The organism is Streptomyces sp. NPDC048196 (genome assembly GCF_040652715.1).
Lineage (GTDB): Bacteria > Actinomycetota > Actinomycetes > Streptomycetales > Streptomycetaceae > Streptomyces > Streptomyces siderophoricus.
Map to the genome: position 1 here is coordinate 1 of NZ_JBEZMM010000001.1, position 57,164 is coordinate 57,164.

At 70.3% G+C, this 57,164-nt stretch carries 48 protein-coding genes and 1 pseudogene (1 of these 49 running past the window's edge); 34 read left to right on the forward strand and 15 right to left on the reverse strand.

Features of this window, described 5'->3' with window-relative positions; all coding sequences use genetic code 11:
- A pseudogene (locus AB0E02_RS00005) lies at positions 1-100 on the forward strand (IS481 family transposase); the annotation flags it as partial.
- Between the two features lie 149 nt (positions 101-249).
- Here the strand turns inward: AB0E02_RS00005 and AB0E02_RS00010 are convergent.
- Entirely contained in the window at positions 250-702 is a 453-nt protein-coding gene (locus AB0E02_RS00010) for an Lrp/AsnC family transcriptional regulator (protein WP_030410354.1), read from the reverse strand.
- Between the two features lie 115 nt (positions 703-817).
- On the opposite strand from AB0E02_RS00010, the gene AB0E02_RS00015 reads away from it, so the two are divergent.
- From AB0E02_RS00015 to AB0E02_RS00030, 4 genes are all read left to right on the forward strand, one after another.
- Positions 818-1,450, forward strand: a complete 633-nt coding sequence (locus AB0E02_RS00015; protein WP_362134210.1) for a LysE family translocator — start codon at positions 818-820, stop codon at positions 1,448-1,450.
- 91 nt (positions 1,451-1,541) lie between these two features.
- Positions 1,542-1,823 carry a hypothetical protein gene (locus tag AB0E02_RS00020; RefSeq protein ID WP_362134212.1) on the forward strand — a complete coding sequence of 94 codons (282 nt, stop codon included), beginning with the start codon at positions 1,542-1,544 and terminating at the stop codon, positions 1,821-1,823.
- A 310-nt stretch (positions 1,824-2,133) separates the two neighbouring features.
- Positions 2,134-2,865 carry an amino acid racemase gene (locus tag AB0E02_RS00025; RefSeq protein ID WP_362134214.1) on the forward strand — a complete coding sequence of 244 codons (732 nt, stop codon included), beginning with the start codon at positions 2,134-2,136 and terminating at the stop codon, positions 2,863-2,865.
- A gap of 134 nt (positions 2,866-2,999) precedes the next feature.
- Entirely contained in the window at positions 3,000-4,712 is a 1,713-nt protein-coding gene (locus AB0E02_RS00030) for a helix-turn-helix domain-containing protein (protein WP_362135506.1), read from the forward strand.
- 22 nt (positions 4,713-4,734) lie between these two features.
- Here the strand turns inward: AB0E02_RS00030 and AB0E02_RS00035 are convergent, their stop codons facing one another.
- Positions 4,735-5,322 (reverse strand): isochorismatase family protein, encoded by a 588-nt coding sequence (locus AB0E02_RS00035; protein ID WP_362134216.1) that lies wholly within the window; start codon positions 5,320-5,322, stop codon positions 4,735-4,737.
- A 172-nt stretch (positions 5,323-5,494) separates the two neighbouring features.
- On the opposite strand from AB0E02_RS00035, the gene AB0E02_RS00040 reads away from it, so the two are divergent.
- Genes AB0E02_RS00040 through AB0E02_RS00050 form a run of 3 tightly spaced genes read left to right on the forward strand, consistent with a single transcriptional unit; the run spans position 5,495 to position 8,690 of the window.
- Positions 5,495-6,823 (forward strand): serine hydrolase domain-containing protein, encoded by a 1,329-nt coding sequence (locus tag AB0E02_RS00040; RefSeq protein WP_362134218.1) that lies wholly within the window; start codon positions 5,495-5,497, stop codon positions 6,821-6,823.
- A gap of 26 nt (positions 6,824-6,849) precedes the next feature.
- Positions 6,850-7,791 (forward strand): serine hydrolase, encoded by a 942-nt coding sequence (locus tag AB0E02_RS00045; protein ID WP_362134220.1) that lies wholly within the window; start codon positions 6,850-6,852, stop codon positions 7,789-7,791.
- Positions 7,782-8,690: a serine hydrolase gene (locus tag AB0E02_RS00050; RefSeq protein WP_362134222.1), complete on the forward strand. Its 909-nt coding sequence runs from the start codon at positions 7,782-7,784 to the stop codon at positions 8,688-8,690. Before AB0E02_RS00045 ends, AB0E02_RS00050 begins: the two co-directional genes overlap by 10 nt.
- A gap of 86 nt (positions 8,691-8,776) precedes the next feature.
- On the opposite strand, the gene AB0E02_RS00055 is transcribed toward AB0E02_RS00050, so the two are convergent.
- Positions 8,777-9,571: an inositol monophosphatase family protein gene (locus tag AB0E02_RS00055; protein ID WP_362134224.1), complete on the reverse strand. Its 795-nt coding sequence runs from the start codon at positions 9,569-9,571 to the stop codon at positions 8,777-8,779.
- 194 nt (positions 9,572-9,765) lie between these two features.
- On the opposite strand from AB0E02_RS00055, the gene AB0E02_RS00060 reads away from it, so the two are divergent.
- The 12 genes from AB0E02_RS00060 (at position 9,766) to AB0E02_RS00115 (ending at position 21,849) form a co-directional block, all read left to right on the forward strand.
- Entirely contained in the window at positions 9,766-10,203 is a 438-nt protein-coding gene (locus tag AB0E02_RS00060; protein WP_362134226.1) for a hypothetical protein, read from the forward strand.
- Positions 10,200-11,342, forward strand: coding sequence for an ABC transporter substrate-binding protein (locus tag AB0E02_RS00065; protein ID WP_362134228.1), 1,143 nt, complete (start codon positions 10,200-10,202; stop codon positions 11,340-11,342). Before AB0E02_RS00060 ends, AB0E02_RS00065 begins: the two co-directional genes overlap by 4 nt.
- Complete coding sequence (locus AB0E02_RS00070) at positions 11,339-12,355, forward strand: ABC transporter permease (RefSeq protein WP_362134230.1); 1,017 nt, start codon at positions 11,339-11,341, stop codon at positions 12,353-12,355. Before AB0E02_RS00065 ends, AB0E02_RS00070 begins: the two co-directional genes overlap by 4 nt.
- The gene (locus AB0E02_RS00075) at positions 12,355-14,172 is read left to right on the forward strand and encodes a dipeptide/oligopeptide/nickel ABC transporter permease/ATP-binding protein (RefSeq protein WP_362134232.1); all 1,818 of its coding nucleotides are present in this window, start codon (positions 12,355-12,357) and stop codon (positions 14,170-14,172) included. The genes AB0E02_RS00070 and AB0E02_RS00075 overlap by 1 nt, the downstream gene beginning before the upstream one ends.
- A complete protein-coding gene (locus AB0E02_RS00080) occupies positions 14,169-14,861 on the forward strand; it encodes an ATP-binding cassette domain-containing protein (RefSeq protein WP_362134234.1) in 693 nt (230 codons plus the stop codon). The genes AB0E02_RS00075 and AB0E02_RS00080 overlap by 4 nt, the downstream gene beginning before the upstream one ends.
- A 52-nt stretch (positions 14,862-14,913) precedes the next feature.
- Entirely contained in the window at positions 14,914-15,936 is a 1,023-nt protein-coding gene (locus AB0E02_RS00085; RefSeq protein WP_362134236.1) for a membrane dipeptidase, read from the forward strand.
- A 292-nt stretch (positions 15,937-16,228) separates the two neighbouring features.
- Entirely contained in the window at positions 16,229-17,311 is a 1,083-nt protein-coding gene (locus AB0E02_RS00090) for a M20 family metallopeptidase (protein ID WP_362135508.1), read from the forward strand.
- Positions 17,308-18,081: a GNAT family N-acetyltransferase gene (locus AB0E02_RS00095; RefSeq protein WP_362134238.1), complete on the forward strand. Its 774-nt coding sequence runs from the start codon at positions 17,308-17,310 to the stop codon at positions 18,079-18,081. Before AB0E02_RS00090 ends, AB0E02_RS00095 begins: the two co-directional genes overlap by 4 nt.
- Positions 18,082-18,144: 63 nt before the next feature.
- A complete protein-coding gene (gene menC / locus AB0E02_RS00100) occupies positions 18,145-19,254 on the forward strand; it encodes an o-succinylbenzoate synthase (RefSeq protein WP_362134240.1) in 1,110 nt (369 codons plus the stop codon).
- A 267-nt stretch (positions 19,255-19,521) separates the two neighbouring features.
- Positions 19,522-20,436 carry a 2-dehydropantoate 2-reductase gene (locus AB0E02_RS00105; RefSeq protein WP_362134242.1) on the forward strand — a complete coding sequence of 305 codons (915 nt, stop codon included), beginning with the start codon at positions 19,522-19,524 and terminating at the stop codon, positions 20,434-20,436.
- Positions 20,436-21,044, forward strand: a complete 609-nt coding sequence (locus tag AB0E02_RS00110; RefSeq protein ID WP_362134244.1) for a DUF6817 domain-containing protein — start codon at positions 20,436-20,438, stop codon at positions 21,042-21,044. Before AB0E02_RS00105 ends, AB0E02_RS00110 begins: the two co-directional genes overlap by 1 nt.
- A gap of 43 nt (positions 21,045-21,087) precedes the next feature.
- On the forward strand, positions 21,088-21,849 hold the full coding sequence (locus tag AB0E02_RS00115) for a VOC family protein (RefSeq protein ID WP_362134246.1): 762 nt from the start codon (positions 21,088-21,090) through the stop codon (positions 21,847-21,849).
- 71 nt (positions 21,850-21,920) lie between these two features.
- Here AB0E02_RS00115 and AB0E02_RS00120 read toward each other — a convergent pair whose 3' ends face one another.
- The 4 genes from AB0E02_RS00120 to helR all read right to left on the reverse strand — a co-directional run bounded on the left by AB0E02_RS00120 (position 21,921) and on the right by helR (position 26,550).
- A complete protein-coding gene (locus tag AB0E02_RS00120) occupies positions 21,921-22,232 on the reverse strand; it encodes a hypothetical protein (protein ID WP_362134249.1) in 312 nt (103 codons plus the stop codon).
- Between the two features lie 105 nt (positions 22,233-22,337).
- Positions 22,338-22,862, reverse strand: coding sequence for a GNAT family protein (locus tag AB0E02_RS00125; RefSeq protein WP_362134251.1), 525 nt, complete (start codon positions 22,860-22,862; stop codon positions 22,338-22,340).
- A gap of 473 nt (positions 22,863-23,335) precedes the next feature.
- Complete coding sequence (locus AB0E02_RS00130) at positions 23,336-24,103, reverse strand: hypothetical protein (protein WP_362134253.1); 768 nt, start codon at positions 24,101-24,103, stop codon at positions 23,336-23,338.
- A 272-nt stretch (positions 24,104-24,375) separates the two neighbouring features.
- Positions 24,376-26,550, reverse strand: a complete 2,175-nt coding sequence (helR, locus tag AB0E02_RS00135) for an RNA polymerase recycling motor ATPase HelR (RefSeq protein WP_362134255.1) — start codon at positions 26,548-26,550, stop codon at positions 24,376-24,378.
- 604 nt (positions 26,551-27,154) lie between these two features.
- Here helR and AB0E02_RS00140 point away from each other — a divergent pair.
- A complete protein-coding gene (locus AB0E02_RS00140) occupies positions 27,155-28,759 on the forward strand; it encodes a CocE/NonD family hydrolase (protein WP_362135510.1) in 1,605 nt (534 codons plus the stop codon).
- A 168-nt stretch (positions 28,760-28,927) separates the two neighbouring features.
- Here AB0E02_RS00140 and AB0E02_RS00145 read toward each other — a convergent pair whose 3' ends face one another.
- The 3 genes from AB0E02_RS00145 to AB0E02_RS00155 all read right to left on the reverse strand — a co-directional run bounded on the left by AB0E02_RS00145 (position 28,928) and on the right by AB0E02_RS00155 (position 32,259).
- A complete protein-coding gene (locus tag AB0E02_RS00145; protein ID WP_362134257.1) occupies positions 28,928-29,548 on the reverse strand; it encodes a DUF4328 domain-containing protein in 621 nt (206 codons plus the stop codon).
- Positions 29,549-29,765: 217 nt separating this feature from the next.
- Positions 29,766-30,503, reverse strand: coding sequence for an SDR family oxidoreductase (locus AB0E02_RS00150; RefSeq protein ID WP_362134259.1), 738 nt, complete (start codon positions 30,501-30,503; stop codon positions 29,766-29,768).
- A gap of 241 nt (positions 30,504-30,744) precedes the next feature.
- Positions 30,745-32,259 carry a transferase gene (locus tag AB0E02_RS00155; protein WP_362134262.1) on the reverse strand — a complete coding sequence of 505 codons (1,515 nt, stop codon included), beginning with the start codon at positions 32,257-32,259 and terminating at the stop codon, positions 30,745-30,747.
- A 500-nt stretch (positions 32,260-32,759) separates the two neighbouring features.
- Here AB0E02_RS00155 and AB0E02_RS00160 point away from each other — a divergent pair, with 500 nt between their 5' ends.
- The 7 genes from AB0E02_RS00160 (at position 32,760) to AB0E02_RS00190 (ending at position 39,896) form a co-directional block, all read left to right on the forward strand.
- Positions 32,760-33,410 carry a hypothetical protein gene (locus AB0E02_RS00160; protein WP_362134264.1) on the forward strand — a complete coding sequence of 217 codons (651 nt, stop codon included), beginning with the start codon at positions 32,760-32,762 and terminating at the stop codon, positions 33,408-33,410.
- Positions 33,411-33,555: 145 nt separating this feature from the next.
- Entirely contained in the window at positions 33,556-34,299 is a 744-nt protein-coding gene (locus AB0E02_RS00165) for an IPT/TIG domain-containing protein (protein ID WP_362134266.1), read from the forward strand.
- A gap of 173 nt (positions 34,300-34,472) precedes the next feature.
- Entirely contained in the window at positions 34,473-35,786 is a 1,314-nt protein-coding gene (locus AB0E02_RS00170) for an IPT/TIG domain-containing protein (RefSeq protein ID WP_362134268.1), read from the forward strand.
- 23 nt (positions 35,787-35,809) lie between these two features.
- The gene (locus AB0E02_RS00175) at positions 35,810-36,877 is read left to right on the forward strand and encodes a class I SAM-dependent methyltransferase (RefSeq protein ID WP_362134270.1); all 1,068 of its coding nucleotides are present in this window, start codon (positions 35,810-35,812) and stop codon (positions 36,875-36,877) included.
- A gap of 37 nt (positions 36,878-36,914) precedes the next feature.
- Complete coding sequence (locus tag AB0E02_RS00180) at positions 36,915-38,138, forward strand: glycosyltransferase (protein ID WP_362134272.1); 1,224 nt, start codon at positions 36,915-36,917, stop codon at positions 38,136-38,138.
- A 292-nt stretch (positions 38,139-38,430) separates the two neighbouring features.
- A complete protein-coding gene (locus AB0E02_RS00185) occupies positions 38,431-38,838 on the forward strand; it encodes a hypothetical protein (RefSeq protein WP_201801347.1) in 408 nt (135 codons plus the stop codon).
- A gap of 428 nt (positions 38,839-39,266) precedes the next feature.
- The gene (locus AB0E02_RS00190) at positions 39,267-39,896 is read left to right on the forward strand and encodes an IPT/TIG domain-containing protein (RefSeq protein ID WP_362134275.1); all 630 of its coding nucleotides are present in this window, start codon (positions 39,267-39,269) and stop codon (positions 39,894-39,896) included.
- A 108-nt stretch (positions 39,897-40,004) separates the two neighbouring features.
- Here the strand turns inward: AB0E02_RS00190 and AB0E02_RS00195 are convergent, their stop codons facing one another.
- Entirely contained in the window at positions 40,005-40,967 is a 963-nt protein-coding gene (locus tag AB0E02_RS00195) for a tyrosine-type recombinase/integrase (protein WP_362134277.1), read from the reverse strand.
- 867 nt (positions 40,968-41,834) lie between these two features.
- Here AB0E02_RS00195 and AB0E02_RS00200 point away from each other — a divergent pair.
- The 4 genes from AB0E02_RS00200 to AB0E02_RS00215 all read left to right on the forward strand — a co-directional run bounded on the left by AB0E02_RS00200 (position 41,835) and on the right by AB0E02_RS00215 (position 50,655).
- The gene (locus tag AB0E02_RS00200; RefSeq protein ID WP_234441936.1) at positions 41,835-42,023 is read left to right on the forward strand and encodes a DUF5988 family protein; all 189 of its coding nucleotides are present in this window, start codon (positions 41,835-41,837) and stop codon (positions 42,021-42,023) included.
- A 77-nt stretch (positions 42,024-42,100) separates the two neighbouring features.
- Entirely contained in the window at positions 42,101-43,432 is a 1,332-nt protein-coding gene (locus tag AB0E02_RS00205) for a beta-ketoacyl synthase N-terminal-like domain-containing protein (RefSeq protein WP_362134279.1), read from the forward strand.
- A gap of 30 nt (positions 43,433-43,462) precedes the next feature.
- Positions 43,463-49,804, forward strand: coding sequence for a type I polyketide synthase (locus tag AB0E02_RS00210; protein ID WP_362134281.1), 6,342 nt, complete (start codon positions 43,463-43,465; stop codon positions 49,802-49,804).
- A 323-nt stretch (positions 49,805-50,127) separates the two neighbouring features.
- Positions 50,128-50,655 carry an ATP-binding protein gene (locus tag AB0E02_RS00215; RefSeq protein ID WP_362134283.1) on the forward strand — a complete coding sequence of 176 codons (528 nt, stop codon included), beginning with the start codon at positions 50,128-50,130 and terminating at the stop codon, positions 50,653-50,655.
- A 145-nt stretch (positions 50,656-50,800) separates the two neighbouring features.
- Here AB0E02_RS00215 and AB0E02_RS00220 read toward each other — a convergent pair whose 3' ends face one another.
- From AB0E02_RS00220 to AB0E02_RS00235, 4 genes are all read right to left on the reverse strand, one after another.
- Positions 50,801-52,213: a transcriptional regulator gene (locus tag AB0E02_RS00220; protein WP_362134285.1), complete on the reverse strand. Its 1,413-nt coding sequence runs from the start codon at positions 52,211-52,213 to the stop codon at positions 50,801-50,803.
- A gap of 613 nt (positions 52,214-52,826) precedes the next feature.
- Positions 52,827-53,279, reverse strand: coding sequence for a GNAT family N-acetyltransferase (locus tag AB0E02_RS00225; protein WP_362134287.1), 453 nt, complete (start codon positions 53,277-53,279; stop codon positions 52,827-52,829).
- A 341-nt stretch (positions 53,280-53,620) separates the two neighbouring features.
- The gene (locus AB0E02_RS00230; protein ID WP_362134289.1) at positions 53,621-54,709 is read right to left on the reverse strand and encodes an NAD(P)-dependent alcohol dehydrogenase; all 1,089 of its coding nucleotides are present in this window, start codon (positions 54,707-54,709) and stop codon (positions 53,621-53,623) included.
- A gap of 115 nt (positions 54,710-54,824) precedes the next feature.
- The gene (locus AB0E02_RS00235) at positions 54,825-55,301 is read right to left on the reverse strand and encodes a DUF4334 domain-containing protein (protein WP_362134291.1); all 477 of its coding nucleotides are present in this window, start codon (positions 55,299-55,301) and stop codon (positions 54,825-54,827) included.
- 264 nt (positions 55,302-55,565) lie between these two features.
- Here AB0E02_RS00235 and AB0E02_RS00240 point away from each other — a divergent pair, with 264 nt between their 5' ends.
- Together AB0E02_RS00240 and AB0E02_RS00245 are read left to right on the forward strand one after the other, a co-directional pair.
- Positions 55,566-56,126, forward strand: coding sequence for a hypothetical protein (locus tag AB0E02_RS00240; RefSeq protein WP_362134292.1), 561 nt, complete (start codon positions 55,566-55,568; stop codon positions 56,124-56,126).
- A gap of 128 nt (positions 56,127-56,254) precedes the next feature.
- Positions 56,255-57,164 carry the 5' portion of a glutamate--cysteine ligase gene (locus AB0E02_RS00245; RefSeq protein WP_362134294.1) on the forward strand. 239 nt of this gene lie beyond the right edge of the window, so 910 of the gene's 1,149 nt are visible here — the first part of the coding sequence; it begins with the start codon at positions 56,255-56,257; its stop codon lies off the right edge, out of view.

Here is a 57,164-nt window from a genome sequence, read left to right on the forward strand (position 1 = left end):
AGACTTCCTCCACACCTACAACCACCACCGCAGCCACACCGCACTCGGCGGCAAGCCACCCATCAGCCGCGTGAACAACGCTCCAGGTCAATACATCTAGGGACCCCGGTCGGAAACAGGTCGTGACTGGACTCCTTCGCCCGATACGGACCAGTCACGACCATTCCAGTCACGACTTTTCCAGTAACGAGCTCACCGTCCCGACCTCTCCAGTCACCAGTTCGGGGCTGCACCTCGCGCAGTGGTCGGTTACTCGGGCAGCGGTCGGTCGTCGATGACGTGCTTCATCACCAGGGTGGAGGTCAGCCGCTGGACGCCCGGCAGCTTGGCCAGCTGCTCGTCATAGAGCTGCTGGTAGGCGGCCAGATCGGTGGTGGCGACGCGCAGCAGGTAGTCGGGTTCGCCGAAGAGGCGCTGGGCCTGGAGAACGTGCGGGATGGCGGTCACGGCCTCTTCGAAGGCGGTGACGGTGTCACGGTCCTCCCAGCGCAGAGTGGCGAAGACGAGGGCTTCGAAGTTCAGACCGATGGCGGCCGGGTCGACGACGGCGCGGTAGCCGCGGATGGCCCCCTCCCGTTCCAGGTCGCGCAGGCGGCGGTGGCAGGGCGAGACGCTCAGCTGCACGCGGGCGGCCAGCTCGGTGACGGTCAGGCGGCCGTCCTGCTGTAGCTCGGTAAGAATTTTCCGGTCGAGGGCATCCATGGAGAAGATTCTCCCTCACCGCCCGCGATCTTGGAGTAAGAACGCAAACACTTTCGGGCATGTCCGGCCTAGCCTTCCCTCTCAGAACAAGGTACGTGAGAGGGAAGAACGATCGATGAACACGACGACGCTGGCGGCTTTTCTGGCGGTGGATCTGCTGTTGGTGTTCACTCCGGGCGCGGACTGGGCCTTCGCGATCTCGGCGGGGCTGCGGGACCGGTCGGTCGTTCCCGCGGTCGCCGGGCTGATAGCCGGATACGCGGGATACACGCTGCTCGCCGTGGCGGGCCTGGTGATGATCGTGGCGAGCTCGGCGACCGTGCTCACCGCACTGACCGTCGCGGGTGCCGCCTATCTGATCTGGCTGGGCTGGGGCGTACTGTCGCGGCCGGGGGCCCTGGGCACGTCCACGGAGACCATGGCCTCCTCGTCGATGGCCGCCTCGCGCGGGCGGATCATGCTCAGGGGTGTCGGGATCAGCGGCCTGAACCCCAAGGCGCTGTTGCTGTACTTCTCGCTGTTCCCGCAGTTCATCAACCCCGCGGGCGGCTGGCCCGTGGCCGCGCAGACCGGGCTGCTCGGCGCACTGCACATGACGACCTGCGCCCTGGTCTACCTCTCCGTCGGCGTCCTGGCCCGCACCGTCCTGAAGACCCGTCCTTCGGCGGCCCGGACGGTCACCCGGGTCTCCGGCGCCATGATGATCGTCATCGGCGGGTTCCTGCTGGCGGAACGCCTCGTCGGCTGACGAACCTGCCCGCGCTCGTACGCACACCATGAGGTCCAGGGAAACCTTGTGACGTCCGCCGCAGCACCATGACGTCCGTCGCAGCACCGCGATGTCCGTCGAAGGGACCCAGTTCCGCGGCCACGACGGGCTGCTGGACCGGGTCGCAGAGGCGTACGGGCTGTTCGTCGCCTCCGGCGAGTACCAGATCGCGTGCGACGACGACATCTCCGTGCACGACGATGTCGTCCTGTTCACCGTCCAGTTGAGGTACGCCGAGGGTCCGCACGTCGGTGAGGTGGCCTGGGCCGCCCGGGTCTTCCTCGTGCTGGACGACGAGGGCCGGATCCTGCAGGACTACCACCTGACCGTCCAGCCGCTGCCCGAGGCGTAGGGCCGACTTCGGACAGTCCGGGACTTCGGACAGCCACTGCTGGTACGGACAGGCTTCTGGACCCGCGGCCCAATGCCGGCCGCGGGTTTCGGGTTCCGCGACGACGTCTCGGGCCCGGGGGTGGCTCAGGATCGAGGGATCTCACGGATGATTCCGAAAGGCCGCTTCCCTTGAGTGCTCATGATTCGTTGGTCTCGTGCCCGTCGTGCCCGTCGTGCCCGTCGTGCCCGTCGTGCCCGTCGTTCCCGTCGCTCGGGTGGTTGGCTGCCACCGGCAACCGCGGGGCCGTTCGACGCGAGGTGGTGCGGGGATGAGGCGGGAGCGTCCCGCTCTCGGCATCCTCGGCGGGATGGGGCCGTTGGCGACGGCGGACTTCTACCGTCGGCTCGTCGAGCGCACTCCGGCCGGCTCGGACCAGGGGCATCTGCCGGTGTTGATGTGGGCCGATCCGGCCGTTCCCGACCGGACCGCGGCGTTGTTGGGTGAGGGCCCCTCGCCGGTGCCCGCGCTGGTCGAGGGCGCCCGGTGGCTGCGGCGGGCCGGGGCCAGCTGCGTCGCCGTTCCGTGCAATACCGCGCACGCCTATGTCGAGCAGCTGGCGAAGGCCGCGGGAGTCGAGGTGCTGGACATGATCGAGGCGGCGCTGGAGGCCGCGGCGGGCAAGGTGCCCGGGGTGCAGAGGGTGGGGATCCTCGCGACGCGGGGGACGCGGCTGGCCGGTCTCTATGAGCGTGCCGGTGCCCGGCTGGGTGTCGAGGTGATCCAGGTGCCCGACCGCGTTCAGCTGGAGTACGTCGATGCGGCGATCCGTGCGGTCAAGGGCGGGGCGGATCTGGCGGGGCCCGAGCGGTGGATCGCCGAGGCCGCCGGGAATCTCAGGGGGCAGGGCGCACAGGTGGTCGTCGCCGCATGTACCGAGATTCCGCTGGTCAGTGGCGCGGCCGCGGGTGTGCTGCCGCTGGTCGACTCGACCGAGGCGCTGGTCGACGCAGTTCTTTCCCGGTTGTGGCGAGCCGATCCATTCGATCAAGCAAGTTCCTGATCAACGAGTCCCGGGGGACGGGGGTCGTGATCGACCGAGTTCGTTCCCCGATACGGACTTCCTCGCCTATCCTCGTCCGCACGCACCAAGCCGGGGGCCTGGAACGGTCCTAACCTGCGGAGATGATCAGGCACATGTCGACGCACCCCGCCCGAAGCCTGAGCCGGGTGCTTGAGGACTTCGGCTCCACCCTCCTGGATCTGGAGCACGGCGACGCCGAGGCGGCCGGGGAGATCGGCGGCGTCGGCATCCACGATCCGCACGACGAGCAGCACTATCCGCAGCGCGCCATCGTGCTCGGCGTCGGGGTCCATGGCGCCGAGCAGACGTCCCGTCTCCTGCGGGACCTCGCCGCCCATCGGGCCGCGGCCCTGGTGGTGCGGGGCCCGGTCGAGGACGCGGACGAGCTCGAAGAGGTCGTGTCCGAGACCGGTGTGGCGCTGCTGGCCCTGACCCGCGGAGCGTCCTGGGCCCAGCTGGCGGCGATGCTGCGCACGCTGCTGTCCGAGGGCGACGTCGGCGAAGCGGGAGCACACACGCTCGGCGGCGTGCCGTCCGGTGACCTCTTCGCGCTGGCCAACGCGATCGCCACCCTGCTGGACGCCCCGATCACCATCGAGGACCGCCGCTCGCGGATCCTGGCCTTCTCCGGCCGGCAGGACGAGGCGGACACCGCCCGCGTGGAGAGCATCCTGGCCCGGCAGGTGCCCGAGCGCTATCTGCGCGTCCACGAGGAGGACGGGGTCTTCAAGGAGCTGTACCGCAGTGAGGGCCCGGTGCACATTCCTCCGCCGACCATCGGTGACGAGGTCGCGCTGCCCCGCGTGGCGATCGCGGTGCGTGCGGGGGACGAGATCCTGGGGTCGGTGTGGGCGGCGCTGCGGCAACCGCTCACGCCCGAGCGCGACCAGGCGTTCCGGGAGGCGGCCAAGCTCGCCGCGCTCCACATGCTCCGGTTCCGCGCGGGTACCGACGCCGAGAACCGACTGCGCGCCGACCTCGTCACGACCGCTCTGGAGGGCGGGGGAGGGGCGGTCCACGCGCTCGGCCGGCTGGGCCTGGTGACCGAACCCACCCTGGTCATGGCCATGGGACTGGCCCGCGGCGCCGGCGAGGACCATGCCCACCTCACCGCCGAGCGCCAGCGCCTCACGAGCGCCCTGGCCGTGCACCTCACCGCGGTCCAGCCCCGTTCCGCGGTGGCGCTGCTGGGAGACGTGGCGTACGCCCTCTTCCCGGCGACCGGGGATGCGGCCCACGCCCGGGAACGTGCCGTGCAGGTGGCGGCGAACTTTCTCCAGCGCACCGGTGACCGGGCCGGGGCTGTCATCGGGATCGGCTCGGTCGCCCAGGAGCCCGCCGCCCTCCCGCGCTCACGGGCCAACGCCGACCGGGCGCTCCGCGTACTGCTCAGCGGCGAGAGCGCCCAGCGCGTCGCCTCTATCGCCGATGTGTACGTCGACGCCCTCCTCCTTGAGATGCGGGACCTCGCGATCGCCAACCGCGACGAGCTCTCCGGCCCGCTCGCCCGGCTGGCGGCCTACGACACCAAGCACAACGCCCACCTCGTGGAGACGCTGCGGGCCTGGCTGGACGCCTTCGGAGATGTCATCGCCGCCTCAGCGAGCGTGTTCGTCCATCCCAATACGTTCCGCTACCGCATCCGCCGGGTGGCCGAGGTGGGGCAGCTGGACCTGCAGGACCCGTCCGCCCGCTTTGCCGCGATGCTCCAACTCCGCCTGATGGGCCCCGCCGAGAGCGATGGGGCACGCGCCGGAGACACGGCCCCCACTCCCCCTGCCTGCCCCACTCCCACTGCCTCCACCCCCTCCGCGCCGGCGGAATGACAGCCGCTCCATGGGCCGGGCGTCAGAGACGTACGCCCGGCGGGACCGCCAGATCCGTGTGGGTGTCGTGGAAGGTGTGCGCGTGCTCGATGGTGCGCACCCAGTCGTAGAACAGCTCCTTGGCCGACAGCGTCTCGATGCCTCGGCCGGCGAGGCGCCGTAGGCCCCGCTCATGTGCCTGTCCCGGTGAGTAGGCGGCGTCGTCCACGACCACGACGCGCTTGCCCGCATGGTGCAGCTGGATCGCCGAGTGCGTCACGCAGATGTCCGTCTCTATGCCGACCAGCACCATGGTGGTGCGGCCGGTCGCGTCGATGGCGGCGGCGATGTCGGGGTTGTCCCAGACGGCGAAGGCCTTCTTGGGCAGGGTGACTGCCTGGGCCGGTAGCGCCTCGCGGATCTCGGGCACGGTGTGACCGCTGGCCCCGGGGTCCTCCTCGGTCACCACGACCGGGATCCCCAGGCGGTCTGCCACCGACGCGATCCAGGCGATCCGCCGCACCATCTCGTGGAACCGCTGCCGGTCCACATCGACCCGCCGCGGCGGGTAGAAGTTGCTCTGCACATCGATGATCACCAGTGCGCAGTCATCACGGTCGATCAGCGGCATCGTCGTCTCTCCTCGTACTCCGGGGTCCCGCCACCCTAGGAACGGCAGCCGTCCGCGGAGTCGTCCGCCGGACCAAGCCCGGGCCAGGGCATTCGTACGCGCCGACCAACGCCCAGGCGCCCGCCGTGCATACGCTGCCGGCCAGTTCATCGAGCCCACCCGGAGGACGCGTGTGAAGGCCGACATCGAGTACTGGGCGAGCCGGCTGGCGGCGCTGGCTGCCGCGTCGGAAGTGCCGGGCGCGAGCCTGGCCTTCCGGTACGGGGGCGAGGTGTACGAGTGCGCCACGGGCGTCCTGAACACCATGACCGGCGCCGCCGTGCGCACCGACTCGCTGTTCCAGATCGGGTCGATCACCAAGGTGTGGACCGCGACCCAGATCATGCTGCTGGTCGAGCAGGGCCGCCTTGCTCTGGACACCCCCGTCGTCGACGTACTGCCCGAGTTCCGGGTGGCCGACGCCGAGGCCACGGCGGGCACCACCCTGCGCCATCTGCTCACCCACACCTCGGGCATCGACGGTGACCTCTTCCTGGACACCGGCCGCGGCGACGACTGTCTTGAGCGGTACGTCGCGGCGTGCGCGGATCTTGCGCAGACCTTCCCCGTAGGAGACTCGCACTCCTACTGCAACTCCGGCTTCGTCATCGCCGGCCGGGTGATCGAACGGCTCACCGGCATGGTCTGGGACCAGGCGCTTCGCGAGCAGATCTGCGAGCCGTTGGGGCTGACGCATACCTGGACGCTGCCGGAGGACGTGCTGCGGTTCGGTGCCGCCATGGGCCACGGGGAGCAGGGCGCGGTAGCGCCTGCCTGGGGACTGCCGCGGTCCGTGGGCCCCGCGGGCCTCATCTGCGCACGCGCCGCCGACGTGGTCGCTTTCGGTCGCGCCCTCCTCACGCCCGGGGCGCTGCTCGCCGACCCCGCGGCGATGCGACAGCCGCAGGCCGACCTGCCCAACCCCTACGGCGGCGGCCGGCAGTGGGGGATCGGCTGGAGCCTGGATGACTGGGACGGTCACGAGGTGGCCTCCCACACGGGGGACACCATCGGCCAGCACGCGGCGCTGTGGGCCCTGCCCGGCCCGGGAACCGTCATCGCCGTGCTGATCAACGGCGGCCGCAGCGTCGCATTCCAGCACCACCTCGTCAGCGAACTCCTGTGGGAACTCCACCACTTGAGTGTCCCCGACCCACTGGCGCCGCCCACCCAACCGGTCCAGGCGGACGTGGACGCGTTCACCGGCGTCTACGAGCGCGCGGGAAGCCGGGTCCACGTGACCGCCTCCCGCGACGGGCGGCTACGCCTGCGCACCGAACCCACCGGCATCCTCGTGGGTCTCGCCCAGCCACGGACCCTGGAGCTCACCCCCGTTGACGCGACCACGTTCGTCGGCCGGTCCGACGGTGACTCGACGTGGGACGCCGTGGTGTTCGAGAACCGCCGCGACGGCCGTTCCTACCTGCACCACAGCGGCCGCGCCACCCCCAAGGTCCGCTGAACCCACCACGATCGGAACCCCACCCCATGGCCCCACCCTCCGCCGCCCACCCGCCGACCGCCCCTCTGCAGGAGATCTTCGACGACGCCGGTGTCGAAGGTTTCCTCCACGCCTGTGACATCGATACCGACCACCAGATCGCCTTTCGGGCCGACGCCCCCGTCATCGTCGCCTCCCTCCGCAAAATCCCCATCGCCCTCGCCTACGCCCGCCAGGCAGCGGCCGGGCAGTTGGACCGGGCGGCGCGGCACACCATCACCTCCGCGAACCGCGAGGGCGGCGGCATCGGCACCGACAGCTGCCGGCACGACGTCACGATGAGCACCCGCGACCTCGCGTTCTTCATGCTGTCCCTGAGTGACAACGCGGCCACCGACAAACTCATGGAGATCCTGGGCGTGGACCGCGTACGCGCCCTGGTCGCCGAACTCGGCTGTCCGGGCCTGCCGGTCGGGCGCTACCGCGACCTGTGGGATCCGGTCTGGGAAGAGCTCGGCATCGACCCGGACGGCGACCTCGACGCCCAGCTCGACCGGGTGAGTGAGGAACGCCTCCGGGGCCTGACCATGCTCGACCCCACCCGTTCCGCCTCCAGCACCCCGCGCGAGATCACCTCGCTGCTCACCGCGATCTGGCGGGACCGGGCCGGACCCGCCGAAGCCTGCGCCGAGGTCCGTGATCTCATGAGCCGGCAGTTGTCCCAGCACCGCCTGGTCGCGGGCTTCGACGACAGCGTCAAGGTCGCGGCGAAGAACGGCTCCCTGTGGGGAGTCCTCAACGAAGCCGGCGTCGTCGAGTACCCCGATGGCGGACGGTATGCCGTCGCGGTCTTCCTGCGCACACCCGCCCTCGGCGGCCGGAATCCGGCCGCCGACGCCGCGATCGGTCGCGCCGCCCGCACCGCCGTCGACCACCTCCGCCGCATCCGGCCCGGCACCACCCACTCCGAGGAGACGACATGTCCGTAGCCGCCCACCCGACCGGTGAGGAGCAGGTCCGCACCCAGCTCTCGGCCCTCTTCGCGCAGGCGCAGGCCGAAGGCTTCGTGCACGCCCGGGACATCGACACCGGCGCGGAGTTCGGCCACCGCGCCGACTCGCGGGTCGTCCTGGCCTCCGTTTTCAAGATTCCCATCGCGTTGGAGTACGCCCGCCAGGCGGCCGCCGGCCGACTGGACCCGGCCGGACGGCACATGGTGACGGCCGCCTACCGGGCCGGCGGCAGCGGCACCGACGGGTGCGCGTACGACGTGGAGCTGAGCGCCCGCGATCTGGCCTTCCTGATGATGACGCTCAGCGACAACGCCGCGACCGACCTGCTCCTGGACGTCGTCGGCCCGGACCGGGTCCGCACGACCCTGGACGGGCTGGGGTTCGAGGGTTTCGGGGTGTCCTCCTGCCGGGCCCTGGACGACGACATCCGCCGCGAACTCGGCCTCGCCCCCGACCGTCCCCTCGACGACCAGCTGGCAGACATCCCTCCGCAGCGGCTGCTGGCCCTCGGCGCCTGTGACCCCGCTCGCAGCCCGTCCAGTACGCCCCGCGAGGTGACCGCCCTGCTGGCCGCCATCTGGCGCGACGAGGCCGGCCCGGCGCGAGCCTGTGCCGAAGTACGGGACCTCATGGAACAGCAGGTGTGGCAACACCGCCTGGTTTCCGGCTTCCCCGAGGCCGGTGTGCGGATCGCCGGCAAGACGGGCACGGACTTCGCGGTCCGCAACGAGGCAGGCGTGGTCCAGTACCCCGACGGCAAGCGATACGCCGTGGCCGTGTTCCTGCGCACCATGTCCCCGGCGGACCGACAGCCCCTCGCGGACCGGGCGATCGGCCGCGCCGCCAGGGCCGCCCTCGACCATCTGCGGAACTGACGCTCAATCAATTAGCGGTCATAGTAAGGCAGTTACGGCCTGTTCGGCGATGAACTCTCAAACGCGGCGCCGACTTCGGGCCCGGATCATCGGCCACCGACCATCGACATCAGCAGGTGGTGGGTTTCGCCGTCGGCGGCCACGACCAGGCCGCAGCCCGTCTGTCCGACCGGGGCGCCGTCGATACCGGTGACCACGCAGCCGGCGGCCCGGCACAGGGCGATGCCGGCGGCGAAATGCACGCTCTCCGACAGATCGCCGCCGTCGGTGACGTAAGCGGCGCGCTTGCCGGCGGCGACCCAGGCCAACGCCAGTGTCGATGAGGCGACGCGGGGCCGGAACCGTTCGACGAATCCGGGGTGGGCCAGCAGGTCCACGGCCCGGAAGCCTGGCGCACCGGGAAACGGCGGGTCCAGGTTGACGTCCACGAGGTGACTGGCGGACGTGGGGGCCAGCCGGGCATCGGCACCGTCATGCCGCACCCAGGCGGTCGCACCGTCGGTGCAGAAGATCTCGCCGCTGAACGGATCGGCCACCGCGGCCGCCCCGTCGCGCAGCGCCACATTGACGGCCACCAGCATGGTGCCGACGGCGTAGTTCAGCGTGCCGCACAAGGGGTCCACCAGCCACTGGCGTTCGGACTTCGCGGCACCCTGCTGCCCGCCCTCTTCGCCGAGGACGGCGTCGTCGGGCCGGGCGGCACGAATGACGTGGAGAATCGCCTTCTCGGCCGCCACATCGGCCGCGGTGGCGAAGTCCCCGGCGCCCTTGTCGATGCGGACGAGCCGCCGGCCGTACATGCTGTGCACGACGTCCGCGCCGGCTCGGGCCGCTGCGCTCGCGACCCCTGCATCGTCAAGGCCCGCATACGAGTTGGACATGTCCAGCAGGATATCGGCGGCCTCCCGCGCCCTCTCTCAGGGATCGTGCCGACGGCCGGTCGCCACCCCCAGGCAGCTGCTCCTCCTTGGGACGGCGCTCCCAAACCGGTCCGAGGACTTCGTCGTCCGCTCTGAATCATTTCCGGCCAGCAGTCGCGAGTGTGGGGCAACCCTTTCCGCCTCAAGGAGCCCCTATGAAGAGAGCGCGAGCGATTGCCGCCTGTCTCGCGGCGTCGCTGCTGGCGGCCGGCTGCGGCAGCGGCCAGGCCGGGTCGACCGGTGGTGACGCCTTCAGCTTCGCGATCAAAAGCGATCCCGGTCTGCTCGACCCCGCCCAGGTGCAGAACACGAACACCTACACCGCGCTGTCCCTGGCCTACGACACCCTGGTCCACGTCGCACCCAACGGCCGCGTCGTCTCCGGCCTCGCCAAGAAGTGGAACGTCAAGCCCTCCTCGGTCACCTTCACCCTGCGCAGGGGAGTCACCTGCGGGGACGGCAGCCCGGTGACGGCGAGCACGATCGCCGCCAACGTCGCCCACCTCACCGATCCGGCGACCAGGTCCCCCGCCTACGGTGTCGTGGTCCCCGCGGGCCTGACCGCGAAGCGGACGACACCGCCGGCACCGTGACCCTCTCGACTCCCCAGCCGTACGCCTTCATCCTGCAGAGCACCCGCTACCTGTTCATGGTCTGCGGCGCCGGGCTGAAGAACCGCTCGCTGCTGAAGCACGGCACCTCCGGATCGGGCCCCTTCCGGCTGACGTCGGCCCGGCCTAACCAGAGCTACACCTTCACCCGGCGCAAGGACTACGCATGGGGCCCCGGCGGGGCCACCAGCTCGGCCCGTGCCATGCCGGGCTCGGTCGTCCTCAAGGTCGTCGGCAGCGAGGCGACCGCGGCCAATCTGCTGCTCTCCCACCAGCTGAACGCCGCACAGTTCGCGGGCCCGGACCGCGCCCGGGTGACCAACGTCCCCGGCATCACCACCACGGTCCAGGCCAACGGCACGCAGGAGTTCTTCTTCCACCAGGGCAAGGGGCACCCCGGCAGCGATCCCGCCGCGCGCAAGGCCCTGCTCCAGGCGGTCGACCTGGCCGGTCTCGGGGCCATCGGCACCGGCGGAACCGGCCGCCGGCCCACCGGCCTGGTGATGCCACCGCGGCCCTGCCCGGGTGACACCGTCACCGGCCACCTGCCCGCCTTCGACCCGCGCGCGGCCTCGGCGGGACTCGACGCGGCGGGCTGGCGCCGCGGCGCCGACGGTCTCCGCCGTAAGGACGGCAAGAGGCTCACCGTCCGCATGATCTACGCGACCTCCGCCGGCGAGACGATGGCGGCCGCGGCCGAGTACCTCGCCGACGCGTGGAAGAGGGCCGGTGTCGATGTCCGCTTGCGGGCCGTTTCCGACGCCGCCTACGGGGAGGTCGAAACGGTCACCCAGGACTGGGACGTGGACTGGGCGCCGCTCGGCGTCACCCTGCCCACCCAGTTGATCGGTTCCCTGTCGGGACGCTTCACGCCCGACGGGGGCAATTTCGCCCACCTGACCAACAAGAAGTACGAGGACCTGACCGCTGCCGCGAGCCGGCTTCCCGGTACCTCGGGCTGTCCCACCTGGGCGCGGTCGGAGAGTGCCCTGCTGGACAGCGCCGACCTCGTGCCGGTCGTCGACAAGACGCTGACCACCGCCGCGCACCACGCCACGTTCCGCATCACGGCGGGGCTGTTCGACCCGACGTCGATCCGCATGACGGGAGGCCAGAAGTGACCACCGTGCCCGAAGCGACCACGCAGGCTCCCGCCCGCCCGCGGCGCACCCGGCGGCTGACCCCGTCGTTCCTCGCCCGGCATCTGCTGCGGCTGGCCGTCTCGCTCGCCGTGCTCCTCGTGGCGTCGTTCGCGATGATCCACCTGATCCCCGGCGACCCGCTGCGGCAGATGCTCGGCCCCACCGCTCCGAAGGGACTCGTCGACCTGCGCCGTAGGGAACTCGGCCTCGACGAACCGCTGTTGACACAGTTCATCCACTACGGCCAGCACGTGTGCAGCGGTGATCTGGGCACGTCCTTCTTCTCCTCCCAGCCCGTGAGCGACATCATCGGCCAGGGCCTGCCGCACACCCTGGCGCTCGCGGTACTCGCCACGCTCGTCGCGCTCGCCGTTGCCGTCCCGCTGGGCATATGGGCCGCCGTCCGTACCCATCAGGGACGCCGACGCGGCACGGAGACCGCCTTCGCCACGTTCACCGGCGCCGCGGTCGCCATCCCGGAATACCTCTACGGCCTGACGCTGCTCCTCGTCTTCGCCCTGGGGCTGGGCCTGCTCCCGCCGGCCGGCCTGACCGGCCCCGCCTCCTACGTCCTGCCCGTGGCCGCCCTCTCGATCGCCCCCGCGGCGATGATCGCGCGTCTGGCGCGGGTGGAGACCCTGCGCGAACTCGACACCGACTACCTGCGCCTGGCCCGCGCCAAGCGGCTGCCGCCCTGGCGGCTGTACGCGGTGCATCTGCTGCCCAACACCCTCACCGCGACCCTGACCATGGGCGGTCTGCTGCTCGGCGGGCTGATCACCGGCAGCGTCCTGGTGGAGAACGTCTTCGCCTGGCCGGGCCTGGGACAGCGGACCGTCGAGGCCATCACGCAGAAGGACTATCCCGTCGCGCAGGCCATGATCCTCGTCTACGGCGCCCTGGTCCTCGTCATCAACTTCCTCGTCGATCTCCTCCTCGGTGTCCTCGATCCCAAGTCCGCCCTGTCCGCCGCCACCCGCCAGGAGGGCTGATGCGCCGTCCGCTGAGAAACCCCGCCGGCCTGCTGGGCGCCACCCTGGTCGCCGTCATGGTCCTGCTCGCAGTCATCGGCCCGCCGATATGGGGGAAGACCGCCGCCGGGATCGACCCGGAGCGGATCAACCAGGGCGCCTCGGCCCTGCATCTGCTCGGCACCGACGCCCTGGGCCGCGACCTGATCGCCCGCACCCTGGTCGCCACCCGGCTCACCCTGGGCCTGGCGCTCCTCGCCACCGTGCTCGGAACCGTCTCCGGCGTACTGCTGGGCGCGCTGCCCGCACTCCTGCCACGGCCGGCGGGGCGAGTCGTCATCGCGGTGGTCGACCTCCTCGTCGCCTTTCCCGCCTTGCTGCTCGCGATGTTCACCGCGGTCGTCACCGGCCTGGGGGCCCGCGGCGCGGTGCTGGGCATCGGAGTGGCGCTCGCCCCCACCTTCGCCCGGCTCACCCACACCCTGACCGCGTCCCTCGCCGGCGCCGACTACATCGCGGCCGCCCGCATGCTCCAGGTGCCCCGCCGCCGCATCCTCACCCGGCACATCCTTCCCAACATCGCCGAACCCCTGATCCTCAACACCGCCCAGTCGATGGGCGCCGCCCTGCTCGGCCTGACCGCAATGTCCTTCCTGGGCATGGGAGTTCAGGCACCGTCCTACGACTGGGGGCGCCTGCTCAACGAAGCCTTCGGACACGTCTACGTGACCTCGTCCGTCGTCGTCGCGCCCGCTCTCGCCGTCGCCCTCGCGGGCCTCGGCTTCATGCTGCTGGGCGACACCTTCGCCCAGGCCGCCGCCGGCTCCCGCGACCCGGTCGGCACACCCGTCGCACCCGTGGTGGCCCCGGCCCGGGAGACCCCCGTGCCGGGCGCGGTCCTGGAGGTCCGCGACCTCACCGTCGCCTTCCCCGGCGGCATCACCCCCGTGCGCCAGGTGTCGCTGACCGTGCACGAGGGCGAAATCATCGGCCTCGTCGGGGAATCGGGCAGCGGCAAGAGCATGACGGCCGCCGCCATCGGGCAGATCGTGCCCCACCCCGGCCTGGCCGGCAGCGCGCGCAGCAGGCTGTGCGGTGTCGACCTGGACGGTCTGCTGGACAGGGAGCGCCGCAAGCTGCTCGGATCGTCCCTGGCCATGGTCTTCCAGGACCCCACCGCCGCCCTCAACCCCGCACTACGCGTGGGAGGCCAGCTCGCCGAGGTCGCGACCCTGCATGACGGCGCCACCCCGGCCCAGGCACGGGCCCGTGCCGTGGAGCGACTGCGCCGTGTCCACATCCCACGGCCCGCCCAGGTCGTCAAGCAGCACCCGCACGAGCTGTCCGGCGGTATGCGCCAACGAGCCGTCATCGCGATGGGCCTCATGGGCACGCCCCGTCTGGTCATCGCCGACGAGCCCACGACCGCACTGGACGTCACGGTCCAGCGCGAGGTGATCAGAGTGCTGCGGGAGGTCGTCGACGAGACCCGGGCCGGCGCCCTGTTCATCTCCCACGACATCGCCGTCGTCGGCGAACTGTGCGACCGGATCGCGGTGATGTACGCCGGCCGCATCGTCGAGGAGCTCCCCGCCCAGGCCCTGACCACCGCCCGGCACCCCTACACCCGCGCGCTGATCGGCTCGCTTCCTGACATGGCCACCGACCGCACCCGGCCGCTCACCACCATCCCCGGCCGCCAGCCCGCCCCGGGCGACGTCCCGGAAGGCTGCGCCTTCGCCGACCGGTGCTCCCTCGCCACCGCCCGGTGCGCGACCCGCCCCGACCTCCGCACCACCACCGACGGGCACAAGCTGGCCTGCTGGGAGGCAGCGTGAACATCAACGACCTCACCGTCCGCTTCGGCTCCTTCACCGCCGTGCGCGGCGTCAGCCTGGAGGTGCCCGAGGGCTCCGTCACCGGACTGGTCGGAGAATCCGGCTCGGGCAAGTCCACCCTCGCCCGCGCCGTGGCCGGTCTGACGCCCTATCAGGGCACGATCACCGGAGCCGAACGCGGCCGCGTCCACATGGTGTTCCAGGACCCGTACTCCTCACTCGACCCGCGCATGAGCGTCGGCGCCACCATCGCCGAGGGTACCCGCGTACCGCGCGCACAGCGGCCGGCAGAGGTCGAGCGGCTCCTGGAGCTGGTGTCCCTGCCGGCCTCGTACGCGCGCAAGTACCCCCGCGAACTCTCCGGCGGCCAACGCCAACGCGTCGCCATCGCCCGCGCCCTGGCCGCCCGGCCGGAGCTGCTCATCGCCGACGAGATCACCTCCGCGCTGGACGTGTCCGTCCAAGGCGCCGTGCTCAACCTCATCCGCGAACTGCGCACCGAACTCGGCCTGACCATGCTGTTCATCTCGCACAACCTCGCCGTCGTCCGGTACGTCTGCGACGCCGTCGCCGTCATGCGCCACGGGCAGCTGGTGGAGTCCGGCCCGGTGGAAGACGTGATCAGCGCTCCTCGGCACGAATACACCCGCGCCCTGCTCAACGCGGTCCCGCGACTGACCCGCGCCTGACGCGGGAGGTGCGACCGCACCGTCTCTCTTTCCACCCACAGAAAGGCCCCTTGTGTCCCACGACCTGCACCACCGCGCCGTCGTTGCCGACGCGCACAACGACCTGCTCATGGCGGTGGCCGCGCGGCCGCCGAAGCGCTGGGGCAGCTTCTTCCGCGAACGCTGGCTGCCGCAGCTGCGCGAAGGCGACATCGACCTCCAGGTCCTGCCGGTGTTCATCGACGACCAGTACCGCCCCGAGGGCGCCCTCCGGCAGACCCTGCGCATGATCGAGTGCGCCCACACCCTCGCCGAAGCCAATGCCGACCAGGTCACCCTGTGCCGCAACGGCGCCGACATCGACGCGGCCCTCGCCGACGGCAAGATCGCCCTCGTTCTCGCCCTGGAGAGCGCACCAGGCATCGACGCCTCCGTGGAGCTGTTCTCCACCCTGTTCCGGCTCGGCGTACGGATCGCCTCGATCGCCCATTGGGGACGCACACCGCTCGCCGACGGCAGCCGGGAGGACGCCACCGGCAGCCGGCTGACCGTTCCCGGTACCGAAGCACTGCGCGAGATGGAGCGCCTCGGCATGCTCTTCGACATCTCCCACCTGGGCGCGAGCGGCGTCGCCCACGTCTTGGAGCTCGCCACCCGGCCGCTGATCGCCACCCACTCCTGCGCCCGCGCCCTGCGCGATCACCATCGCAACCTCACCGACGACCAGATCCGGGGCGTGGCGGCCGCCGGCGGCGTGATCTGCGTGAACTTCGTGCCGGACTTCCTCACCGACGACCGGACGAAGGTGAGCGCCGACCGGGTCGTCGACCACATCGAGCACATCGCCTCCGTGGCCGGCATCGATCACGTCGGGCTCGGATCCGACTTCGTCCGCGAGGTCATGGCGGACGTCACCCCGCCCTGCTGCGAGAACCTCGACGACGAAGATCCCCTGTTCGACTTCCCCGGACTGGAGGGCCCGGCCGGTATGCCTCTGGTTACCGAGGCGATGGTCCGCAGGGGGCTGGCCGAGGAGGACATCCAAAAGGTCCTCGGCGGGAACCTGCGGCAGCTCATGAGCAAGCACATGGGCTGACTGACGCCCGCGCATCTCGCCGGCGCATTTTTCGAGGGGTGCCTGGCGATTCCAGGGGCGCCTGGCTATTCCAGAGGTGCCCGGCGAGCCGTCCGACCCGCCGGGCACCGCCGCCCTCCACGGCTTCGGTCGTGGGCACGAACCGGCGCCTCAGTTTGTCACCGGGCTACCAACCGGGCCCTGGTCGGCGTGCCTAGCGTGGCGGTCATCCCACCCCAGGAGGACTCACATGCCGGTTGACCACGACCACTCCCGCTCCGCACCGGCGGACCATCCGGCGGGCCTCGACGCCATGCTCGCCGACCTCGAAGAACTCGTGACCTGCGAGTCCTACTCCGCCGACCACGCGGCCGTGGCCCGCAGCGCCCAGGTCGTCGCCGCACAGGGCGGCAGGCTGCTCGGCACCCCCGCGCAGACGCTGGTGATCGACGGTGTCACTCACGTCCAGTGGACCTTCGGAACGCCGCGCCTCCTGCTCCTGGGCCATCACGACACCGTCTGGCCGATCGGCTCCCTCAAGACCCATCCCTGGTCGGTGGAGCAGGGCATCGCCCGCGGCCCCGGCGTCTTCGACATGAAGGCCGGCCTGGTCCAGATGTTCCACGCGCTGGCCTCGCTGCCGTCCCTCGACGGCCTCTGCGTACTGGTCACCGGCGACGAAGAGGTCGGCTCGGACACCTCCCGCCGGCTCATCGAGGACCTCGCGCGCCAGTGCACGGCCACCCTCGTCCTCGAACCCTCGGCCCCGGGAGGCGGGTTGAAGACCAGCCGCAAGGGCGTCTCCGCCTACGACATCACGGTGCACGGCCGGGCCGCCCACTCCGGGCTGGAGCCCGAGAAGGGCGTGAACGCGGCCACCGAACTCGCCCACCAGCTCCTCGCCCTGCAACACATCGCCGACGGCGTTACGGCACGCACCGGACCGGGGACGACCCTCACCCCGACGCTGATGTCGGCCGGCACCGCGAGCAACACCGTGCCCGCCCGGGCCGAGTTGCATGTGGACGTCCGCGTTCCCAACGCCGCGGCGCAGGAAGCGGTCGACCAGCTCATCCGGACCCTGCAGCCGCAGACCAACGGCGCCCGTCTGCAGGTCGACGGCGGCCCCAACCGTCCGCCCCTGGAAGCCGACGCCTCCCGCGAACTGTTCGCCCTGGCCACCGAACAGGCCGCGCAGCTCGGCCTCGGCCCGCTGCGGCAAGCGGCCGTCGGCGGAGCATCGGACGGCAACTACACCGCCGGAGCCGGCTGCCCCACCCTCGACGGACTCGGCGCCGTCGGTGACGGCGCGCACGCCGACCACGAACACGTCCGCACCGCCGCCATGCCGGCCCGCGCCCGGCTCCTGGCCCACCTCGTCGGAGCACTGCGATGAACGGACCCGAGATCCGCGAACTCCACGCCATGGAGGAGTTCGCCACCGCCAGTCATCTCTACGCCGGCATCTGGGGAACGGACACCACCGGCCCGCCCGTCTCCGCCGAGGTCATGCGCGCCCTGTCGCACGCCGGCAACTACGTGGCCGGGGCGTACGAGGACGGCCGGCTGGTCGGCGCCTCCGTCGCCTTCTTCGGCGACCCCATAGCCACCACCCTGCACTCCCACATCACCGGCGCCTCCATGGGCCGCGGCATCGGCCTGGCCCTCAAACTGCACCAGCGCCGGTGGGCGCTCGCCCGCGGACTGAAGCGCATCACCTGGACCTACGACCCGCTCATCCGCCGCAACGCCTACTTCAACCTCGTCAAACTCGGCGCCCGCCCCGAGGAGTACCTGACCTCCTTCTACGGCGCCATGGACGACGCCATCAACGGCGGCGACGAGTCCGACCGCGTCCTCACCGCCTGGGACCTGACCGCCCCCACCGAAACGCCCGATCCGGGCAACGTATCCGGAGGGCTCACCGGCGCAGTGCATGCCCTACGGAACCACGGCGGCCGCCCCGAAACCGCACCGGCCGACGCCGCCACCGTCCTCATCGACCTGCCCGACGACATCGAGGCCCTCCGGCGGCAGGACCCCGGCGCCGCCCGCGCCTGGCGACTGGCCGTCCGGCACACCCTGGGTGGCCTGCTCGCCGATGGCGCCCAGGTCATCGGCTTCCACGACCGACGCAGCTACGTCGTCCATCGCACCCCCACCTGATCCCCCGCCTGCCCCCCGCCTGACCCCTCGAACCGTCCACCCCTCAACAGGAGTCACCCGACCATGAAGACCAAGATCTGCGGCATCGAACTGCGCCGGATCGCGATGCCGCTCGTCGCACCGTTCCGCACCTCCTTCGGCGTCGAGACCAGCCGCGACGTACTGGTGGTCCGCGTCGTCACCCCCGACGGCGAGGGCTGGGCCGAATGCGCGGCCATGTCCGAGCCCCGCTACTGCTCCGAGTACGTCGACGGCGCACAGGACGTCCTGCGCAAGTTCCTCATCCCCGCCCTGCCGAAGGACGGCGTGGACGCTGCCGCCGTGGGACGGATACTGGAGCCCTTCACCGGCCACCACATGGCGAAGTCCGCGCTGGAGACCGCGGTCCTGGACGCCCAACTCCGCATCGCCGGCGAGTCGTTCGGCTCCTACCTCGGCGCCGCCCGGGACCGGGTGCCCTGCGGTGTCTCGGTCGGAATCATGAACTCCGTCCCGGAGCTGCTCGACGCCGTGGACCGCTACGTCGCCGAGGGCTACGTCCGCATCAAGCTGAAGATCGAACCCGGCTGGGACATCGAGCCGGTCCGCGCCGTCCGCGAACGCTTCGGCGACGACCTCCTCCTCCAGGTCGACGCCAACGCCGCCTACACCCTCGTGGACGCCCAGCACCTGGCCAAGCTCGACGCCTTCGACCTGCTGCTGATCGAACAGCCCCTCGCCAACGACGACATGGTCCAGCACGCCCAGCTCGCGAAAATCCTGCGCACCCCGATCTGCCTGGACGAATCCATCGAGTCCGCCGCCGACGCTGCGGCCGCGATCTCCCTCGGCGCCTGCTCCATCATCAACGTCAAACCGGCCCGGGTCGGCGGCTACCTGGAAGCCCGCCGCATCCACGACCTCGCCCGCGCCCACGGCATCCCCGTCTGGTGCGGCGGCATGCTCGAAACCGGCATCGGCCGCGCCGCCAACGTCGCCCTCGCCGCCCTGCCCGGCTTCACCCTTCCCGGCGACACCTCCGGCTCCCATCGCTACTTCGCCACCGACATCACGCCGCCCTTCGTCCTCAGCGACGGCCACCTCGACGTCCCCACCGGCCCGGGCCTCGGCACCGAGCCGCTCACCGAACTCCTCGACGAGGTCACCACCGCAAGGGAATGGATAACGGGCTAACAGCAGTCAAGGGGGCCCGGCCCTGTCGTCCGTGCCGCCCAACCACTGGACAGATTGCAGGAGTTGGCGTCGCACAGCCTGAAGAGCCACAACGAACCCCAAGCTATTGCTTGGGGTTCGCCCAGCAAACCCCTGGATTGACTTGGGTTTCGGTGAGGCTTGATCATCGTTGCAGGGCCCAGGGCGGCAACCCGCCCGCTGCTTTCGCGTGATCCGGACGCGCGAAGGTACGGCGGGTGCCGACCCGCAACAAGGACAGGAGCACACATGAGCCCAACCAACCCAAGGGTGGCCGTCCTCGGACCCGGCGGTGTCGGCGGTCTGATCGGCGCACTGCTCGCCCGCGACGGACACCGCGTCCTCTGCCTGGCCGGCGAGCAGACCGCAGCCACCCTGCGCCGGGTCGGCCTGCGCGTCGAGAGCACCCAGTACGGGAACTTCACCGCAGCCGTGGAGGCCGATACCTGTCTGCGCGAGCCGGTGGACGCCCTCTTCGTCACGGTCAAACAGACCGCCCTGGACGAGGCGCTGGAGCGGGTACCGGCCGACGTCCTCGGCGACGCGTTGGTGGTCCCGCTGCTCAACGGCCTCGACCACCTCGCGGTACTCCGCCGGCGCTACCCCTCGGCCAGGGTCGCCGCTGGGACGATCAAGGTCGAGGCCACCCGCACGGCACCCGGCCGCATCGTCCACACCAGCCCCTTCGCCCGCCTCGAACTCGCGGCGCCGCCCGCCGGGTCCGCGGCACCGCTCGACCGGCTCGCGGACCGTCTGCGGCAGGTCGGTCTCGGGGTGACGCTGCGCACCGACGAGACCGCGATGATCTGGGACAAGCTCGCCTTCCTCGCCCCGTTCGCCCTGCTCACCACCCGCTACGCGGCGGACCTCGGAGCCGTCCGCAGTGAGCGGAGGGCGGAACTGGTCGCGGTGCTCGACGAGATCACCGCCGTGGCGCGGGCCGCCGGCGCGCCGATGACCGTCGAATCCCTGCTGTCGTTCTTCGACGGCGCCCCGCAGACGATGAAGTCCTCGATGCAGCGCGACGCCGAGGCCGGCCGCCCGCTGGAGCTCGACGCCATCGGGGGAGCCGTGCTGCGGGCCGGGACCGCCCACGGCGTCGAAACCCCGGTCATGGCCCGCCTGGTGGCAGAGGTGGCCCGCACCGGACACGAGGTGGTGTGATGCCGCGCATGGACCCGTTGGACGATGGCCCTTCGGTAGGCGGCTCGGGGTGGGGGACGGCCTGGCCGGACATCGAGGACTTCCTGCGCACCCGCGGTGCCGACCGGATGCCCCACCCCGGAGGAACACTCCTGGAACACCTGAGGCGCGTCGCCCAACTACTGGGCGAGTGGGGCGCCGACCCGACCGTGCAGGTCGCGGGCCTGTGCCACGCGGCATACGGAACCGATGGGTTCGCCCACACCCTGCTGGACGTCACCGAGCGCCCGGTCCTGGCCCGACTGATCGGCGACCGGGCAGAAGCGCTGGTCCACCTCTACGCCAGCTGCGACCGCGAAGTCGTCTATCCACGGCTGGGGTCCGAACGCCCGATCCGCTTCCGCAACCGCTACACCGGCCAGGAACACACCCCGCCGGAGCCGTACGTGCGTGCCTTCCTCGAGATCACCGCCGCCAACGAACTCGACGTGTTGACGCACAACACCGACTTGGCCCAGCGCTACGGCCCGTCCCTCTACCGGCTGTTCGCCCGCTCGTACGACCTGCTGTCCGCCGCGGCCCGGGACGCCTGCGAGCATCACCTCGGCCGCTACGCGAACGGGGCGTAGCCACCCGCACGGGAACTGCTGGGCTGACAGGAGAAGACCTCATATGCCAACCAAGCTGACCACGGTCGTCATCGAGGCGTCGGACCCACTGCGCCTGGCCCATTTCTGGGCACAGGCCCTGGAATGGGAACCCACCGCCCACGGCCCGATCATCGATGGCCCGCTCGCCGACGCTACGGGCATCCGTCCGCCCGACGCAGGCGACGTCGGCCTGCTGTTCGTCCCCTCCATGCGGCCGAAGACCGCGAAGAACCGCGTTCACCTCGATCTCGCGGGCGACGCGGACGAAGTGCGGCGCCTGCTCGCGCTGGGTGCCACCTGCCTGGACATCGGACAGGGCGCGGTCCCGTGGGAGGTGCTCGCCGACCCGGAAGGCAACGAATTCTGCGTCCTGCCCAGGGCGGACGTCCATGGTCGGCTTGCCCAGATATGCCAGGACGCCGCCGATCCGAGCAGCCAGGGCCGGTTCTGGGCGGAGGCGAGCGGCTGGTCCGTCGTGGACGAGGGCGACTGGGGCGTGAGTCTCATCTCGGCAGCCGGTGACGGCCCCACACTGGTCATGGGCCCGCCAGTGGCACCCAAAACGGGCCCGAACCGCATACAGCTGGCTCTCACGGCCGGCGCCGATACCGATCCCTCGGCCGAAGTGAACCGCCTGCTGGACGCCGGCGCCTCACCCGTGGACGTCAGACGGGAAGACGCCGGCGGCCACCCGTCACGCCGACAGCTGCTCCTCGACTCCGAAGGGAACGAGTTCCTCCTTCTCGGCCCGTCGCAAGCCGAGCAACCGGGCGCTGGCGCTTGACGCGCGAGACGATGCAGGCGTCCGGTCATGTCGCATCCAGCGGAGCAACTTCCCGCCCCTGGGGAATTGACCTAACCGTCCTCCCGGCCGGGAAGCGGCGCCCCCTGGAGAAAGGCCCGGTAAGCGTCGGCGGCATCGTCCTCTATGGTCGGCCCGTCCGGTCCGTACCGGGTGTCGCTCCGGTCGCGTTTCGGTCCGGAGATCCAGAAGTCCTCATGGGTTTCGACGTCGTAGAAGTTTGCGGCGGACAAGCCGAGGCCGCTGGCCCGCCGCAGGGTCCGCCCTTGGAAGTAGGCCGTTTTCCAGGTCTTGGAGAAGTCCACCCACCCGATCCACGAGGGTCCGCGATCGGTGTCGTAGCCCGTTTTGAGCTGCACGAACATGATTCTGCGAGGCATGGTCCCAGCTTGGCCGAAGGCCCCGCTCCAGCAAACCGATTTCGTGGATCGACTTCCCGCACTCCACCGGCAGATCCACCACTGATCGGCTCAGCGGAGTTCGCTCTCCAGCAGGCCCATCGTGAACATGTCGTACCACTTGCCGTCACGGCGGAAGACCTGACGAAGTCGGCCTTCCTCGACGAAGCCGACCTTTTCGTAAACCCTGCGCGCGGCACGGTTCTCCGTGACCACGGTCAGTGTCACCTTGTGCAGGCGCATGTCCTCGAAGCCGTAGCGGCAGATCGTCCGTATGGCATCAGTGGCGTAGCCCTTGCCCCAATACGGCTTCTCGCCCAGGTAGATATCGAGTTTCGCGATGCCTTTCTCCGGCTCCGCGTCCTGCAGCATGACCAGACCGATGAGCGTGTCGTCGGCGAGCGCCTCGATGCCGACGAGGAAGTCGCCGTAAGCGTTGCGGGGGCGCTCCTCCAGCGACCTGCGGACCTGCTCGACCGAGTGGGCATACGTGTCGTCCATCCACCGCATGACCTCGGGGTCGTGATTCCAACGCCACAGCGCTTCGGCGTCCGCCGGCCCCATGGCCCGCAGTCTGACCAGTTCTCCGAGTGGCATGCCACCGACCCCTTACCCATCCCGTGACTCTGTGAGGAACCACGAAGTGGTACCACGGCCAAGATCGCTTGCTCAATCGGTTTCCCGGTCGGCGACCAGCGGACCGTGGTGCTCACCCAGCGGGCCGTGGCGGCAAGTCAGCTGATTGACCTTCCCCTTGGGGAAGACCGGAGCATCAGCGGCATGTGCTCCCAGATGCCTTCCTTCCGCCACCAGGAACTCATACGCCAGGCCAACGAACACCGGCTGGCTCAGAAAGCCCGGAACAGTCGCCCTGGGGCTACCGCGGCAGGCAACCGGCTGCCTTCTCCCGGGCGCCTGCTGTCCTGGCTCCGAGGAATGGGAAGCGTTTCCCGCCCCGGCGCTCCACAGACGGCTTCGATCCCGCTGCGGCACGCCTCACCCGCCGGCAGGTACCGATGGGGTTCCGAGGAGACACCCAGGTGAGCAGCCTGCCTGGCAGGTGTGGGGAGTCAGACCGCCGCGTACGTGCCCCGCCCCGGACGCGTCACCAGCTTCTGCTGCCGCGCGACGCGGTCGAGGGTGTTGCGGACCGACTCGATCTGCCCCGGCGTGGCCTCCCGACCCAGGGCCGCGTTGATGTCACGGGCCCGCATCGGCACCCTCGAATTCTTGAGCACGGTGAGCGCGGCATCAATGAGCTTGCCCGCGCCCTCGTCAGCCGGCTGGGCGGTGGCGGCCCGCTTCGAAGCCACCTTCTTCGCCTTCGGCTTTGCGGCGGCGGCAGTCTTCTTTGCCGCCTGGTTCGCCTTGTTGGGCTTGTCCGGTGTCGCCTTCTTCGCCGTCGCCTTCTTGGTGTTGCGCTTCTTGGCGGGGCTGGACTTGGCGGTGCTGGACTTGGGGCGCGTCGTGCCTGCGGAACGAGGCTGTGGCACGACGGACGCCGTTCGCTCCGGCTCTTCGGCCGCTTCCTGCGCGACAGTCGCGTCGGGCCCGGGCGAGTCCTGACCGGCGCTGTCTGTCGGTTCGACTGCCGCAGGCTCCTCGGGCGGAAGGGCCGGTGAGGCGGCGGCGGGCGAAGAATGGCTGACAGGAGCGGCGGTCCCGGTCAGGACGCGCAGGTGCTCCAGGGCCTCGCGGGTGGACCTGACGCGTTGGACCACCCCTTCGAGTTGCTCGCGCAACAGCCTTTCCTGCTCCTCAAGTCCGGGCAGGGTGTTTTCGAGGTTTTCGATTGTCTGAACGAGAACGGAATCAGTCATGGGAACGGAGTCAGTCATGCGTTTCCTAACCTCACAGCGATGAGCGTGATCGCACGACACCGTACCGTCCCAACAGTCACAAGGCACGAGGTGAGACGGTGCTCTTTCGTGTTGACAGTGTTTGACAGTGGGATGAGCGGTGTTGGCGATGTCTGCAGTGTCACAGACTACGAGTGGCTTCCCCGGAATTTCGATGCCAATCACCGACCTTGCTCACACCGGGTTGGGAACCGCCTTTCCGGGAGGAGCGAATATCCCACTGGCAGCGGACGGTCACCCGGCAGCCGGCGTCAGGGGCTCGTGAGGATGACGAGTTGCTGGGTCGCTCGGGTCATCGCGACATAGCGGTCGACCGCCCCTTCGATGCCCTCGCCGAACTCTTCCGGGTTGACGAGGACGACCAGGTCGAATTCGAGTCCCTTCGACAGCTGTGGGGTCAGCGACCGGACGCGGGACGTCGTCCGGAAGGTGGGAGCGCCGATGACGCAGGCGATCCCGTCGGCGTGGGCGGCGAGCCAGGTGTCGAGGAGGGAGTCCAGATCGGATGCGGAGCCGTGGAGGACGGGAATGCCGTTGCTGCGGATGGAGGTCGGCACGTTGGCATCGGGGAGCACCGTGCGGATGACCGGCTCGGCTTCCGTCATGACTTCTTCCGGCGTGCGGTAGTTGATGCTCAGGGAGGCGAGGTTGATCCGGTCGAGGCCGATCCGTTCGAGCCGTTCCTGCCAGGTCTCCGTGAATCCGTGCCTGGCCTGGGCGCGGTCCCCGACGATGGTGAAGCTCCGGGACGGGCAGCGCAGCAGCAGCATCTGCCACTCGGCGTCGGTCAGTTCCTGCGCCTCGTCCACGACGATGTGTGCGAACGGGCCGGCGAGCCGGTCCAGGTCGGTCGTGGGCAGTTCGGACTCGTCGACCAGGCTGACCTGGGCGTCCGCGCCGCGCAGCATCGTCACCAGGCCTTCGCCGTCGTCCCCGTCGGCGCCGGAGGCGGCCGCGGCCTCGATCAGGTTGTCGACGACCTGCGTCATGCGCTCGCGCTGGGCGGCGAGGATGGCCTCGTGCCGCCGCTTGCGCCGGGCCACGTCCGGGTCGCCGAGCCGCTGCCGTGCCGCGTCCAGGAGCGGCAGGTCGGACACCGTCCAGGCCTGGGGGGCGTCCTTGCGCTGCAGTCTGCGGATCTCGTCGCGGCCGAGCCAGGGAGCGCACATCCGGAGGTAGGCGGGTACCGACCACAGGTCGCCGACGAGGTCGGCCGCTTCGAGCAGCGGCCAGGCGCGGTTGAGGGTGGTGACCAGCTCTTCGTCGTGCGCCAGCGACCTCCGGAAAAGGTCGGGCGAGATGTCGGCGTCGAGCTTGTCCAGCAGTATGGTGACCAGTTCCGCCCAGATCTGCTCGCGTGCCTCGTTGTGCGGGGTGCCTGGTTCTGCTGCGTCGAACGCCTCGGCCCAGTCATCGGCGCTCAGCCAGATGTCGGACCAGTCGGTCGTGACCGTCATCCCCTCGGCGGGCGGCTCCTCGTAGAACCTGACGGCCGTCTCGATCGCCTTCACCATGTCCGCGGACGACTTCAGGCGGGCCACGTCCGGGTCGGCCTCAAGGGTTGCTGCGGCTCCCTCGGTGACGAGGTCCCGCAGGGTGGCCGTCTGCACCCCCTCCTCTCCGAGACTGGGCAGGACATCGGCGACGTAGGCCAGGTAGGGCCGGTGCGGTCCGACGAACAGCACCCCGCCCCTGCGGTGGTGACTGAGGCGAGGGTCCGAGTAAAGGAGGTAGGCGGAGCGGTGCAGGGCGACGACGGTCTTGCCGGTACCGGGACCGCCGTCCACGACGAGAGCGCCGCGGGACCCGGCGCGGATGATGGCGTCCTGGTCGGCCTGGATGGTGCCGAGCACGTCGCGCATCCGTGCCGAGCGGTTGCTGCCGAGACTGGCGATGAAGGCCGACTGGTCGTCGAGCGCGGCGTGCCGTGCAAGCCCGTCAGCGGTGAACACCTCGTCCCAGTAGTCGCTGATCCGGCCGCGGGTCCAGCGATACCTGCGGCGACTGGCCAGCCCCATCGGGTTGGCGTGGGTGGCTCCGAAGAACGGTTCGGCGGCGGGGGAGCGCCAGTCGACCAGCAGCCGACGGCCCGTGCTGTCGGTGAGGCCAAGTCGTCCTATGTACACGGGCTCGGGGTCGTCCGCGCCGACCATGTGCCCGAGGCACAGGTCCCAACCGAAGCGACGCAGGGCACGCAGGCGAGCGGTCAGCCGGTGGATCTCCGCGTCCCGGTCCATCGCCTGCCGGCCCACGCCGCCGGGCGCCTTGCGCTCGGCATCGAGGCGGTCGGACAGTTCGGCGATCGTCTGCTCAAGGCTCTCCGCAATAGCTGCGAAGTGCTGCTCGTCGCCAGCGATCAGCGTCGGGTCGGCCTTGGGGGAGAGGTGGTCGGGAAGGTCAAACACGCTGGTGGTCAGCGGGTTCACGGCATTGGCTCCGATCTGAGGTCGCTTGGCTCGCGACCGTTGCGCGCGGCAAGGAGTCTGGAACTGGTGTGACGGAACTGGTGGCCGTGACCCCACGACCCCACGACGCCTTGGCGCCACGAGGTCATGACGCGCAATGCTTCGGCCGGTGATTCTGCGGCACCAAGGGGGCCTTGCCGCAAGGCCCCCCGTGCGCTATATGTTGAGAGTGGCAAGGAGTGGATGACCTCCTTGCCTTTGTCATTGCCTGCCGGGCCCGTCTGTGAAGGCGGTACCCCTCGCCGTATGACGGCTGCTCAACGACTGACGAAGACCAGCCTCCCAGCCTCGCACTTCTCCACGTGCTTGAGGTACCCCTCACCCGCATCGCACTGCCGGCGCGGTGCGTCGCGGGTCGACGAAGGGCCCAGTCATCCTGCTCCGTCCTCCGGCCTTGCGGAGGCGCTTCAGTCTCGTGGAGGCACTTGCCAAGGGCACCCGAACATCCCCTATCCTCGTACAGTGTACGTAATAAAGGAGGGGGAACATGTCCTCACGCATGCCTGACACCATGGCCAGGCCGTCCTGGGTGCCGCCTACGGGAAAGCCGCCGCTGTCCTCACGGATGTTGAGGGCGACCTGGCGCCGTCTCCCGGCCAAACTGCATGACGCCGGGTGGGAACCGGGACTGGTCGTGCCGGCCGCCGACGGCACTCCGCTGATCACGGACCACTACTTCCCGCGTGCCGAGGGCGACTTCCCCACCCTCCTGGTGCGCTCGCCGTACGGCAGGGGCCTGCCGTGGTCCCCCATGTACGGCATGCTCTTCGCCGAACAGGGCTTTCACGTGGTCCTGCAGAGCTGCCGCGGCACCGGCGGCTCGGGCGGTGAGTTCGGTCCGTGGCGCGACGAGGCCGCCGACGGCCAGGCCACGGTGACCTGGCTGCGCGAGCAGCCCTGGTTCAACGGAACTCTGGGGACGATCGGCCCCAGTTACCTGGGCTACGTGCAGTGGGCCCTTGCAGCGGATCCGCCACCGGAGCTGAAGGCCATGGTGGTGCAGATGGGACTGCACGATCCGTGCGCCTTCTTCTACACGGACGGTGTGCTCCACCTGGAGAACGCCCTGGCCGTCGGCGCAGGCATGACGTATCAGCACCAAGGGATCGCACCGCTGCTGAAAGCGAGCCTGCGTCTGCACAGACGCCTGCGCGACATCACCACCGCGCGGCCGCTGCGCGGCGCACACGTGGCAGTCCTCGGCGAAATACCCTGGCTGGACGACGTGTTGACGCATCCGGACGCCAACGATCCGTACTGGCACGGCACATCGCTGGCCAGGTCAGCGGATCGCCTGAAGGTGCCCACGAGCCTGATCGGGGGGTGGCACGACGTGCTGCTCGACCAGAACCTCGAACAGTACGGCCGACTGCGCCGGGCCGGCTGCGAGACCGCCCTGCTCGTCGGCCCCTGGACCCACACCTCCGCAGTGCAACAAGGGTGGCCCGAGGTGTTCGCCGAGAGCCTCGCCTGGCTGCGCGCCCACCTGAACGGCGACCCCTCCGGCCTCCGCCCCACAAGGGTGCGCGTGCACATCGGTGGCGAGGACGGTTGGCGGGACATCGATGACTGGCCGCCGGCCCCGGCCGTCACACCATGGTTTCCCCTCCCGCAGGGCCAGCTCACCCAGCAGGCTCCCACGGACTCCGCAGCACTGGCCTCGTTCCGCTACGACCCGGCCGACCCCACCCCGTCCGTTGGCGGCCCGCTGCTCTCCCGCACCGCCGGCTCTCGCGACAACGGCACCCTGGAAGCCCGCGACGACGTTCTGACGTTCACCGGCCCGCCCCTCACCGAGCCCCTGGACATCCTCGGCCCGGTCTCCGCGCGGTTGACCCTCTCCACGGACACCGGCCACGCCGACGTGTTCACCCGTCTGTGCGACGTGGACCCACAGGGCCGCTCCGGGAACATCTGTGACGGGCTGGGCCGGCTTCGGACCGGCGAGCAGACGCCCTCGCAGGTCACCGTGCCGATGAGCTCCACCGCCCACCGCTTCGCCGTCGGCCACCGCATACGCTGGCAGATCAGCGGAGGCGCCCATCCGCGCTACGTCCGCAACCTGGGCACCGGGGAATCGCCGTTGGACACCACCGCTTCCGCCCCGGTGCGCATCACGCTCCACACGGACTCGGCACTGCTGCTGCCCCGCGGCTGCGAACCCACGTAGTCCTCCGGCCCTTGCGGGGACGCCTGACGAGCCGGGCCGACTGGCCCGGCTCACTCCTTCACCATGAGCGGAGCATCCCGTGGAGCTTTGTTCTCCTGCACTGCCTGCTGTGCTGGGGAAGGCTGCTCGCGCAAGCCAACGGCCTGATGCCGCGCGCAGGTGATTCCCTCACACCGCGTGCTGAACGAGCCGCTGGGTCTGCGACGCGGTGATGCGCCTGATGATGAGAACCAGCAGCACACCGGCGGCTGCATCGAGCACCGTGCTCAGGGTGGACAGATTCGCGGCGCTCCGCAGACTCTCCTCGGTGATCTCCTCGGACAGGTAGATCCGCGTGACGGCCCGGCCGATGATCGTGCTCACCAGGAGCGGCGCCCACCAGGCCATGACCAGGCCACTGGAAACCGGCCGTCGAGCTGCGCTGGCCCGCCAGATGTCCGACAGGACCTGGTACGGAACCCACAGGTTGGCCACCGGGGTGAACCAACCGCCCACCACCCAGCCCCGGGCACGACGCTGCCCGTCGGCACCGTCCAACAACTCGGCGTTGACCCGCGCCCGCCACAACCAGACCAGGAACACCACACCGGCCGAGATCCACACCACGACCGTCGGGATCGACACCAACTGGCTGAACGAGTCGGCCGCTTCGAGGTCCGCGATCGTCGCCACGCCGGCCTTGTAGTCGTGGACCACCAGATAGTCGCGCCAGTCGGACACCGAGCCCAAGACCTCACCCACGAGCACCAGCAAGATCAGTGCCGCCGCGGCGGTGGCCGGGCCGGTCACCGTCCTGGACCGTTCCGGACCGGCCGGGCCCGTGCTCGCCGGCGTAGCCTGCTGTGGACCGTCCATGATTCCCCCGAATCCCGCGCAATCGCAGAACAATCCTTGGAGCGGATGCTACTCCTCGGCGCCTCACACGTCCCCCGTTCCGCCGTTTTCGGGGGAGTACCAGGCGTATGAGGGGGCCTCCGGTGGGTCGTGTGACGCGGTGCATGCAAGGTCAGCGGCCGAGTACGGCGCCACCGTTGCTGTTGAGGAACTCGCCGGTGATGTAGCGGGCCTCCGGCGAGGCCAGGAAGGCAACGGCTGCGGCGATGTCTGCCGGCTCTCCCACCCTGCCGACCAGGGTCTGGGCCCGGCGCCTGGCGAGTTCCTCGTCGTCGGCCGGCGCGCCGAAGAACTCGGTGCCCGAGACGAAGCCGGGCAGCACCACATTGGCTGTCGCACCGTGCGGTCCCAACTGCTGGGCAAGCGTGTGGTTCCAGGCCATGAGGGCCGCCTTGGCGGCTCCGTAGGCACCGTTGCCCCGCAGGGCGGCGACGGAGCCGATGGTGACGACACGGCCGCCGGGCAGGGCCAGGCGCGGCAGCAACGCCTCGGTGAGGAGGACAGCCGGCAGGACGTTGCCGTCGAAGACCCGGCGCCATTGCTCGGCGATCTCCTTGAGACCCCCCTCCTGCGCGGGTCCGCCGCGCCCGCCCGCGTTGTTCACCAGCACATCGACGTGGGCCGGAAGCTCCTCCACTACCCGCTCGACCTCCTCCGGCACGGCCAGGTCGCCCGCTACTGCCCGCACGGGGTGCGCGCCCCCGATCTCGCGCACCGCCGCATGCAGGACCGCTGCCCGCCGCCCCAGCACGGTGACCCTGTCGCCCTGCCGGGCGAACCGCTCGGCGATGGCCCGGCCGATGCCGGTGCCGCCCCCGCTGACCACGACGACCCGCCCCGCTGCACCCATCAGGCCCCTCCCGTTCTGCCATGTCGATCACCAGACTGGCACGGACGCCTGGGCCACGGCCGGAATGCGAGGCAGCAGTGAGGTGACCTCCGCCACGGCTGCCCGACCGTGGACGAGCCGGAACCGGCCGGTCCGGCCCTGACCGGCGGGCAACCCGGACCCAGGCACGGCCCTCAGTCATACCGCGGCGGCGACTTGGACCGGCTCGGACCGGCTCGGCCTCAGCCGTAGGACGGTGCTGTCAGTGATCGAAGAGCGGCAGTGCCCGGACCACGAGCCAGGACATCAGGGCCAGGGCCACGACCAGCGCGAAGCCCTTCCACAACGCCGTCTGCATGGCGACAACGCCCTTCCAGACCAACATCCGTCGACGGACCCCTACCGACGCCAGAGCGGCCTTCATGGCGCGGACCACCTGGTGCGCGGGCGTGCTCAGAGGGGTCATCCACGTCCGACCGGCCTTTCGCACGCCGGCTGCGAGGGATGCGAGCACGCCCCGTCGGGTCGTGGTGCCGGGCCGGGGCCCCACCGGGTGCACCTTGGGCATCCCATCGGGGGCGAAGGCGATGACGGCGGAGATCCAGGAGTCGCCCGCGATCACCTCGTCCAGTCGGGACGGCGTCGGCAGATGCTCGTCCAGCCGCGCGGCCACGCCCGGCTGCCCGCCGGGCGCCAGCAGCACCAGCTTCCGCGCGGGCTGAGTGGCGCGGGCCTGCTCGACCTCCCACCACAGCCCCTCGCCCAACCCCAGGCCCAGCACGATGAGTTGGGACAGTTCCATCAGCCGCAGGACCACCGGCTGCCAGTCGTCCGGCGGCAGATAGAACCGTGCCGCACCCAGGCGCGGCAGTGGCTCCCCGGGTTTGCCCACCGCAATGACGGGGCCGAAGGCGCTCAACGCGCCCGCGAGTTGCTCCTCCCGCGAATGGATGTTGACAGGCACCCCGTCGTCGACCGAGGCCGTCGTGTCGTCGTCGGCGAAGCTGCGCAGGTAGAGCACGGGCTTACGGCCGTCGGCCAGCAGCGCCTGGGCCGCACTGCGCGCCGAGCGGGGGCGGCAGTGGCGCAGGACCAGGACACCGGCGCCCAACGCGGCCAGGCCGCCCAGCAGCAGGAGCACCTGGGTCTCCAACGGCATCGTGTAACCCCGCTGCTCCGACGTGGCGGCTGCGATGGAGCCCGTCGCGAACAGCCCGTATCCCACCCAGCTGCCCGCCAGGAACACCGGTCGCCGCCACCACGGTTGATGCGGGACGAACTGGCTGACCACCTCAACGATCTCCGCGGCGCCGGACCGGCGACGTCGTCGCAGCCGGAGCGCCGGCACAAGGAGCACCCCGGCAGGCACCGCCCAGTACAGCGCGACCGCGGTCGACGAGCTGAGTTCCCGGTCGAGCCGCGCCTGATCCCGTTCGATCTCCGTCGCCAGCCCCGCGACCTCCTTGCGGGCCAGCGAAACCCTGCCCTCCTCGGCATGGCCGGCGGCGGAGGAGATCGTGGACCGGCTCCTCCCCGAGGGGGCGTTTTCGCCGAACCAGTCGTCGATCCGCCCGATTTGAGCGCGTGTCGGCTCCTCTCCGTCGGCGTGGCGGTCCAGCGCGGCGACGAACGCTGCCCCCTGCGTCGGAGCCTCGCGGAAACGGTCACGGGCCCGCAGGTCCAGACATGCGGTGACCGCCAAGTGCAACGCGAGGTAGATCGTGACGGCTGCGATCGCCGTGACCACTCGGGCGATCGCCCGTAAGCCGGAGGACACCTCAACCCCCTTGATTCCTTGGCGGATCACCGCCGTCAGGCGCCGATTGGTCCAGTGGTACCACCTCGGCCCACAGGCCGTCGCTGGTTTCCGGGCACAGCTTGGAAGCAAGCGGCACCAGGTCGCCCCCTGCCGGTGGATCCGGTCGACGTAAGAGCGCGCTGATGTCACGCGCCGGGCCGCGCAACCTTCGCGCGCGGCCATTCGGATGACGCTTCTCCGGGGACATTGCCGGTCCCGTCACCCTGGTGGGTTACTTGGTGCGTCCAATCCGGTGAGCCGCCCATCTTCTCCGGGGGAGCAAGTGACGGCGGTCTCTGTTCGCTTGCCGGTTTGGAGCCCCAGCCCCACCGGTCCCACGACGGCGATCCCTCACAGGTTCCCTCGGCAGGGGACCTGCGTCGTCCACCTGTGCTTCGTGTCAGCAGGGTGGGGAGCAGCGGCTCGCATGACCGCTTGGGGGCGTCATGCCAACTGCCCGTGTTCTTCGGTCGGCACTCGTGGTCTGTTCTCTGACCGCAGCTCTGATGGCCGTACCGGTCACCGCCCATGCCCAGATCCCTGTTCTGTGCAGCGAAAGCGCGCTGGTGGCCGCCGTCAACGTGGCGAACGCGGCAGGCGGAGAAACCCTGGCCCTGGCTCCTTTCTGCACGTACTCGCTCACCTCTGCCCACGGCAGTGCGTCGGACGGGCCGGTCGGGCTGCCACCCATCACCACCTCGATCACCATGGCGGGGCTGGGAACGGTCATCGCCCGCGACCCGTCAGCACCGGCCTTCCGGGTGCTGGAGGTCCAGGGCGACGCGAACGTTCCGGGAACCAACGGCCAGCTCACCCTGGCCGCGATCACCGTCCGGGGCGGCAACGCGCCCGCTCCCTACCCCGGCGGCGGCATCACCGACCGAGGCGGTGCGGTGACCCTGGTGTCCAGTTCGGTCACCGGCAACAGTGCCGTGGCCGGCGGCGGCATCTACGTCGACAACGGAGCGGTGTCCCTGACGGCCAGCAGCGTCACCGGAAACTCCGCCACCTCCGCCGGTGGCGGCATCTACCGCAACTCCGGCGTGGTGAGCCTGCTGGTCAGCGACGTCAGCCGGAACGCGCCCAACAACTGCGCTCCCGCGGCGAGCGTCCCGGGCTGCGCGGACTGACGGCACCACCCGACTACATACACCGGACAGCCGGACGGCACCACCGGCTCGCTGCGGCATCGGCGCGGCGCATCACCGTGCACAGCAGATCGCCCGGCCCCGCGGGCCATCCACCCGTCCAACTCCATGACGAGAAGAGGCAATCATGCCCATCAGCCCCAACCAAGGCTCCACCGGCGGTGGGACAACCGTCACCATTACCGGTACCAACCTCGCCGGCGCCACTGCCGTCCACTTCGGCACGAAGCTGGGCACGATCACGGCCAACACCCCCACCTCGGTCACGGTCATCTCCCCCTCCGGGACGGGTACGGTGAACGTCACGGTGACCACTCCCGGCGGGACCAGCAACCCGCTGCCCTTCTTCTACGTGGGGGCGCCGTTCAAGTCGAGCCTGAGTCCGGTCACCGGTCCCACCGCGGGCGGCGATACCGTCACCATCACCGGCACCGGGTTGTCCACTGCCACCTCCGTCGCCTTCGGCGCGGCCTCCGCCGCGCCGACCGTGATCAACGACAGCCAGCTCACCGTCACCGTGCCGGCCGGCGCGGCGGCCGGGTCGGTCGGCGTCAGCGTGACCACTGCGGGCGGCACCAACAACGGGCTGTCGTACACCTACGTCGACGCTCCCACCGTCACCTCCCTGACGCCGACGGCCGGGCCGACTTCCGGCGGGACCGGAGTGACCATCACCGGCACCCAGTTGACCACCACCCAGTCGGTCTCCTTCGGTGGTGCCCCGGCGCCGTTCGACGTCATCAACGACACCACCATTTCCGCCGTCACCCCGCCCGGTCCCGCCGGCGCCGTGGACGTGACGGTGGTCACCACAGGCGGAGCAGCAACCGCTGCGGGCGCCTTCACCTACACCGCAGGGCCCGGCATCTGACATACGGGTCGCTGAGCCTGGTCCCCCCGGCCAGGCGCGCGGGGGCCTCCCCGGATCCCCCCAACCCCCACCGGGCAGGCCCCCGCGCATTCCCCTCGCTGCAGACACCGGACCAGCCTTCTCGCGGGCCCGGCGCCCGCACCGACCGACACGTTCTCGAAGGAGCGGACCCCTTGAACGCATCTCGATACCTGTCGATGGGGTCCTCCGCCTTGGCCGTGCCCCCGCCCACCGTCCTCTCCGTTTCGCCCGCTTCGGGGTCCGTCGCGGGAGGGACGAGCGTGACGGTGACCGGCACGAACTTCTCCGGAGCCGGCAATGTGCGCTTCGGGGCGAACGCGGCGATGTCCTTCACCGTCAATTCCGATACCCGGATCACCGCCATCGCGCCGCCCGGGACCGGAACGGTTCAGGTGACCGTCACCACCCCCGCGGGCATCAGCTCCCAGTTCGTCACGTACGCGTACACGCAGGTGACCGTGCCGGTGCTGAGTTCCGTGACCCCGGCGTCCGGGCCGGCTGCGGGCGGGACGGTGGTGACGCTGACGGGTTCGGGCCTGTCCCACACGACGGCGGTGCGGTTCGGTTCGACGGTTGCGCCCTCGTTCACAGTGATCTCCGACGCACAGGTCACGGCGGTGGCCCCGGCGGGTTCGGGGGCCGTGCAGATCACGGTGACCACGCCCGATGGGACGAGCAACGGGCTGACGTACGCGTATGGGTCGGTGCCCGTCGTCAGCAGCGTGAGCCCGAATCAGGGACCTGTCTTCGGCGGGAACACCGTGACCCTGACCGGCAGCAACTTCTCGGGAGCGACTGCGGTCACCTTCGGCACCACAACAGCCACCAGCTTCACGGTCGACTCCCCGACCCGGATCAGCGCTGTCGTTCCCCCCGGAGCGGCCGGAGCGGTGCAGATCACCGTCACCGGCGCCGGCGGCACGAGCGCCCCCGGCGCCACGTACTTCTACCTCGCCGCTCCGGTCCTCACCGGCGTCACACCGGCGTCGGGCCCGCTGGGCGGCGGCACCCCCGTGACATTGACGGGCAGTCATTTCCTCAACGCGACGGCGGTGCGTTTCGGAGCCGTGGCAGCCCCCTTCACGGTCGTCTCGGACACCCGCATCACCGCGGTCGCGCCGCCGGCCTCCACTGCCGGTGCGGTCCAGGTGACCGTCACCACTCCCGGCGGGACGGGCGGAGGCCTCACCTATGAATACCTCGCGGCGCCCGTAGTGACGGCGCTGAGCCCGGCAGTAGGGCCCGCGTCCGGCGGTGAGATCGTCACGCTGACCGGCAGTGGGTTCGCCCGGACGACATCGGTGCGCTTCGGCACCGTGACCGCCGCGTTCACCGTCGTCTCCGACACCGCGCTCACCGCCGTGGCCCCGCCCGGACCACCGGGGCCGGTCGGCATCACCGTCACCACCCCAGGCGGCACCAGCCCCGCCCTGACCTACTCCCGAGTACTTCCCCCCACCATCTGAACCCGTCATGCATGAGGTGACGCATGAGGAAGACGAAAAAGCGAAGCGAGAGGGTTGCCGCCCTCCGAGCCGACTACCGCAGCGAGCTGGCCGAAGGCCTGGAGCGGTTCTTCGAACCCCGGCGAACCGTGTGCCCCTGGTGCGCCTCCGACCGCCTGCGCCGACGCCTGCGCAGCACCGATCACCTCCAACAGAAACCGGGGGTCTTCGTGCTCGATCAGTGCTGCAGCTGCGGGCACGTCTTCCAGAACCCCAGGCTCAACGCGCAGGGGCTGGAGTTCTACTACCGTGACTGCTACGACGGCCTGGGACACGCGACGATGGCGCGACTGGCCTCCTCGCCCCTCGCCAACAGGCTCTACCGGACACGGGCCCGCGCGGTGCTGCCCCACGGCCGCCCGGCACTGTGGCTGGACGTGGGAACCGGCCAGGGCCACTTCTGCGCCGTGGCCCGAAAAATTCATCCCGACACCGAGTTCCATGGGCTCGACCGGGGCGAGGGCGTGCTGCGCGCCGGACGCGAGGGCCGCATCGCACGGGCCTACCGAGGCTCCTTCACCGAACTGAGCCAGCGGCTCGCCGGCCGGTACGACGCGGTGAGCATGTACCACTACCTCGAACACGCACCGGCACCGCGAAGAGAACTGGCGGCAGCGCACCGGGCGCTCCGCGTGGGCGGCCATCTGCTGATCGAGGTGCCCGACCCCCAGTCCCTCTCCGCCCGTCTGCTCGGCCGCTGGTGGGGTCCTTGGCTGCAGCCCCAGCACCTGCATCTGTTTCCGCTGGCGAACCTCTGCGAGGAGTTGGGCGAGCACGGATTCACGGTGGTGTCCGTCGACCGGCGCGAGCCACACGTCCCCACCGACCTCACGTCCGCGGCGGCCAACCTGCTCAAGGCCGTTCTGCCGCCCGAGGATCTGCCCTGGAGACCCAGGAGACCGGGCCCGCTCAGCCGCTGGTTCCGCAGGGCGATGCTCCTGCAGACCGCACCCAACCTGGTCGTCCTTTTCGCACTGGACCTTCTGTTGGCGCCCCTCATCCGCCGCACCCGCCTGTCCAACGCCTACCGGGTGATCGCGCGCCGTAACTGATCAAGCACAACACGCCCGCCAATGAAGGGAGTTGGCCATGCGTGTACTCATTGCTTCCGCGGGTTCGCACGGGGACGTGGCCCCGTACACCGGTCTGGGAGCGCGTCTGACGGCAGCCGGGCACGAGGTGGCGGTGGCGACGCACGAGCGGTCCGCCGCACTGGTCCGCCGCTGTGGACTCGGCTTTCTTCCGTTGCCGCTCGACCAGGGTGCGACAACCGGCCCCGGCACCCGGCGCTCACCGCCCAAGGCCGGCCTCCCCGCAGGCGAACAGCTCCGTATAGTACGCGAGTTGGGCCCGGCGATGGCTGATGCGCTGGCGGATGCCTGTGCGGCCGGTGCGGAGATCCTGCTGTTCTCCAGCGGCCTGGCACCCTTGGCGCTGGTGGCAGCGGCAGGAGTGGGACTGCCCAGCATGGGAGTCTTCCTGCAACCGCTGGCCCCCACCCGGGAGTTCCCCCCGGTCGTTTCCGGCCTTCCGTCTTTAGGGCCGCTGGGCAACCGGGCGGCAGGACACTGCGCCCAGTCGTTGCTGGTCCGCCTCTACGCACCGGCGGCGCGCCATCTGCGGCGGCGGCTGAACGTGTCGGCGCACGCCGTCGAGCAAAGGCGGGCGGCCTCGCCCGTCTACCACGGTTTCAGTCCCAGGGTCGTACCGAGACCTTCCGACTGGCGGCCGGGTATGGACGTGGTGGGGTACTGGTGGCCGGCAGAGGACCCTGACTGGACGCCGGATCCCGGACTGGCCGATTTCCTGGGGGCCGGCCCGCCGCCGGTCTACGTGGGCTTCGGCAGCATGAACCTCGGAGACGCGGAGGATCTCGGGCGTCTGGTGGCCCGTGCCTTGCGGCTCGCCGGGGTACGCGGTGTGGTGCAGGCGGGCCGGGCCGGCCTGTCCCTCCACGGGGACGATGTGCTGACGATCGGCGCCGTACCGCACGCACAGCTGTTTCCGCAGGTGGCAGCCGTGATACACCACGCGGGAGCAGGCACCACTGCGGCCGGACTGCGCGCGGGGGTGCCGGCGGTGCCAGTGCCTGTGATGCTGGACCAGCCGTTCTGGGCGTCCCGTTTGAGGGCCCTCGGTGTCAGTCCCGGTGTGCTGCCGGTGCGGCGACTTTCTGCGGAGAGACTGGCGGAGGCCGTGCGCCGTGCCGTACGCGATCCCTGGTACCGCCACCGCGCGCGGCGCCTGTCCGCGCTGATCGCAGCGGAGGACGGTGCCGGACGGGTCCTGGCAGCCGTCGAGCGCAACGACTGAACCACCCTGTCGTTCCGCGGCGTTGGCGCTTAGGCCAAACGGGTGCCTTGTGGTCGGTTTCCGTTACCCGGGCCGGTCCGTGTTGGTTTACTGGCTTCATCCGAACCGGCGGGCCGCCCATCCCTTCCCCGGGAAAGTCGGCGTCCTGACGCCCGCCCGCTCGCGCTCCCAACAGGCAAGCCCTTGGCGGCCGTTGCCCGCTTTCCCACAGGCCCTTGGAAGGGACCCGGTGTTCCTCCGGCACTCATCATCCTCGCCGCTCGGCGAGGACGACACCTGTAGGGAGTTCCCCATGAACCGTGTCCGTATCGCTGCCGCCACCGGGACGTCCGTCGTCGCCATAGCTCTCGCCCTGGGCGTCGCCCCCATGGCGTCGGCCGCGCCCGCCAAGGCCGCTGTCTCGGCCTGCGTGAGCGACCTCCAGGCCGCCCAGAACTCCAACAACGCGGCCATTGCGGCGGACCAGGCCAACAACACCAACGCCGCCCGCGTCCACAACCTGTCCACCACCACCTCGCTGCTCTCGGCGGCGGTCGACTGCCTCGGGCAGCCGTCGGGGGTGACGGCCAACGTCCTCACCGCCACGACCAGTAACGTCGCCGCGACGGTGTTCAACGTGCTGGGGGCCTCGGCCGCCGCCCTGAATTCGGAGCAATCGACTGCTGCGGCTATCACCAGCGCTCTGGCCAACGCCAGCTGACCCTTCCGTACACAGGTGGGGGCCCGGGCCGCATGCCCGGGCCCCCACTGCGTTTTCCCTCGTGTTCCCTCGGGTTGTCATTCCGCGGAAATGCGCGCTGCGCCGAACGAGTGGGCCGATGTCAAGGACATTGCCCGCTGAAAACCCTTCTGGGTTACTGGGGGATGCCTGGTCGGTGGGCCGTCCATCCCCCTCGGGCTTCAGTGGTCGGTCCACCCGCCAGCCCTCTGTGTGCAGGGCTGTGAAGGAAAACCCGACAGCGTGACGGCCCTCGCACCTCGCGAGTGGGAACAGGCCCGCTGCGCGCCGCCGGTGTTCTCCTCCGGTACGGCCGGCTGCTGCCAGTGCCCGGACTCCGGGCTCGTGCACCGCATCGTCGCGAGCCGAGCCGAGCCGGGCGACACCCCGCAGACAGCAGGAGGACTTCCATGTGCACATGCACGAACCAGCCGAATCCGCAGGCGGCCCAGGCGCTGCTCCCGACCCCTCAGCTCGCTCAGCTCCAGCCCCCGCAGATCAAGTTTCCGGGGCTCGGCCCGGTTCTGATCGCCCTGCTGCCCAACTCGGGACCCGTCGACGGTGGTAACACGGTGACGCTGTTCGGACTGGGTCTGGCCGGAACGACCAGCGTGCTGTTCGGGGACGAAGAGGCGACCATCGTCGGGCAGGACCCCTTCGGGCTGACCGTCACCGTGCAGCCCCCGCCGCAGGACCCGGGCCCCGTGCAGGTCACCGCCACGAACGCGGTGGGCACCACCAACCCGGTGACCTACGTCTACGTGGAGCAGGCCCCGCCGGCCGAGCCGCAGGCGACCGCGATCATCCCCATCACCGGACCGTCCGGGGGCGGCACCCTGTTCACCATCATCGGCTCCGGTCTGCAGAACGGGACGGTGACGTTCGGGGACACGCCCGCGACCGTCCTGGGCGCCGACCCCTCCGGCACGTTCCTGTTCGGCATCACTCCGGCCGGACCCGACGGCGGCGGCAACGTCCCGGTCGTGGTGACCACACCGGGAGGCAGCGCCGACGTCCCCGGCGGGTTCACCTACCTCTGAGGTAGGGGATTTCCCCAGGGCACCGCCCCGGGCGTGGTGTCCCCGTCGTCCGGCCCCCGTCCCCCTCCGGGACGGGGGCCGGGCCATTGCCGGGCACCGTGCGGCGTCCTAGCGCGCGGGGCCGGCGTTCGGAGGGAGGTAGCGCCGGACCTCGTCCGGCGAAGGGCGCCCGGCGACGTCGTGCAACTCGGACAGCGACATCCCGGCGTCCGCCATCCACGTCAGTCCGGTGGGCCGTAGGTCGTTGCGCAGCAGGAACTCGTGCCCCAGCTCCACGACGACGTCGTCCCAATTCGTGGCCTCCCTCAGCAGCGGGGTGGAAAAGCGGCCACCGGACGGTTCGGTGAACAGCCGGGTTTGCGGTGCTTGGCGTGCCGCCTGCAACCGCCGGGCCAGCAGCATCCGTGCCGCGGGACGCAGTGGCACCGCTCGCCGGCTCCGGTTGCGGCACGCGCATTCGGTCAGGCCGTCCGGCACGAAGACGGTGTGCCGGCTCACGTTCCAGGTCCAGGTCGCCGGGTCGATGTCCTCGGCGCGCAGGGCGGACACCTCGCTGAAGCGGGTGCCCGTCCAGGCCGTGAAGCGCACGATGTCGCCCCAGCCCTGGTAACCGTCCGAGGACTGCTGGACGAGCCTGGCCGCCAGGAGGTCGAGCGCCGCCGGGTCGGGCAGCGCCAGCGACCGCGGTGTGGTGCGTTCGCGCTGGGCACGCTGGTATTCCCGCTGCCAGCCGGCGATGCGCGCGGGATTGGCGTCCAGGATCCCGTCGTGCACGGCCTGTTCGAGGACCCGCACCAGCACCGCCAGGCTGTTCTTCACCGTCGACAGCCCGTATTCGTCGGCGATCCAGCAGTGCAGCGCCCGGTTGACGTCCCGTCGGGTCATCTTCCGTACCGGGACGTGTCCCAGGCTCGGGAGGACACGCAGCCGCCATCCGGCCTCGTACGGACACATGGTGAGGGGCTCCAGCCCGTGCATCGCGGCCGCCCACCGATATCCCCCGTACTCGGCGAGTGACATCGTGCGGCTGTCGACCGCGCGGGAAGACCGCGGCGGGAAAACAATCGTCATTCTCCAATTACCCTTGTCTGATGGGGTGTTGTCGAGCCGTGCCGGGATGGCGGGAATTATTCGTACGTGGTGAAGGCGGCGCCCGGCCGTGGGTACTTCAGAAAGATGTGCTATGCCGCGTCACAGGCCGGCGGTACCGCCTGGTTAACGTCCTGAGGCAACCGATTCCGTCGTGCCCGAGCTCCCTGCGCGCGAATCCGCAGCGGCGAGTTGGCGGTGGCGCACGTCATCTTTTCGCCGCAGTGCTGGAGGAGGCATGGCGGCGCTACATCGGTCATGAGTGAATTAAAAGCACCCATCAATGCCGGTGCGCAAGTTGGTCGGTGCGAGTTCGCAGTTTTACGCGCTGCTCCGAATGGGTGGCCTTATCGGTTGACTGTTGTAGCCCGCCCTGGGCGCATGGATAACTATTCGCATCCAACCGGTGGGCCGCCCACCCTCTCCGGGGAGCGGCATCCGGCCTACTCGTTGACCCGGCCCAGTGCCTGGTTACGAGTCAGACCGTTGCCGTATGGGCGTCCCCGGCGGAGGGTCTTGGATCCGTCAGCCGGCGTCGGTTTTCCGGCGCCGGCTGATCGGCCCCCCACCGCCGAGCGAGGGGCGCCATGCGATCGAGCGTGGTGACCGTCCCCAAGTCCACCACGAGCGCAGCGGCCACCGCCTTCGCCGCTGTCGAACCCCCCTCACCGGCGCAGCCCCGCCGGTACGACAGGCCCGGCCTTCGTCGCCCCTCCGGAGCCGCCGCCCGCGCGGTGACCTCCACGCAGGTTCCCCCACCGCATCTGCATCGCCATCGGCCGTAAATCCGGCTGCGAACCAGAAAACCTGCGAAAAACCCCGGAGTGGACCATGCCACGGAAAAGAATCGTGATTCTCGTCGACGAGGCCGGGGGAACGGCCCTTCCCCAGAACTCGCGTGAAGAAGCCCGGGATCCGGTCCGGCTCGTGCGCGGCAGCGGCTACGAGCGTTTCGAATTCTACGGCGAATACGCGGAGCTGGACGGCGAACAAGTGCCTGTGTACCGCTGGCATTACCGCACGTCCATTGCCGAGTAGGCATCGCGCGCCCCGACGAAGAAACCAAGTCACAGAGGACGGCACAAGGCGATCCTCGTGAGGGACGGAGTCCTGCCATGAAACCAGCCGTGTACCCCGAAGACCACGACACCGGCCGCCGGGCCGTGGTGACCGGGGTCGGGTTCTGTCTGCCCGGCCCGACGAAACCGGTCTTCACCGCCGAAGAGGCATGGGACGTGGCCTCAAACGGCCGGTCGTGCCTGCAGTACGACGAGGTCTACTACGGTTCCGTCGGCCTGACCCAGGAAATGTTTGACGAACATTTCCCGGACCTTCCGCCGTTCTTCTCCCGCCACTACACCACGGCACACCAATACGGCCTTCTCTCGCTGGCGCACGCCTGCGAGGACGCCGGACTGAATTTCCGCGACGGGGAACTCAGCGATGCCGCGATTCTGGTCGGACGCGGGGGAGTGGACGCCAACATCGACAGTTATCTGTCGGTGCTCCGCGCCGATCCCGCGACGACCAGCGCACCGGAAGCCATGGAACTGTTCGTCGCGGCCCAACAGGCGGTGACCCCTTCGGACGTGGCCCTGGTCCAGTCCGCACTCGTCCGCTCCAACGGACCCACCTACACCGTCTCGTGCGGCTGCGCATCGTCCGCCGTACAGATCGGCAACGCCCGGCAGATGATCACCCGGGGTGAGGCCGACATCGCCGTCGTCACCGGCGTCGACGTCTTCAACATGCACCTCATCCAGAACATCCAGCGGCTGCTGCACGGCGCCCAGCAGACCTACGAGTCGGTGCGGGCACCCGGGATGCCGGAGCTGGTGCCGTCCTTCCTCTCCCTCATGCGCCCGTACGACCGCCGGGCGAGCTGCATCAACCACGGCGAGGGCTCGGCCACCGTGATCATCGAGAGCTGGGACCACGCAGCCAGACGCGGTGCGCACATCTACGGCCAGGTGCTCTCCACCGCCATGGCCCGCGACGGCCTGGCCAACCCGCTCGCCTGCGACGAGACCGGTGGCGAACTGGTCGCCGCCGTCCGCCGCTGCCTCGGCGACCGGTGGGACCTGGGCAACGTGCCGTACGTCCACGGCGGCAGCGACGGCAACATCGTCGTCACCGCCTTCGAGGCCGCCGCCATCAAGGAGTTGTACGGCGCCGACAACCCTCCCCTCATGACGTCGCAGGAGGGCTGCTTCGGCCACAACGGCGCCCCGGCGGGCTGCACGGGGGTCGCCCTGACGCTGATGATGATCGAGCGAGGGCAGGTCTGCCCCACCGCCAACTGCGAGGAACCCGCCGACGGCCTCACCTTCGACCCCGTCCCCGGCGTCCGGCCCCGCCCGCTCGACTTCGACTACGCGCTGAACTTCAACTACCAGGTCGGCGGCGTCAAGAACGCCATCCTCCTCGGCAGCACCCAGGTCGTGTGACCGCGGACCACGCCTACGTACGGAGACCCGATGAGCAACCACACGCTTCCTCCGGCCGCCGCGCCGCAGACCCCGACCGACACCGAGCGCATCGCCGTGATCGGTATGGGATGCCGGCTCCCCGGCGACACCCCCTCGCCCGCCGCCCTGTGGCGGCTGCTGTCCGAAGGCCGGGACGCGGTCGGCGACTTTCCCCCCGAACGCCGACGCCTCGTCCAGGGTGACTCGCTCGGCCGGGGAGATCCCACGACACCGGCCTTCCTGCCGGGCGGCTACCTGCGCGAGGTGGCGGGCTTCGACGCCGCCTTCTTCGGTGTCGCAGGCGGGGAGGCCGATGTCCTGGACCCCCAGCACCGCCTGCTGCTGGAAGTCACCTGGGAGGCGCTGGAACACGCCGGCGTCCCGCCGGAGCGGGTGCACGGCACCCCGACCGCCGTCTTCACCGGCATCAGCTACGGCGACTACATGGACCACCTGACCGGGACGCCCCGGGAACTCGAAGGATCGATCCTGACCAACGGCCACTGCGTGGCGGCCGGCCGGGTCTCGTACCTCCTGGGAGTGCACGGATCGAGCGTGGCCCTGGACACCGCCTGCTCCTCCTCGCTGGTGGCCGTGCACATGGCGCGCCAGGCACTGTGCGCCGGCGAGTGCGACCTGGCACTGGCCGGCGGCGTCACCCTGACCTTCCAGCCCCGCATCACCCGCTCCTTCGCACGGATGGGCATGCTCTCCGCCAGCGGGCGCTGCCGCACCTTCGACGCCGGCGCCGACGGCTTCGTCCGCGGCGAGGGCTGCGGCGTGGTGGTGCTCAAACGCCTCGGTGACGCCGTTCGGGACGGCGACCGCGTACTGGCCGTACTCCGCGGGTCCGCGACGAACCAGGACGGTTCGTCCGACGGACTGGCCGCACCCTCGGCCGCCGCCCAGCGAGCCCTCTACCGGGAAGCCCTCACGCGCGCCGGGATCGACCCCCAGGACGTCGGGATGGTGGAGACGCACGGCACCGGGACCCCGGTGGGTGACCCCATCGAGTTCGCCGGACTGGCCGACGTCTACGGGCACGGCCCCGGCCGCTGCGCCCTGACCTCGGTGAAGACCAACGTCGGACATCTGGAGCCGGCCGCCGGGGTCACCGGGCTGATCAAGGCCGTGCTGTGCCTCCAGCGCGGCGCCATCCCGGCGAACCTGCACTTCCGGCAGTGGAACCCGGCCATCTCGGCGGCCGACACCCGCTTCTTCGTGCCCACCGAGCTGACCGCCTGGCCCCTGCCGACGCCGGCCCGGCTGGCGGCGGTGTCCTCCTTCGGCTTCTCCGGAACCAACGCCCACGTACTGCTGGAGCAGGCCCCGAGCGCTCCGGCGCCCCGACGCCATGAAGAGCCGGCGCCCACAGCACCCGATGTCTTCCTCGTACCGGCCGGCTCCCCGGACGTGCTGCCGGCCGCGGCCGGCAGACTCGCGGAGTGGGTGTCCGGTGAGGGCGCGAACGTACCCCTGCGGGACCTCGCGCACACCCTGGCCCTGCGGCGCTGCACCGGCCGCGGCCGGCTGGGGGTCGTGGCGTCGGGGCGCCGCGAACTCCTCGGCGCGCTCCGTGCGTTCGCCGACGGGCAGCGCCACCCCGCGGTGGTGACCGGGGCGGTGGGCGCGGCGGTGGAGAGGCAACCGGTCTGGGTGTTCTCCGGCCACGGCTCCCAGTGGCCCGGAATGGGACGCGGCCTGCTGAAGACCGAACCTGCCTTCCGCGAGGCGCTGAGCGAGGTCGGCGAACTCATCCGGGCACAGAGCAAGGTCTCCGTGGTCGACGCCATCCGGAAGGGCAAGCCCGTCAAGGGCTGTGGCGAGGTGCAGCCGGTGCTGTTCGCGCTCCAGATCGCGCTCGCCGCCACCTGGCGCTCGTACGGGGTCGAACCCGCCGCGGTCATCGGCCACTCCATGGGCGAGGTCGCGGCGGCGGTGGTGGCCGGGGCACTGACGCTCGCCGACGGAGTCCGGGTGATCTGCCGCCGCTCCGGCCTGCTCAGCGACATCGCGGGCACCGGAGGCATGGTGAGCGTGGGGCTGAGCGCCGATGCGGTCCGTGAGGAACTCGCGGACGGCGCCGCCGAGACCGTGTCCGTCGCCGTGCTGTCCTCGCCGGACACGACCGTGGTGGCCGGACGCACCACGGAGGTGAGCCGACTGGCCGCCGCCTGGGAGGCCCGGGGGATCCCGGTCTTCCCGATCGCCGTGGACGTAGCCTCGCACTGCCCGCTGGTCGACCCGGTCCTGCCCGCACTGCGCTCGGCGCTGGCCGGGCTCACGCCGCGGCCGCCCGCGGTGCGGTTCTACTCGACCGTGGTGGAGGCCGGCGCCTCCCCGTCCTTCGACGCCGACTACTGGTGCGACAACCTGCGCCGCCCCGTGCGGTTCGCCGAGGCGGTGGCCGCCGCGGCGGCCGACCGGCACCAGGTCTACGTCGAGCTCTCGCCCCATCCCGTCGTCACCCACTCCGTCGAGCGGAGCCTTTCCGGGCTGGTCACCGCCCCGGCCGTGCTGCCCACGCTCCGCCGCGAGGAAGACGAACCGACCACGCTGCGCACCCAGCTCGCCGCACTGCACTGCGCCGGAGTCCCGGTGAACTGGCGGCGCCTGTACGACGGCGGCAACCTCGTCGACGCCCCCACCCTCACCTTCGACCGGCGCCACCACTGGGCCGAGGCCGCCCGCCGCACCGCGCCCACCGGCCCGGACGACTCCCTCCTGCCCGGCCGGCACTCCGAAGTGCCCGGCGAGCCCGTACGGCACTGCTGGCGCGCCGACGCCGGCACCGACGCACTGCCCTGGCTCGCCGATCACCGGGTCCACGGCGACCCGGTGATGCCCGGCGCCGCCCACTGCAGCGTCGCGCTCGCGGCGGCCGCCGAGGCCTTCGGGACCGCCCCGCACGAAGTCGACATCACCGACGTGCACTTCGAGCAACTGCTGCGGCTCGCCCCGCACACCGACCTCAGCACCGTCGTGACCATGGCGTCGTCCGACCGGGCACACTGCGAGATCCTCGCGCGCGGCGACGACGGCGACTGGGAGCGGCAGGCCGACGCGGTGCTGCACCGGCTGACCGTACGACCGGACACCCGGCCCCGGCCCATCGAGGCCCTCACCGTGCGCCATCCGGTCCGGCTGGACCCGGGCGATCTCTACCGGAACCTGCGCCGGCGCGGCCTGGAGCACGGTCCGGCCTTCACCGGCATCACCGAACTGCGCACCGAACGCCATCACAGCAGCTATCTCGCCAAGGTCACCCTCCCGGCCCGGGCGAAGGACCCCGCACCCGGCCTCGCGGTCCACCCCGTGCTGCTCGACGTCTGCGCCCAGCTCGCGGTGGCACCGCTGATGCACGAGGACGACAGCGCACCCGTGCTGCCCGTCGCCGTGCAGGCGGTACGCGTCCTGGGCGATGCCGCACGGGCCGAGTACTGCCACGCGCACATCAGCGAGAACGCGCCGGACAGCGTGGTCGCCGACGTCCGGCTGCTGGACGGCGACGGTGCGGTCGTGCTCGCCGTCAACGGCCTGCGCTTCACCCGGCGGGCCGCACGCAACGCACCGGCGGCCGAGGACTGGCTGCTGGAAATCGACTGGCACTCCTCTCCCCGGTCCACCACCGAGGCCGGCCAGGCACCGGGCAGTTGGTTCGTCATCGGGGAGGCTGACGGCTCGGCCCGGGTACTGGCCGCCGCACTGCGGACCCGCTGCGCCCGCACCAGCGTCTGGGACCGGCCGCTGGACGACACGCCCCTCGACACCCTCCGCAACTCCCTCAGCGAACGCCTGGCCGCCGGACTCCAGCCGCCGCGCGGCGTGGTGCTGGTGTGCGGCCGGCAGAGCGGTGCCGAACCGACCGAGGAATCGTTGCGGCGCACCCGAAGACTGCTCGCCGTCCTCCAGGCCGTCACCGCGAGCGCGTCGTCACCACGGCTGTACGTCATCACCCAGGGCGCCCGGGACGTGCTGCCGGACGACACCGTCGACATCGGGCAGAGCAGCCTCCGGGGGCTGGTCCGGGTCGGCGCCCTGGAGCACCCGGAACTGCACCCGACGCTGGTGGACGCCGACTCCCGCAACGCCGACCCCGCTGACGTGGCCGAGGAGTTGCTGGCCGACGCCGGTGACGACGAGGTCGCGCTGCGCTCCGGCGACCGGTGGGTGGCCCGGCTGCGGCGGGCCCCGGCCGAGCAGGAACGGCCGCTGACCCCGTGCGCCGTGCAGTACGGCGTGGACGGGTTCCGGCTGCGTGCGTCCCGGCTCGGCGATCTGTCGAGCCTGGAGTACGCCGTGGTCCGGCGGCGCCCGCCGCAGCGTGGTGAGGTCGAGGTGCGGGTCACCGCGGCGGGCCTGAACTTCCGGGACGTGCTGACGGCGTTGGGCCTGCTCCCCGGCGACGAGGACGTCCGCTACCGCATCGGGTTCGAGTGCTCCGGCGTCGTCAGCGCGGTGGGCACCGGCGTGGACCATGTGCAGGTCGGCGACGAGGTGGTCGCCATCGACCTGCGGGGCGGGGCGTTCGGCTCGTTCCTGACCGTCCCGGCCGAGGGGGTGGCGCCGATCCCCGCCGGTCTCGGGCCGGTCACCGCGGCAGGACTGCCGGTCGCGTTCGTGACGGCCTGGTACGCCCTGCGGCATGTCGCGCGCCTCGCGGCCGGGGAGCGGGTGCTGATCCACTCGGCCACCGGCGGCACCGGGCTGGCGGCGATCGCGGTGGCCCGCTCACTGGGGGCCGACGTGCTGGCCACGGCCGGCAGCGAGGACAAACGCCGCTACCTGCACGGCATGGGCATCCGGCACGTCATGGACTCCCGCTCCCTGGAGTTCGGGGAGAAGGTCCGCGAGGCGACCGGCGACGGTGTCGACGTCGTACTCAACTCGCTCTCCGGCGCGGCGATCCGCACCGGACTGGAGACGCTCCGTCCGTTCGGCCGGTTCGTGGAGCTCGGGGTGCGCGACATCCTGTCCGACGCCCCGCTGGGAATGCTGCCCCTGCGCCACAACGTCACCCTGCGCACCGTCGACCTGATCGAGCTGCGCCGCCACCGTCCCAACGCATTCGCCCGGGTCTGGCAGGAGGTCCTCGACGAGTTCGAAGCCGGCCGGCTCACCCCGCTGCACTGCACCGAATACCCGTTGTCCGAAGCCACCACGGCCTTCCGGACCATGGCCGCCGCCGACCACATCGGCAAGATGGTGCTGGCCGTCCCGCACGCCGGCCGGGCCCGCGCCGCACTGCCCGAGATGGGACTGCCGGTCCGGAAGGGCGGCGCCTACATCGTCACCGGCGGACTGCGCGGACTGGGGCTGGCCACCGCACGGTGGCTCGCCACGCACGGCGCCGGCCACCTCGTCCTCAACGGGCGTTCCGCGCCCTCCCCGGACGCCGCACGGCAGATCGCCGACCTGGGCAAGGACACCACCAAGGTGTCGGTCGTCCTCGGCGACATCGCCGAACCGGGCACCGCGGAGCGGTTGGTGACGACCGCGGCGACCGGGGGCTTCCCGCTCCACGGGGTGGTGCACTGCGCCATGGTCCTGGACGACGCGGCCCTCCCCAACGTCACCGACGAACAGCTGGAACGGATCTGGCTGCCGAAGGCCGCGGGTGCCTGGCGGCTGCACCACGCCACCGAGGGGTGCCCGCTGGACTGGTTCGCGGCGTTCTCCTCGATGGCCTCCCTGCTCGGCAACGCCGGCCAGGGTGCCTACGCCGCGGCGAACTCCTGGCTCGACGGCTTCGCGGCCTGGCGCACCGCCCGCGGCCTGCCCACGCTGGCGGTGAACTGGGGTCCCTGGGGCGAGACGGGCGTCGCCACCGACTTCGGCCGGCGCGGCTACCACACCATCCCCACCGACCAGGGCATGGCCGCGCTGCAGGCCCTGCTGTCCCGGCGGCGTGTGCAGACCGGTGTGCTCCCCGGGCCGTCGGACACCTGGCTCCCTCCCACGGGCCGGCACCTCCCGTTCTTCAGCGCGGTCTCGACCGAGCGGCCCGCCAAGGGGACCGAAGCCAACGGGACCGAAGCCCCCGACGACACCGGGGAGTTGCGCGCCTGGCTCAGCGCGCTGCCCACCGGCCTGGCGCGCAGAGCAGCACTGGAAGAGCGTCTGGCGGACCACGTCCGGGCGGTGCTGCGCCTGGGCGACGGCACCGTCGACCCGCAGATCCCGCTGAAATCCCTGGGATTCGACTCCCTCCTGGCCATGGAGATGCGGGTGCGCATCGAGCGGACCTTCGCCGTCTCGGTGTCACGGAACTTCGTGTGGCAGCACCCCACATTGGCCGATCTCGCGGTGGGCGTTGCGGAACTTCTGGGGCTGGAACTGACCGGCACATAACGCGGCACGGAACGCTCTCTCCCGTTCGGCGGACACCTCGACGGTATCCGCCGAACGCGGTGCTGTCCGGCGACGATTATTCAGTTACGGCACCAATTACTCTCTATTCCCGCCACTCCCGCACAACGTTTTCTTGCGGTGATAGTATTTCGCTTCCCCATGTCTCCGCACCCCTTTTTGCGCTGCACGATGCGCCTTCCGTAACGCCCTCCGTACTGTTTCAATGAATGTGGAAAAGCAGTCGAGGAATCCCGGGCGTTATTCCGCCTGAGGGTTCTCCAATGGGTACGGGGGTCCGAGAGGAACCTGAGAAAGGGGTAGTCGTGTTACCCATCATGCAAGAGGCCGGCATTGAACTGACGGCCCACCAGATCGAGAACTGGCCCGAAGCGAAGGCCACGGTCATGTCACCCGACCACTGGCGTTCCGGCAAGCAGACCGCATTCAGCCTGCCACCACTGGAGCGCTCGGTGCCGGTCTGCCGCGCCTTGGCCCGTGCCTGGCTCGACGGGCAGCAGATCCAGGCCGACGACACCCGCTACCTCATCCTGCTCACCCTGTCCGAACTCGTCACCAACGCCGTCCAGCACTCCGGCGCCCTCCGCATCACCTGCCGACTACGCAGATCCGCGCAGCAGGTACACATCGAGGTCCACGACGGCGGCGGGACCCCGTGGGTGACGCGCAGACGCTACCCGGACCACGGCCAGGAAAACGGCCGCGGGCTGGAACTCGTCGCCAAGTCCTGCCTGCAGTGGGGCCGCCGGACGGAAACCGACGACGGCTGCACGGTCTGGGCAACGGTGCCGCTGGCCACCTGCGCACCCGTCGGCTGCCTCCCGCAGCCGTGACCGCACATGACCGGCGTCTCCCGCTGCCCGCGCCCCGTGCTCCGCGCACCGGCCGCGACGGTCGACGGCCAGACAGGTTCGACTCCCTCTCTCCCCTCCGGAGCGGGACGATCTGCCTGGCTGCCGGCGCCACTTCCCGGGCCCGTCAGTCACTGGACGCACGCTGCGTGGGCAGATGTGCCTCGCACTCCTGCACCAGGACGGCGAACTCACTGGCAGGTTTGGTATCTCGGTAGGGACGGAGCCCCGCCAGAAACTGCTCCAGGTACTTCCTGCCCAGCGCCGACCGCAGCTGCCGCAGCAGCCCCACGGCCTCTTCGGCCACCCGGCACGCCTCCTCCACCTCACCGGCCTGTACCTGCGCCGACGCCAGCAGCAGCAGATCGATCGCCCGGCGGCGCACCCGCGTCCGCGGATGCCGGGCGAGCGCCTCGGCGGCCCGGCGAGCAGCCTGCCGGGGCTGCTGCAGATCACGGTGGCAGTGCGCCAACTCGTCAGCCAGATAGGCCCGGTCGAAGTGCGCCAGCCATTCAGGCGCGTCGACCGGATCCGCATGTGCCATCGCCTCCAGGGCCTTGTCCCTGAGCATCCCGCAGGTCCGCGAATCGCCGAGCAGCGCGTATCCGCGGGCCTCGGCCACGTAGAACAGCGCCTGCGCGGCCGGTGGCGCCTGCCCCCGCGTCCCTTCCTGGGCGGCCCGCGCGAGCTGCACCGCTTCCCGGGCACAGCCCGCGTCAACGGCGAGCCGGCTCAGCCCGGCTGCCAGCACATAACCGCCGTAGCACCTCTCGTCCGCTGCCTGCGCGAGCCGCAGCGCCTGGATGTAGTACCGCTGCGCCAGCCCGGGCCGGCCGGTGTCCATCGCGGTATACCCGGCGAGCTCGGTCAACCGGGCGGCAGCGGCGAACAACTGGCGTCCGGTGGTCTCGCTGTAGCTTCCGGCGAACAGCCCCGACAGCACGCTGTTCAGACACGACACCACCACCGGCCGCACATAGCCGCCCCCCACCCTGTGGTCGAGCTCCTCCAGCGCCCGGGTCGTCACACGCACCATCTCGACCTCCTCCAGCCCCGCTCGTGGCCCCAGCCGGCGGCTCTGCGCCACCTCCGGGTCGACGGCACTGATCAGCCAGTCCCGGGTGGGTTCCACCAACGCAGCGGTGCCCATGGTCGTACCGGACAACGCCTCACTCGACTCCGCGTCCATCTGCCACAGCTCGCGGACCTGTCCCAGCGCATCCTTCACATCGGCGGCGAAATGCAACCCGACGCCGCAGGTCACGCTGTTGCCGTTGGCCATTCCGATCTGGTCGGTCGACACCGTCCGCCCGAGCCTGCTGCTCAGCGCCTCGGCGATGATGGCAGGGACGCGGCCCCGCGGCTGCTGGCCTCGCAACCACCGGCTCACAGACGTCTTGTCGTACCGGAGATCGAGCCCCTGCTCGCGCCCCAGCACGTTCACCTGCCGGGCGAGAGCGGAGTTGGACACTGCCGCCTCCTGGATGAGCGACCGCAGCCGCTGATTGTTCTGACGCGCGAACACAGGTCGGGCGGCCATGACGTGCCTCCAAGCACATGCTGACAACGTTTTACGTTGGCATATCCAGTGTTATGGGACTGCAAAGGTCATTACCCAACAACCGGGAATGATCCGTCATGACTCCAGTCAAGTCACCACCACAGCATCGCGCACAGTAGTGCGGGCGCATGACAGAGCGCCGGGAGCCGCCGGGTTACGTTCCTCCGCTCCCTCGCACCCGACGGATGCCCCGCGCCGGCCCCGCACCACCACGCAACCACCAACGCCCGCCTCCACGACCCCTCGCCCCAACTACCGCCCCGCGCCCCGCGCTGCGCCAGCCGCGACGCGCACCGAGCCGACCCCGGCGCGCGGCCCAGAAGCGGCGAGCCCCCCCTCCACCCGACTGGCCACCACGCGCGCCACATCCCCACGCCCACACAGCCGTACGGCTCCTCGCCCCAGCGACGCCGAAGAAACCCACCTCGTCCAGACCTACGCCCCCCGAACAGACACACCAGGGCGCCCAGCGCGCACCGAGTGCCCTCATCGGTCAGACCGAGTGCCGACACAAGGAATGGAGGGAGGGCGCAGAGCAAGCACTCGGCGTTCGGCTTCCTGAAGTCCAGCTGCCCCCATGACAACTACGACCTCATGTCGCGTGCGCGGCGATGTAGTGGCGGAAGCCATGCGCGCGGGCATTGAACCCGCACGCTCCGTAGAAGCTGTGGACGTACGCCTCGTCCGCTGCCAGAAGCTGCACCTTGTAGCAGCCTGCCGCTTCACCCAGCTGTATGGCCGCTTCCATCAGCTGGCGGCCGATGCCGAGTCGTTGGAAGGAGCTGGCTACCACGACGTTCTCCACGAACAGGATCGCCCGACCACCGCGGGTGAGGTTCGGCATGACGAGGCAATCCGCCGTTCCGGCCACGCTGCCGTCAGCGTCGGCCACGAGGACGGTCCGCCCCTGCTGCCTCGATATGGCCGCCCAGATCGCCTCTTCAGATGCCTGGGGCAACGGTGCGTCGTCCGGGTTCAGTTCGCCGTAGAGAGCCAGCAGCGCTGACCGGTCCGCTTCGACTGCTGGTCGCACAGTGATCTTCATACAGTGAGCCTAGAAGAGCGCGAGGGCCCCACGATGCAGCGGTCGCACCCATCAGGACGACCTCCCAAGCGGCCGCTGAGAGAAGGCGGGCTCGTGGGCCCCCGGCACGAAGCTTGTCGAGCGACGGACGCCAGTACTCGCCCGGGTGACACACGGCACGTCCGGGCAATCACCCGGCGGGGCGGCCAGATCGGCGCGGGTGACATGCAGTCCGTCAAAAAATGGTTTCGGGTGACGACTGCTCAGCTCGATGAAAACTTCGCTGAGCACTTTTCGGGGCTTTTCCGTGCGACTGGTGAACCCGCCTTCAGACACCGGCCCCTACAGACTCTTGGAACTGGTCAACCGAACGTGAGGACCGGCTTGATGACCTCACCGGAAGCCGCGGCGCGCGCAGCCGCCTCAATCTCGCTGAAGGGGTACCGGGTGATCAGCTTTTCCACGGGGAGCCGTCCTTGCTCCTGGAGGGCGATGAGGTGGGGGATGAACCTCTGGGGAACTGCGTCCCCCTCGATGACGCCTCGCAGCTGGATGCCCTTGGTCATCACGGTCATGATGTCGAACTCGGCCGTCTTGCCGATACCCACCAGCGCCAGCGTCCCTCGCGGGCGCAAGGAGCCGATGGCCTGGGAGATCACGGCGGACCGGCCGGTGGTGTCGATGGCGTGGTGCGCCCCACCCCGCGTGATCTCACGGACGGTTGTCGCCACGTCGTCCACGTGAGCCGGGTCGAGTGCCGCGACGGCGCCGAGGTCTTGTGCCACCGCGCGCCGCGCAGCGACCGGATCAACGGCGACCACGGAGGCGTCTTGAGCAACCGCCGCCATGACCGCGCTCAGACCAACACTTCCGGCGCCGAAGACCACCAGCGTCGAACCCGCTGTCGGCTGCAGGACGTTGAGGACCGTACCGGCGCCGGTCTGCACTCCGCACCCGAGCGGGGCGGCGAGAACCGGGTCGAGGTCGGCCGGAATCTTGACGCAGTTGCTCTCGTAGGCAAGTGCGTGAGTGGCAAAGCTGCTCTGCCCGAAGAAGCTGCCGAAGACCGGGGAACCGTTCCGGGACAGGGGTGTGCTGTTGTCGGGCCTGGTACCGCCGGCGTTGAGGGCGTGGATGCCTGCCTGGCAGTACGCGGACCGACCGGAGGAGCAGTTGCCGCAGGTGCCACAGCTGCGGTAGCTCAGACACACGCTGTCTCCGGGGGCGACGGTCGTCACGGCCGAGCCGACGGCTTCGACGAGGCCGGCGCCTTCGTGCCCGAACACCATGGGAAGGCGTGCCCAGACCTGCCGGGTGCTGAGATCGGTGTGGCAGATCCCTGCTGCCGTGATCCGGACCAGGATCTCGTCGCGTCGCGGCTCGTCGATGTCGACATCCCGCAGGGTGAAGGGACCGCCGACGGACTCCACCAGGGCTGCCTGGATGCGCATAGGTTGGTTCCCCCTGAACTATCGGCCGTCGCCCGCACGGGGCGACGGAAGTGAGTGACTGGCCGGCGCGCCGGGCGCGGTCGGTCGCGGGTTCGTGGTGGTACGGGTGGGGGAGTCAGCTGGGCTCCCGCTCCAGGACGAAGTAGAAGTGGTGACCCTGAGAGTCCAGGACACCGCGCCCGTTCATCACGCCCATCAGGGTGTCGTCATCGATCCGCTTGAAATGGTCGAGGACCGGTCGGCCGTCGTAGACCATGGTGGCGGTCGACTCACCACGAAACTCGACCATCCACAGGCTTGCCTCGCCGCCGCCCAGCTCGGTGTGGGAGAACAACTCCCCATTGTCGTTTCGACAGATCAGCGGCTGCACCTCGGAAGCGGAGTGGAAGCGCTTGCCGTGCCACTTGGCCTGCGCCAACATGTCCTCCACATGATGCCCGGTGAGAAATGCGGAGCCCTTCCAAGAGCCGAGGATCTCCTCCGGCCGCACGGTCTCCAGCACCGCCCACAGCTGGTCCAACTCGTCTGCGATCACGCGTTCGCCGGCCGCTCGAATGACGGCAATGCGTGCGCGGGCCTGCTCGATGTCCATTCGGACTCCTCCTCTCTGAGATACGGCGTTGGACGTGTCGTTGGATCTGTCGTCGGATCTGTCGTCGGATGCGCCCTGAGACACGCCATGACAGTAACGCCACTCGCTACGCGACGGGCGCGGTGGCTTCGTCAAGTGGGTAAGGCGGCACGTATCACGCCAACTTGCTTCGGTGCACGGGAAGTTGTGTGCATCCGTTGACGGTTGGATCGGTGCCGCTCAACGATGTGGGATCGCCTTCCCCACCCTGCCCCAGGAGGCAGCATGCAACGCTCCCGAGCGGTAGCCGTCGGCGCTCTCATCCTGCTCACCTGCGCCGCCGCAGGCGCCCACGCCGCGGAGCCACAGTCCAAGGCACCCACTGCCGTGTCATGGTGCGAGAAGCAGGGTGGCACCGCGCAGAAGGAAGTTCCCTACTACACCAAGACCGGCACGCAGATGGTCCAGCTGGGCGGTGAGCGGGTGATGTGTACGTTCACCGCCAAGGACGGCTCCCGGATCATGATCGCGGCCGACTCACTGGCTGCCGACAAACCGACCCTGGCCGCCCTCGCCTACGTGCACGCGCCGAAGGACCCCGGGGGCAAGCCGGGCAATCCGTCCATCGCCTACTGCCAGACCCTCAACGGCACGGCGATGTACGGCCCGAGGCCGACCGACGGCGGAGGCTGGGCGGTGCCCGGCGAAACGCATCCGGACAAGGCCGTCGCCGCCTGTATGTTCGGCGACGGATCGCTGATCGACGCCTGGGGACTCAAGTACAAGGAAGGTGGCGTCATACGGGGTGCCGACCTCACCAAGAAGTTCCGCGCCGCCATCCCGTGAGCCCATGACCGGACGGACAGGTCCGGAGGAGACAGATAGGTCCGGAGGAGCGAGCATGCGGCGCGCCCGGCTGACAGGCATCGCGTGTGCCGGACGACAGGACGGGCAGTTCGCGGGATGCTGGAGAAGTGACCGATGAGTCCCGTTCCATGCCCCCTGCCCCACACACCGGTGACCTGCCCACGATCGGCGTGGAGGAGGAGTATTTCCTCGTTGATCCTCACACGCGTGCTGCCGTCCCCGCCGGCCCTGGGGTCGCTGCTCGTGCCTCTCGCGTAGTCGGCGATCTCGTCGCCAATGAGTTTGCGGAATGCCAGGTGGAGGGGCGTACCCCGCCGTGCCGGACCGCGGGCGAGCTGCGCGGGGAACTTGAGCGGGTACGCAGGGCGCTGGTCACCGCGGCGCGTGCCAGAGGTTCGTGCCTGTGCGCCTCGGGCACCCCGGTGCTCAGGCAAGGTGGCCCGCCGCGAGTGGGCGACCACCCGCGTTACCGGGCCGGGCGGGAGCAGTACCGCAGCATGCTGGATGACTTCGTTATCGGCGCGCTCCACGTCCACGTCCACCTCCCTGACCGGGAACTGGCCGTGCTGACCGGTAATCATGTGCGGCCCTGGTTGCCGTCCTTCATCGCGCTGAGTGCCAACTCCCCGTTTTTTGACGGGCGTGATACCGGCTACGCCAGCTGGCGCTCGGTCATCAGAGGCCGCTTCCCCTGCCTGGGACCGCCGCCGTACGCGGGCTCGTGGGAGGAGCATGAGCGGCTCGCCGTGTTGATCGCCGATACGGAGGCCATGCTGGAACCCGGCATGCCGTTCTGGGACCTGCGCCCCAATCCCCGGCTGCCCACGTTGGAGATCCGGTCCATGGACGTGCTGCAGGACATCGACGACACCATCGCGGTCGCCGTGCTGTTCCGTGCGCTGGTCGTCACCGCAGCGGAACAGGTACGGCGCGGTGACCCCGGCCCTCGTTGGGACGGTGAGGTGCTGCGAGCCGCTTGTTGGCGTGCTGCCCGGGATGGTTGGAACGACGGTGGTT

What these genes read in the sequence shown, in the direction of transcription:
- AB0E02_RS00010 (WP_030410354.1), bottom strand. Translation starts at nt 702, where the DNA reads ATGGATGCCCTCGACCGGAAAATTCTTACCGAGCTACAGCAGGACGGC.
- AB0E02_RS00015 (WP_362134210.1), top strand. Translation starts at nt 818, where the DNA reads ATGAACACGACGACGCTGGCGGCTTTTCTGGCGGTGGATCTGCTGTTG.
- AB0E02_RS00020 (WP_362134212.1), top strand. Translation starts at nt 1,542, where the DNA reads ATGTCCGTCGAAGGGACCCAGTTCCGCGGCCACGACGGGCTGCTGGAC.
- AB0E02_RS00025 (WP_362134214.1), top strand. Translation starts at nt 2,134, where the DNA reads ATGAGGCGGGAGCGTCCCGCTCTCGGCATCCTCGGCGGGATGGGGCCG.
- AB0E02_RS00030 (WP_362135506.1), top strand. Translation starts at nt 3,000, where the DNA reads ATGTCGACGCACCCCGCCCGAAGCCTGAGCCGGGTGCTTGAGGACTTC.
- AB0E02_RS00035 (WP_362134216.1), bottom strand. Translation starts at nt 5,322, where the DNA reads ATGCCGCTGATCGACCGTGATGACTGCGCACTGGTGATCATCGATGTG.
- AB0E02_RS00045 (WP_362134220.1), top strand. Translation starts at nt 6,850, where the DNA reads ATGGCCCCACCCTCCGCCGCCCACCCGCCGACCGCCCCTCTGCAGGAG.
- AB0E02_RS00050 (WP_362134222.1), top strand. Translation starts at nt 7,782, where the DNA reads ATGTCCGTAGCCGCCCACCCGACCGGTGAGGAGCAGGTCCGCACCCAG.
- AB0E02_RS00055 (WP_362134224.1), bottom strand. Translation starts at nt 9,571, where the DNA reads ATGTCCAACTCGTATGCGGGCCTTGACGATGCAGGGGTCGCGAGCGCA.
- AB0E02_RS00060 (WP_362134226.1), top strand. Translation starts at nt 9,766, where the DNA reads ATGAAGAGAGCGCGAGCGATTGCCGCCTGTCTCGCGGCGTCGCTGCTG.
- AB0E02_RS00075 (WP_362134232.1), top strand. Translation starts at nt 12,355, where the DNA reads ATGCGCCGTCCGCTGAGAAACCCCGCCGGCCTGCTGGGCGCCACCCTG.
- AB0E02_RS00090 (WP_362135508.1), top strand. Translation starts at nt 16,229, where the DNA reads ATGCTCGCCGACCTCGAAGAACTCGTGACCTGCGAGTCCTACTCCGCC.
- AB0E02_RS00095 (WP_362134238.1), top strand. Translation starts at nt 17,308, where the DNA reads ATGAACGGACCCGAGATCCGCGAACTCCACGCCATGGAGGAGTTCGCC.
- menC (WP_362134240.1), top strand. Translation starts at nt 18,145, where the DNA reads ATGAAGACCAAGATCTGCGGCATCGAACTGCGCCGGATCGCGATGCCG.
- AB0E02_RS00105 (WP_362134242.1), top strand. Translation starts at nt 19,522, where the DNA reads ATGAGCCCAACCAACCCAAGGGTGGCCGTCCTCGGACCCGGCGGTGTC.
- AB0E02_RS00110 (WP_362134244.1), top strand. Translation starts at nt 20,436, where the DNA reads ATGCCGCGCATGGACCCGTTGGACGATGGCCCTTCGGTAGGCGGCTCG.
- AB0E02_RS00115 (WP_362134246.1), top strand. Translation starts at nt 21,088, where the DNA reads ATGCCAACCAAGCTGACCACGGTCGTCATCGAGGCGTCGGACCCACTG.
- AB0E02_RS00120 (WP_362134249.1), bottom strand. Translation starts at nt 22,232, where the DNA reads ATGTTCGTGCAGCTCAAAACGGGCTACGACACCGATCGCGGACCCTCG.
- AB0E02_RS00125 (WP_362134251.1), bottom strand. Translation starts at nt 22,862, where the DNA reads ATGCCACTCGGAGAACTGGTCAGACTGCGGGCCATGGGGCCGGCGGAC.
- AB0E02_RS00130 (WP_362134253.1), bottom strand. Translation starts at nt 24,103, where the DNA reads ATGACTGACTCCGTTCCCATGACTGATTCCGTTCTCGTTCAGACAATC.
- AB0E02_RS00140 (WP_362135510.1), top strand. Translation starts at nt 27,155, where the DNA reads ATGTTGAGGGCGACCTGGCGCCGTCTCCCGGCCAAACTGCATGACGCC.
- AB0E02_RS00150 (WP_362134259.1), bottom strand. Translation starts at nt 30,503, where the DNA reads ATGGGTGCAGCGGGGCGGGTCGTCGTGGTCAGCGGGGGCGGCACCGGC.
- AB0E02_RS00165 (WP_362134266.1), top strand. Translation starts at nt 33,556, where the DNA reads ATGCCCATCAGCCCCAACCAAGGCTCCACCGGCGGTGGGACAACCGTC.
- AB0E02_RS00175 (WP_362134270.1), top strand. Translation starts at nt 35,810, where the DNA reads ATGAGGAAGACGAAAAAGCGAAGCGAGAGGGTTGCCGCCCTCCGAGCC.
- AB0E02_RS00180 (WP_362134272.1), top strand. Translation starts at nt 36,915, where the DNA reads ATGCGTGTACTCATTGCTTCCGCGGGTTCGCACGGGGACGTGGCCCCG.
- AB0E02_RS00185 (WP_201801347.1), top strand. Translation starts at nt 38,431, where the DNA reads ATGAACCGTGTCCGTATCGCTGCCGCCACCGGGACGTCCGTCGTCGCC.
- AB0E02_RS00190 (WP_362134275.1), top strand. Translation starts at nt 39,267, where the DNA reads ATGTGCACATGCACGAACCAGCCGAATCCGCAGGCGGCCCAGGCGCTG.
- AB0E02_RS00195 (WP_362134277.1), bottom strand. Translation starts at nt 40,967, where the DNA reads ATGACGATTGTTTTCCCGCCGCGGTCTTCCCGCGCGGTCGACAGCCGC.
- AB0E02_RS00205 (WP_362134279.1), top strand. Translation starts at nt 42,101, where the DNA reads ATGAAACCAGCCGTGTACCCCGAAGACCACGACACCGGCCGCCGGGCC.
- AB0E02_RS00210 (WP_362134281.1), top strand. Translation starts at nt 43,463, where the DNA reads ATGAGCAACCACACGCTTCCTCCGGCCGCCGCGCCGCAGACCCCGACC.
- AB0E02_RS00220 (WP_362134285.1), bottom strand. Translation starts at nt 52,213, where the DNA reads ATGGCCGCCCGACCTGTGTTCGCGCGTCAGAACAATCAGCGGCTGCGG.
- AB0E02_RS00225 (WP_362134287.1), bottom strand. Translation starts at nt 53,279, where the DNA reads ATGAAGATCACTGTGCGACCAGCAGTCGAAGCGGACCGGTCAGCGCTG.
- AB0E02_RS00230 (WP_362134289.1), bottom strand. Translation starts at nt 54,709, where the DNA reads ATGCGCATCCAGGCAGCCCTGGTGGAGTCCGTCGGCGGTCCCTTCACC.
- AB0E02_RS00235 (WP_362134291.1), bottom strand. Translation starts at nt 55,301, where the DNA reads ATGGACATCGAGCAGGCCCGCGCACGCATTGCCGTCATTCGAGCGGCC.
- AB0E02_RS00240 (WP_362134292.1), top strand. Translation starts at nt 55,566, where the DNA reads ATGCAACGCTCCCGAGCGGTAGCCGTCGGCGCTCTCATCCTGCTCACC.